The organism is Thermodesulfobium sp., assembly GCF_053498235.1.
Window position 1 is genome coordinate 1 of sequence record NZ_JBRCUV010000010.1, and the last position, 48740, is coordinate 48740.

51 protein-coding genes, 1 tRNA gene and 1 riboswitch are annotated in these 48740 nt (G+C 35.3%); of the genes, 36 read left to right on the top strand and 16 right to left on the bottom strand.

Annotated features, from left to right (window positions below):
- Positions 1 to 201: 201 nt before the first annotated feature.
- From ACWIUX_RS00705 to ACWIUX_RS00715, 3 genes are all read left to right on the top strand, one after another.
- Entirely contained in the window at positions 202 to 1218 is a 1017-nt protein-coding gene (locus tag ACWIUX_RS00705) for an agmatine deiminase family protein (RefSeq protein WP_448588800.1), read from the top strand.
- 79 nt (positions 1219 to 1297) lie between these two features.
- Entirely contained in the window at positions 1298 to 2164 is an 867-nt protein-coding gene (locus tag ACWIUX_RS00710; protein WP_448588847.1) for a carbon-nitrogen hydrolase, read from the top strand.
- 160 nt (positions 2165 to 2324) lie between these two features.
- Positions 2325 to 3422, top strand: coding sequence for a geranylgeranyl reductase family protein (locus tag ACWIUX_RS00715; protein WP_448588801.1), 1098 nt, complete (start codon positions 2325 to 2327; stop codon positions 3420 to 3422).
- Positions 3423 to 3448: 26 nt separating this feature from the next.
- Here the strand turns inward: ACWIUX_RS00715 and ACWIUX_RS00720 are convergent, their stop codons facing one another.
- Positions 3449 to 4219, bottom strand: coding sequence for a COG4705 family protein (locus tag ACWIUX_RS00720; protein ID WP_448588802.1), 771 nt, complete (start codon positions 4217 to 4219; stop codon positions 3449 to 3451).
- 244 nt (positions 4220 to 4463) lie between these two features.
- On the opposite strand from ACWIUX_RS00720, the gene ACWIUX_RS00725 reads away from it, so the two are divergent.
- Entirely contained in the window at positions 4464 to 5633 is a 1170-nt protein-coding gene (locus ACWIUX_RS00725; protein WP_448588803.1) for an iron-containing alcohol dehydrogenase, read from the top strand.
- 54 nt (positions 5634 to 5687) lie between these two features.
- Here the strand turns inward: ACWIUX_RS00725 and ACWIUX_RS00730 are convergent, their stop codons facing one another.
- The 11 genes from ACWIUX_RS00730 to ACWIUX_RS00780 all read right to left on the bottom strand — a co-directional run bounded on the left by ACWIUX_RS00730 (position 5688) and on the right by ACWIUX_RS00780 (position 13800).
- Complete coding sequence (locus tag ACWIUX_RS00730) at positions 5688 to 6062, bottom strand: DsrE family protein (RefSeq protein WP_448588804.1); 375 nt, start codon at positions 6060 to 6062, stop codon at positions 5688 to 5690.
- 60 nt (positions 6063 to 6122) lie between these two features.
- The gene (locus ACWIUX_RS00735; RefSeq protein WP_448588805.1) at positions 6123 to 6485 is read right to left on the bottom strand and encodes a DsrE family protein; all 363 of its coding nucleotides are present in this window, start codon (positions 6483 to 6485) and stop codon (positions 6123 to 6125) included.
- A 25-nt stretch (positions 6486 to 6510) separates the two neighbouring features.
- Positions 6511 to 7473: a (Fe-S)-binding protein gene (locus ACWIUX_RS00740; protein ID WP_448588806.1), complete on the bottom strand. Its 963-nt coding sequence runs from the start codon at positions 7471 to 7473 to the stop codon at positions 6511 to 6513.
- 5 nt (positions 7474 to 7478) lie between these two features.
- A complete protein-coding gene (locus tag ACWIUX_RS00745; RefSeq protein ID WP_448588807.1) occupies positions 7479 to 7781 on the bottom strand; it encodes a 4Fe-4S dicluster domain-containing protein in 303 nt (100 codons plus the stop codon).
- 1 nt (position 7782) lies between these two features.
- Positions 7783 to 8025 (bottom strand): winged helix-turn-helix domain-containing protein, encoded by a 243-nt coding sequence (locus ACWIUX_RS00750; RefSeq protein WP_448588808.1) that lies wholly within the window; start codon positions 8023 to 8025, stop codon positions 7783 to 7785.
- Positions 8025 to 9746: a CoB--CoM heterodisulfide reductase iron-sulfur subunit A family protein gene (locus tag ACWIUX_RS00755; RefSeq protein ID WP_448588809.1), complete on the bottom strand. Its 1722-nt coding sequence runs from the start codon at positions 9744 to 9746 to the stop codon at positions 8025 to 8027. Before ACWIUX_RS00755 ends, ACWIUX_RS00750 begins: the two co-directional genes overlap by 1 nt.
- Positions 9743 to 12328, bottom strand: coding sequence for an FAD-dependent oxidoreductase (locus ACWIUX_RS00760; protein ID WP_448588810.1), 2586 nt, complete (start codon positions 12326 to 12328; stop codon positions 9743 to 9745). Before ACWIUX_RS00760 ends, ACWIUX_RS00755 begins: the two co-directional genes overlap by 4 nt.
- 23 nt (positions 12329 to 12351) lie before the next feature.
- Positions 12352 to 12741 (bottom strand): hydrogenase iron-sulfur subunit, encoded by a 390-nt coding sequence (locus tag ACWIUX_RS00765; protein WP_448588811.1) that lies wholly within the window; start codon positions 12739 to 12741, stop codon positions 12352 to 12354.
- A gap of 1 nt (position 12742) precedes the next feature.
- Positions 12743 to 12994, bottom strand: a complete 252-nt coding sequence (locus tag ACWIUX_RS00770; RefSeq protein ID WP_108308647.1) for a sulfurtransferase TusA family protein — start codon at positions 12992 to 12994, stop codon at positions 12743 to 12745.
- 22 nt (positions 12995 to 13016) lie between these two features.
- The gene (locus ACWIUX_RS00775; protein WP_448588812.1) at positions 13017 to 13394 is read right to left on the bottom strand and encodes an ArsR/SmtB family transcription factor; all 378 of its coding nucleotides are present in this window, start codon (positions 13392 to 13394) and stop codon (positions 13017 to 13019) included.
- 329 nt (positions 13395 to 13723) lie between these two features.
- Positions 13724 to 13800 (bottom strand) — tRNA-Arg (locus tag ACWIUX_RS00780).
- A gap of 65 nt (positions 13801 to 13865) precedes the next feature.
- Between ACWIUX_RS00780 and ACWIUX_RS00785 the strand changes: the two genes are divergently transcribed.
- From ACWIUX_RS00785 to ACWIUX_RS00810, 6 genes are all read left to right on the top strand, one after another.
- Positions 13866 to 14876 (top strand): peptidoglycan DD-metalloendopeptidase family protein, encoded by a 1011-nt coding sequence (locus ACWIUX_RS00785; protein ID WP_448588813.1) that lies wholly within the window; start codon positions 13866 to 13868, stop codon positions 14874 to 14876.
- Between the two features lie 81 nt (positions 14877 to 14957).
- Positions 14958 to 15872, top strand: coding sequence for an NAD(P)/FAD-dependent oxidoreductase (locus ACWIUX_RS00790; RefSeq protein ID WP_448588814.1), 915 nt, complete (start codon positions 14958 to 14960; stop codon positions 15870 to 15872).
- A 5-nt stretch (positions 15873 to 15877) separates the two neighbouring features.
- A complete protein-coding gene (locus tag ACWIUX_RS00795) occupies positions 15878 to 17212 on the top strand; it encodes an SH3 domain-containing protein (protein WP_448588815.1) in 1335 nt (444 codons plus the stop codon).
- 55 nt (positions 17213 to 17267) lie between these two features.
- Positions 17268 to 18137: a fructose 1,6-bisphosphatase gene (locus ACWIUX_RS00800; RefSeq protein ID WP_448588816.1), complete on the top strand. Its 870-nt coding sequence runs from the start codon at positions 17268 to 17270 to the stop codon at positions 18135 to 18137.
- A gap of 5 nt (positions 18138 to 18142) precedes the next feature.
- Complete coding sequence (locus ACWIUX_RS00805) at positions 18143 to 18397, top strand: FmdB family zinc ribbon protein (protein ID WP_448588817.1); 255 nt, start codon at positions 18143 to 18145, stop codon at positions 18395 to 18397.
- The gene (locus ACWIUX_RS00810) at positions 18385 to 18972 is read left to right on the top strand and encodes a hypothetical protein (RefSeq protein WP_448588818.1); all 588 of its coding nucleotides are present in this window, start codon (positions 18385 to 18387) and stop codon (positions 18970 to 18972) included. The genes ACWIUX_RS00805 and ACWIUX_RS00810 overlap by 13 nt, the downstream gene beginning before the upstream one ends.
- Here ACWIUX_RS00810 and ACWIUX_RS00815 read toward each other — a convergent pair.
- A complete protein-coding gene (locus tag ACWIUX_RS00815; RefSeq protein WP_448588819.1) occupies positions 18965 to 19441 on the bottom strand; it encodes a pilus assembly FimT family protein in 477 nt (158 codons plus the stop codon). The genes ACWIUX_RS00810 and ACWIUX_RS00815 overlap by 8 nt on opposite strands.
- Complete coding sequence (gene pckA, locus ACWIUX_RS00820; protein WP_448588820.1) at positions 19410 to 20927, bottom strand: phosphoenolpyruvate carboxykinase (ATP); 1518 nt, start codon at positions 20925 to 20927, stop codon at positions 19410 to 19412. Before pckA ends, ACWIUX_RS00815 begins: the two co-directional genes overlap by 32 nt.
- 86 nt (positions 20928 to 21013) lie before the next feature.
- On the opposite strand from pckA, the gene xseA reads away from it, so the two are divergent.
- From xseA to thiL, 22 genes are all read left to right on the top strand, one after another.
- Entirely contained in the window at positions 21014 to 22396 is a 1383-nt protein-coding gene (xseA, locus tag ACWIUX_RS00825; RefSeq protein ID WP_448588848.1) for an exodeoxyribonuclease VII large subunit, read from the top strand.
- Entirely contained in the window at positions 22389 to 22586 is a 198-nt protein-coding gene (gene xseB, locus ACWIUX_RS00830; protein WP_448588821.1) for an exodeoxyribonuclease VII small subunit, read from the top strand. Before xseA ends, xseB begins: the two co-directional genes overlap by 8 nt.
- Before the next feature lie 192 nt (positions 22587 to 22778).
- A complete protein-coding gene (locus ACWIUX_RS00835; protein WP_448588822.1) occupies positions 22779 to 23681 on the top strand; it encodes a manganese-dependent inorganic pyrophosphatase in 903 nt (300 codons plus the stop codon).
- Between the two features lie 108 nt (positions 23682 to 23789).
- Complete coding sequence (locus tag ACWIUX_RS00840) at positions 23790 to 25013, top strand: peptidyl-prolyl cis-trans isomerase (RefSeq protein WP_448588823.1); 1224 nt, start codon at positions 23790 to 23792, stop codon at positions 25011 to 25013.
- Positions 25014 to 25025: 12 nt separating this feature from the next.
- Positions 25026 to 25829, top strand: coding sequence for a nucleoside triphosphate pyrophosphohydrolase (gene mazG, locus ACWIUX_RS00845; RefSeq protein ID WP_448588824.1), 804 nt, complete (start codon positions 25026 to 25028; stop codon positions 25827 to 25829).
- Entirely contained in the window at positions 25816 to 26040 is a 225-nt protein-coding gene (locus ACWIUX_RS00850; RefSeq protein WP_448588825.1) for an RNA-binding S4 domain-containing protein, read from the top strand. The genes mazG and ACWIUX_RS00850 overlap by 14 nt, the downstream gene beginning before the upstream one ends.
- Positions 25997 to 26338: a hypothetical protein gene (locus ACWIUX_RS00855; protein ID WP_448588826.1), complete on the top strand. Its 342-nt coding sequence runs from the start codon at positions 25997 to 25999 to the stop codon at positions 26336 to 26338. Before ACWIUX_RS00850 ends, ACWIUX_RS00855 begins: the two co-directional genes overlap by 44 nt.
- A gap of 6 nt (positions 26339 to 26344) precedes the next feature.
- Positions 26345 to 26686 carry a S1 RNA-binding domain-containing protein gene (locus tag ACWIUX_RS00860; RefSeq protein WP_448588827.1) on the top strand — a complete coding sequence of 114 codons (342 nt, stop codon included), beginning with the start codon at positions 26345 to 26347 and terminating at the stop codon, positions 26684 to 26686.
- Between the two features lie 10 nt (positions 26687 to 26696).
- Positions 26697 to 27902 (top strand): argininosuccinate synthase, encoded by a 1206-nt coding sequence (locus tag ACWIUX_RS00865; protein ID WP_448588828.1) that lies wholly within the window; start codon positions 26697 to 26699, stop codon positions 27900 to 27902.
- Positions 27886 to 29346, top strand: a complete 1461-nt coding sequence (gene argH / locus ACWIUX_RS00870) for an argininosuccinate lyase (RefSeq protein ID WP_448588829.1) — start codon at positions 27886 to 27888, stop codon at positions 29344 to 29346. The genes ACWIUX_RS00865 and argH overlap by 17 nt, the downstream gene beginning before the upstream one ends.
- The gene (locus ACWIUX_RS00875) at positions 29336 to 30451 is read left to right on the top strand and encodes a DUF1385 domain-containing protein (protein WP_448588830.1); all 1116 of its coding nucleotides are present in this window, start codon (positions 29336 to 29338) and stop codon (positions 30449 to 30451) included. The genes argH and ACWIUX_RS00875 overlap by 11 nt, the downstream gene beginning before the upstream one ends.
- Positions 30397 to 31353 carry an ABC transporter permease gene (locus ACWIUX_RS00880; RefSeq protein WP_448588831.1) on the top strand — a complete coding sequence of 319 codons (957 nt, stop codon included), beginning with the start codon at positions 30397 to 30399 and terminating at the stop codon, positions 31351 to 31353. The genes ACWIUX_RS00875 and ACWIUX_RS00880 overlap by 55 nt, the downstream gene beginning before the upstream one ends.
- Before the next feature lie 120 nt (positions 31354 to 31473).
- Complete coding sequence (locus ACWIUX_RS00885; RefSeq protein WP_448588832.1) at positions 31474 to 32406, top strand: AMIN domain-containing protein; 933 nt, start codon at positions 31474 to 31476, stop codon at positions 32404 to 32406.
- Between the two features lie 43 nt (positions 32407 to 32449).
- Positions 32450 to 33466, top strand: coding sequence for a Gfo/Idh/MocA family protein (locus ACWIUX_RS00890; protein WP_448588849.1), 1017 nt, complete (start codon positions 32450 to 32452; stop codon positions 33464 to 33466).
- A gap of 1 nt (position 33467) precedes the next feature.
- Positions 33468 to 34622 (top strand): homocitrate synthase/isopropylmalate synthase family protein, encoded by a 1155-nt coding sequence (locus tag ACWIUX_RS00895; RefSeq protein WP_448588833.1) that lies wholly within the window; start codon positions 33468 to 33470, stop codon positions 34620 to 34622.
- A gap of 195 nt (positions 34623 to 34817) precedes the next feature.
- Positions 34818 to 35393 carry a 2-oxoacid:acceptor oxidoreductase family protein gene (locus tag ACWIUX_RS00900; RefSeq protein ID WP_448588834.1) on the top strand — a complete coding sequence of 192 codons (576 nt, stop codon included), beginning with the start codon at positions 34818 to 34820 and terminating at the stop codon, positions 35391 to 35393.
- A complete protein-coding gene (locus ACWIUX_RS00905) occupies positions 35390 to 35749 on the top strand; it encodes a 4Fe-4S binding protein (protein ID WP_448588835.1) in 360 nt (119 codons plus the stop codon). The genes ACWIUX_RS00900 and ACWIUX_RS00905 overlap by 4 nt, the downstream gene beginning before the upstream one ends.
- Before the next feature lie 11 nt (positions 35750 to 35760).
- Complete coding sequence (locus ACWIUX_RS00910; protein WP_448588836.1) at positions 35761 to 36948, top strand: transketolase C-terminal domain-containing protein; 1188 nt, start codon at positions 35761 to 35763, stop codon at positions 36946 to 36948.
- A 16-nt stretch (positions 36949 to 36964) separates the two neighbouring features.
- Positions 36965 to 37951 carry a thiamine pyrophosphate-dependent enzyme gene (locus ACWIUX_RS00915; protein ID WP_448588837.1) on the top strand — a complete coding sequence of 329 codons (987 nt, stop codon included), beginning with the start codon at positions 36965 to 36967 and terminating at the stop codon, positions 37949 to 37951.
- Positions 37952 to 38117: 166 nt separating this feature from the next.
- Positions 38118 to 38220, top strand: a riboswitch (TPP riboswitch).
- A gap of 57 nt (positions 38221 to 38277) precedes the next feature.
- Positions 38278 to 39285 carry a thiamine phosphate synthase gene (gene thiE, locus ACWIUX_RS00920; RefSeq protein WP_448588838.1) on the top strand — a complete coding sequence of 336 codons (1008 nt, stop codon included), beginning with the start codon at positions 38278 to 38280 and terminating at the stop codon, positions 39283 to 39285.
- On the top strand, positions 39286 to 40584 hold the full coding sequence (gene thiC, locus ACWIUX_RS00925) for a phosphomethylpyrimidine synthase ThiC (RefSeq protein WP_448588839.1): 1299 nt from the start codon (positions 39286 to 39288) through the stop codon (positions 40582 to 40584).
- Positions 40530 to 41561, top strand: coding sequence for a thiamine-phosphate kinase (gene thiL / locus ACWIUX_RS00930; RefSeq protein ID WP_448588840.1), 1032 nt, complete (start codon positions 40530 to 40532; stop codon positions 41559 to 41561). The genes thiC and thiL overlap by 55 nt, the downstream gene beginning before the upstream one ends.
- A gap of 21 nt (positions 41562 to 41582) precedes the next feature.
- Here thiL and ACWIUX_RS00935 read toward each other — a convergent pair whose 3' ends face one another.
- Both ACWIUX_RS00935 and ACWIUX_RS00940 read right to left on the bottom strand, forming a co-directional pair.
- The gene (locus ACWIUX_RS00935; RefSeq protein WP_448588841.1) at positions 41583 to 42836 is read right to left on the bottom strand and encodes an Nramp family divalent metal transporter; all 1254 of its coding nucleotides are present in this window, start codon (positions 42834 to 42836) and stop codon (positions 41583 to 41585) included.
- Position 42837: 1 nt separating this feature from the next.
- A complete protein-coding gene (locus tag ACWIUX_RS00940; protein ID WP_448588842.1) occupies positions 42838 to 44133 on the bottom strand; it encodes a magnesium transporter in 1296 nt (431 codons plus the stop codon).
- A 343-nt stretch (positions 44134 to 44476) separates the two neighbouring features.
- On the opposite strand from ACWIUX_RS00940, the gene rpsL reads away from it, so the two are divergent.
- From rpsL to tuf, 4 genes are all read left to right on the top strand, one after another.
- Complete coding sequence (gene rpsL / locus ACWIUX_RS00945; RefSeq protein ID WP_448588843.1) at positions 44477 to 44851, top strand: 30S ribosomal protein S12; 375 nt, start codon at positions 44477 to 44479, stop codon at positions 44849 to 44851.
- 17 nt (positions 44852 to 44868) lie between these two features.
- Complete coding sequence (rpsG, locus tag ACWIUX_RS00950; RefSeq protein WP_448588844.1) at positions 44869 to 45339, top strand: 30S ribosomal protein S7; 471 nt, start codon at positions 44869 to 44871, stop codon at positions 45337 to 45339.
- Positions 45340 to 45368: 29 nt separating this feature from the next.
- Complete coding sequence (fusA, locus tag ACWIUX_RS00955; protein ID WP_448588845.1) at positions 45369 to 47447, top strand: elongation factor G; 2079 nt, start codon at positions 45369 to 45371, stop codon at positions 47445 to 47447.
- A 76-nt stretch (positions 47448 to 47523) separates the two neighbouring features.
- On the top strand, positions 47524 to 48740 hold a 1217-nt coding region (tuf, locus tag ACWIUX_RS00960; protein WP_448588846.1), incomplete at its 3' end, for an elongation factor Tu.

Sequence of the window (48740 nt, forward strand, 5' to 3'; positions counted from 1 at the left end):
ATAAAAGAATAACAATTTGTTTTTGAGAGAAAAATATTCGCTTTTTAAGTTTTCAATTCTGAGTTGCAATTTGTTAATATGAGATTGTAATTCTAAGATTTCTTTACTTATATCTTTATTAATTTTTTCTTTTTTATCTACCATAGTAATAATTATATATGAAGTTAAAAAATATATAATATATTAGTTGGAGGTTTGTATTTGAGTACATTAATAGCAGAATGGGAAAAACAGGACGCTGTAATACTTATTTATCCTCATGAAAAGACCGATTGGAATTACAATTTACTAAAGGTTCGCTTATTTTATCATAAATTAGTAGAGCAATTTGTTAAGTTTGGAAAGGTAATTTTAATAATTCCAGAAAACATGGATTTTCAAAATGAATTGGACTTAAATTATGACAACTTAATTTTTTTACAAGCTAAAACCAACGATACATGGATAAGAGATAATGGACCAATTTTCATTAAGAAAAATAATAATTACGTCTTTTTAAATTTCAAATTTAATGGTTGGGGTAATAGATTTAATTTTGAATTTGACAACGAATTGAACGACAAATTGTTTTTATCGGGAATATTTGGAAAAAATGTTGAAAAGAGAAACATAAATTTTGTACTAGAAGGCGGTAGTATTGATCACAATTCTGAAGGGGTTATCTTAACAACGCAAAGTTGCTTGCTAAATAAAAATAGAAATCCTCAATATTCAAAAGAAACTATTGAAAAATTATTTTCAAGTATTTTTGAACATAAAAAAATTTTGTGGCTTAAATATGGAAAGCTCATGGGCGATCATACTGATTCTCATATTGATATGTTAGCAAAGTTTGCGAACAAAGATGTTATAGTTTATTCAAAACATTTAAATCCCAATTATCCATATTACAATGAACTTAATTTAATGGAAAAAGAACTCAGTAATTTTAGAAACCATAACGGTAAACAATTTGATTTGATTCCTTTGTTCTTACCTGAAATTAGAGATAAAAAGGGGAATTTTTTACCTGCTACCTATACTAATTTCTTTATTTTTAATAACGCAGTTTTTGTTCCAATATATTGCTCAAAAGAAGATGAGCACGCTATAGACATTTTTGAGAAAATATTTTCTGATAAGTTAGTAATACCAATTGATTCTAGAATCTTGGTTACTCAAGGTGGGTCTTTACATTGTGCAACAAACAATATACCGCATGGCTTTTTAGGGCAATAATATATCTAAAATCAAGGCTTAAAGTTAAAACATCATTTTGTTGAAATAGTTTCATATTAGGAGGTATTGAAAGTTGAATATTAAAGTATGTCTGGTACAAAAAAATTGTAATTTTACGATTGATGAGAATATTTCACAATCTGAAAAAATTATTCTTGAAGCTGCAAAAAAAAATGTAGATATCATAGTTTTCTCGGAGTTGTTTTTGTGTAGATATTTTTGTATTTCTTATGAGCAGAAAAATTTCGATCTTGCTCTTGAAGATAACTCGAAAATTATAAAACACTTCAGCAATTTAGCCTTTTCAAACAACATTGCAATAGTTTTTCCTTACTTTGAAAAAAGAACTCAAGGCATATATCATAATAGTGTAATACTTTTCGATAAGGACGGAAGTATAGCCGGGAAATATAGGAAAATGCATATTCCAGATGATCCAGGATACTTTGAAAAATTTTATTTTACACCAGGAGACCTAGGTTTTGAACCAATAAATTGTAGTTTAGGTAAAATAGGGATTTTAATCTGCTGGGATCAGTGGTTTCCAGAAGCGGCTAGAATTATGGCACTTAAAGGAGCTCAAATGCTAATTTATCCAACAGCAATAGGATTTGATGGAAAAGATAGTAAATTAGAGCAGAACAAACAGTTAGACTCTTGGCTTACAATTCAAAGATCCCATGCAATTGCGAATTCTCTCCCTGTAATATCAGTCAATAGAGTTGGTTTAGAATCAGATAATAAACAAAAAATAAAATTTTGGGGAAATAGTTTTGTTTGTGGTCCTCAAGGAGAATTTATTGAGAAAGCAGGGTATACAGAACAGATATTATTCGTAGATGTCGATTTAAATCAAAGCGAAAAAATTAGAAGAACTTGGCCATTTTTTAGAGATAGAAGATATAAAGATTATGCTGAAATTAGTAGATGTTTTATAGATACATAAACTTGTTAAAGATTTTATTTATTTTAAAAATTAATACAATTAATAATTTCGAAAAATAAGAAAAACTTTCGCGAGCAAGATGCTCGCGTTACTATAGTTATTTTTGAGGAGTGTCGCAATATTTTATTCCCTTAACTTTTATCTTATAATCATAGCTCATATGGCAAAAACAATTTTAGAATTTGATGTAGTTATCTGCGGTTCAGGCCCATCTGGGGCTACAGCTGCATTTTTGTTGGCAAAGCACGGCTTGAAGGTAGCGCTAATTGATAAAGAGCAATTTCCTAGAGACAAACTTTGTGGAGGCTTACTCACAGAAAAGTCTTATAAACTAATTAAATCTACATTTGGAAATGATTTTTTTGAACCTGACTTAATAGAGTTTTCTTCAAATAAATTTGAAATCTTTTACGCTAAACAAAAAATTTTGTCGGCATTTTCAAAAAAGTTATTTATTTATGTTGACAGGAAAAAGTTTGATTTTGCTATTTTAAAAAGGGCTCTAGATAGTGGTGTTAATTTTTTTAGCAAAACAAAAGTAATTGACATAGACATTAAAAATTTGTTGGTCTTTACGAACAGCAATATTTTTAAGGGAAGATATATAATTGCTAGCGATGGGGTAAACAGTGTTATTAGAGGCTGTCTGATAAAGAAAGGCATTTTAGTTGATAAAGAATACAAAGACAACCTAACACTTGCTATGGAGATTTATAATTACGAATTTACTACTGATAGGGCATCTATCTATTTTGGATTTACAAAGTTCGGCTATGGATGGGTTTTTCCCAATAAAAAAAGAACTTTGGTAGGAATTGGTGCGCTGATAAGTAAGAATAAAGGGTTGATAAAAAAACAGTTTAAGAATTTTTTAAATTCAATAGGTCTTGATGCGCCAAAAATTTTTAATGCTCATCTAATTCCTACAGGTTGGATCTCAAATAGATTCGGTTTCGACAATATATTATTAGTTGGTGATGCTGCTGGATTCGTAGATCCTATAACGGGCGAGGGGATATACTACGCAGTTAAAACTGGTCAGATGTCAGCCGAGGCTATTTTGATGTCTGAGAAAAATAAACTTTTTGCTGAGGTTAACTATAACTCTTTGATTCAAAATATAGTTTCTAATTTAAAAAGAAGAAGGATATACAGGAATCTTATTTTTGGTACAAAGTTTAGACTTGTTATAAAATTTTTCCTCTTGATTATATTGTTCTTGTTTAAGGATAGACTGTTAAAGTTCATCCATGAATAAGTGTGATATGTAAAAAAATAAGAAATTTAACCAGGATTGTCAACCTTGTAAACACTCAAAAATATTATTACCATTAGAATGGCCGCAGTTAACACCACACTAACTGTAAAAGAACCAAAACCAAGGCCACCAAATTTTGTTGGTTTGTCTGCCCAATCGGCAAAAGAAGCTCCAAGGGGTCTGGTCATTATATATGCAATCCAGAATGAAGCTATTTCATTCAGATCGAACATAAAATACGCGATTATCGGAATAAAAAATATTACTGCAAAAAGCAAACCTGATTCAAAATATCCAAGATTAAGCGTGAAAGCAGTCATATCTCCGGCTGCTGTTCCAAGCGCAAACGTTATGACTATGGTTGCCCAGTAAAATGCCTCGCGCCGTGGCGTATATATGCTGTGTATAGAAAGAGTTTTCTCTTTGAAATTCCATACAGCTAAAGTTAGAATTAGTGCTATCAGAAAAAATAGAGTTGAAAAACTATATGGAACACCCAAAACTACATGTATTACATCAGCTATTTGGGTACCAAATATACTAACCATTATTACTGCAAACCAATAATAGTGTGCGAAATATCTATTGCTTTTCATTTGAAGCCATATTGAAGCTGCAAAAATTAGACCGCAAGTAATTACAGCCAAATATGGGTTTGTATGAAAAACCAAATAATCTGAGGTAGCTTCTCCCATAGCTGTAGAGATAAGTTTTGCAATCCAAAAATAGATAGTTATTTTCGGCACTTTTAGAAGATTGTTTTCATTAATATGTATATTTCTTATATTTTTACTCATATTTTGCTTTTGTAGAGCTTTAAAAACATTTTAGTGAAAAATAATACACCTTAAGAGTTAAAGTAGAATTAAAGGTCTTTTAAAAAATCATTATATTTTAAGTTGGCTATAAAATTTAATTTAATTACTTATTTTTGATATTTAGTTTATACTGAAGATATGATTGATTGCTGCTAGTTTCTATATAGATAATTTTAATTGTAAAACTTATAATTATACTTATAATAATTAGGAGGTTTTAGCTATGTACAATTTTGTATTTCAGAACACAACAAAAGTTTATTTTGGGGATAATCAGCTTTCTCATCTTGGAGAGGAAGTTAAACAATTTGGGACAAGAGTCCTCCTTACTTATGGAGGCGGTGCAATTAAAAAGATTGGTCTTTATGACAAGGTTATTGATGAGTTGAAAAAGGCTAATCTTACAGTTTTTGAGTTATCGGGCATAGAGCCTAACCCTCGACATACAACGGTTAATAAGGGTGCTGACATCTGTAAAAAGGAAAAAATTGATGTACTGCTTGCTGTCGGGGGAGGTTCTACAATAGACTGCACAAAGGTAATTGCAGCGGCAACATTTTATGATGGTGACAGTTGGGATCTTGTGACACATAAGGCGCCTGTTACAAAAGCTTTACCTGTTTGCACAGTTTTAACATTGTCTGCTACAGGATCTGAAATGGATTCAGGAGCAGTTATTAGTAACCTACAAACAAATGAAAAATACGGTCTTATGCATCCTCTTCTTCAGCCGAAGGTCTCCTTTCTTGATCCTACAAATACCTTTTCTGTAAGTCCATATCAGACTGCATGCGGAAGTGCAGACATTTTGTCTCATGTTTTCGATATATTTTATTTTAACAAATCAGAGAAAATGGATATGGTAGAACGCGTTATGGAAGATGTTATAAAGACTGTTATAAAATATACTCCAATTGCTATTCAGGAACCGACAAACTACCAAGCAAGGGCAAATTTAATGTGGGCATCCACTTGGGCTCTCAATGGGTTTCTTCAAACAGGCGGCGAATTTCATGCTCCCTGTCATGCAATGGAGCATGAACTCTCTGCCTTTTATGATATTACTCATGGTTTAGGCCTTGCTATAATTACGCCTCGTTGGATGGAGTATATTTTGGATGAATCGAACGTCTCGCAATTTAAAAAGTTTGGAGTTAATGTTTTTGGTATCGATCCTAAACTGCCCGATATGGATATTGCAAGAAAAGCAATATCTTTATTAAGTGACTTCTTTTTTAATAAATTAAACTTAAAAAGTACACTTCATGAAATTGGTATCGATGATAAGAATTTCAAGACTATGGCACACAAAGCTTGCAGGGGTAAAGTTTTGAACGGATTTAAGCCCTTGACTGAAGAAGATATTGAGAAGATATATAGGATGTGCTTGTAAAACTCACAAAGAGCCCCACTTCTAAAAATAATCTTAGAGGCGGGGCTTTATAATTTAATAGTTTAATACTACATTTGCTCCCAATATTTCTTTGATTGCCTTTCCTGCTTTTGTTAGCTCACAGCCTTCTACTATCATTTCTTTTGTAATATTTCTTTCTTCGCAACAAGGGATGCAGAGGAATATTTTTCCGCCGTTTGAAAGAAACGTTTCTACATGTTTTTTTATCGGATCATGTCCTGGTGCTTTTATGTGTTCGTAAACTCCCTTTGTTACTGTATATACTCCATCTGCCTGGAGGCAAACTATAACCTCAGCGTCCATTGCAAGTGCTGCATTAGCCATAACGTATGCAAGGGTTGCCTTTTCAGGGTTTTCTGGCCCAGTGGTTGACATAATTATTACTTTTTCTTTTTTTTCTTCGCTCATCTTATAGTGTCCTCCTTAAATTTAACTTCGAATTGTTTACAAAAATATTTATTTTAGAATTTAATAGTTTAATGTGGTTTTTGCTTCTAATATGGCTTTCATTGCTTTGCCAGACTTAGCCATTTCGCAACCTTCAAGGATTTGATCTTGGGATATGTCTCTTTCCTGACAGCAGGGGATACAAACATAGAATTTCCCCCCGTTTGAAAGAAACGTTTCTACGTGTTTTTTTATCGGATCATGTCCTGGTGCTTTTATGTGTTCGTAAACTCCCTTTGTTACTGTGTATACCCCATTTGATTGAAGAACCATTAGAACCTCAGCGTCCATTGCAAGTGCTGCATTAGCCATAACGTATGCAAGGGTTGCCTTTTCAGGGTTTTCTGGTCCACTTGATAAAGTGATGACTATCTTTTCGCTCATTTATTCCCTCCTCGTAATATTTTTTTTATAAATATGACTTAACTAAAATTTCAGAAAGATCCAGAAAATTATCCTTTAAAGGTGTACTTTCTTTTAGATTTAAAAGACAAATAGGGCACATTGTAACTACTGTATTTGAGCAGGACAATAAATCGTTTGCTCTTTTGGCTGCTATTTCTTTTGCCTTTTTTGGGAAAAGTGACTCGATTGGACCGCCGCAACAGTGAGTGAGCTTTCTTGAAAGTTCTGGTTCTACATAGTTTATTCCTGCATTATTTAGAAGGGTTCTCGGCTCTTCTATTACTTCTTCATATCTGGCGAGAACACATGAATCGTGAATAGCTACTGTCATATCTAATTTGTTTTGAGGTTTAATTTTTTTCTCGAATAACACTTCAATATAGTGTTTTACGTTGTAATCAAATTCTGGCAGGATTTTTTTATAAACATTTCTTAACATATGAGTGGTGTGAGGGTCAACAGTAATTATATTCTTTACATTATTGTTTTTAAGAATTTTGTTAAGCATTTTTGCCTGATTTATTAGTGGCTCTTCTATGCCGTTATCGTATAAAAGTGTACCAACATAAAGCTCATCTTCATACAGATATCCAGCATCTACACCTGCATATTTTAAAAGCTTATAAATATTTTTAAGACAACTATTTGCCCTTTCTTCTTCGTTTTTATCAGGTTTTACTGCATATTTTGACATTGAAGAGAGGTCAATAAACCTGTTAACAAATCTGCCCAAAGGTGCTAAGTTCATCAAGGACGATTCTTCAAGGTTTTCGTATAGAGTTGTTGCAGATTTTGTTATAGGCATCAGTTGATACATGTGACCCGTATAGATTATCGTTTCTGTGCCCTTCTTTATGTTTAAATCCCTTGCCCATGAGGTTAAGCTTTTTTTGGAAACGCTAAATACAGTTTTTCTCTTTTCAAAATTATCATTAAGAATTCCTAATACAGCTCCTACTTTGCTCATCTTCTTCACACTCCAAGCTTGCTCTTGGCAAGATAGTTTCTGATAAATCTTATGTTTTCTGTTATATTCACTTCATGAGGGCATTGCTCTTCGCACATTCTACATAAAAGACATGAAAATATTTGATCTGTGTTCTCAAGAATCTTTTCTTCGTCTCCTAAAAGGACATATCTAAAAAGTTTTCTGGGTAAAATGTCAAAACCCACTGGACAAAGTGCTGAGCAAGTTCCACAATTGAAACATACAGATGCGTTAAAATTCTCATTAATTTTAATTTTATCTATTAAACCAGAATTAACCTTTATCATATTATTTCTCCTTGAGAGCGTATTTATAGTAATCATCACGTCTCTTTTTTGGGAGCTCTTCCACAAGGTTGTACCTTCTCATTGCCATTAGGTGCATAGTGACTTCATAACTGGGTATATTTAATTCTTTTGAAATTTCTGGGATTGTTTTGGGCCCGCTTTTGAGTAAAGAGGCTATCTTTTCGTGAAAAAACATTTCACTTTTTATAACCTGTATAGGTGGCCTAATTGATTTTTTTAACATTATTTTGCCTCCAAAAGCATAGAGTTTATCATGGAATTTATCTGAGAATGGGTATAACCTAGAACCTCGAGGGCATCTTCAGGACAATCTGGAACGCAGCCACCGCACCCCTTGCAAATAGCTGGGTTTACATTTGCTGCTAATTTATCATTCTTAGTTATGAAGGATATCGCTTCGTATGGACATGAGCCTTCACAAAGCTTGCAGCCAGTGCACCTTTCTTCAATTACATGCGCAACAGTTGGCTCTATATCTACATACCCCTTAATAAGAAGAGATGCCGTCTTTGATGCAGCAGCCATTGAGCTTGCTACGCTTTCTGCGATATTTTTTGGTCCTTGTGATGTCCCTGCTATAAATATTCCGTCTATTACAGTTTCTACTGGTCTAAGTTTTGGATGTATCTCGTTATAAAATTTATCTTTGCCAATAGGAGTTTTTAGGATATCGTTTAGTTCTAGATTCTCATTTGCTACCATGCCATTTACTAGTACCAGTAAGTCACATGGAATTAGAATTTCTTCCTTTGCTATTAATTTATCCTTTAATAAGATTTTAATTCTTTCGCCTTTAAGGCTTATGTCTGGAGGGCTTTCTTCATCATATTTAAAATAAAGAGCTCCTCGTCTAAGATTTTCCTCATAGTATTCTTCATACTTACCGTAGGTTCTTATATCTCTATAAATGTGATACTGCTTCAATTTGGGGTCAATATCGAAGGCTAAGAGGGATGCAAAATTTACAGCGCTGCAACAGTACCTTGAACAATATTTGTTACCGTTTTCTTTAGTAGTTTCTCTAGATCCAACGCAGTAAATATAAGCTATTTCTCTAATCTTTTGTCCATTGAAAATTAGCTCGTCTTTTTTTAAACTATCTGATAATAATTTCTTAAAGTCGACTAATGTTATTACGTTTGGATGTCCGTAACCAAATTCATCCTTTTGTGGAGTATACGGCCTAAAACCTGTTGTAAGAATTATTGAACCAACGTTTAGGGTTAACCTCTCCTCTTTTGACACTATCTCGCATTCAAAATTGCCAACACTTCCTTGTTTCTTTGTTAATCTTGCATTTGTGTAGATCTTTATGTTATCTCTCTTTTTAATTTCATTTGCGAGCTCATCTATTAATTCATATCCGTTTTTCTTATCAGGAAAGACCAGCCCTATATCGTTTAGATTTCCTCCTATTTTTGATTCCTTTTCTATTACATGAGCAAAAATTCCCATTTCAGAGAGCGCTAAAGCACATCTTAATCCAGATATACCACCACCAATTATTAGAGCCTGATTTACAGTATTTACCCTTAAGGGTGTCAAGGGAATCGAATTTCTAGTCTTTGCTATACCTGCTCTGACCAAATCAATTGCTTTTTCAGTAGCAGCTTCTTTATTGTGAGTGTGAGCCCATGAGCATTGCTCTCTGATATTTACCTGAGTATACTGATAGGGATTTAGCCCAGCCCTCTGTGCCATATTTTGAAAAGTTTTTAAGTGAAGCTTTGGAGAGCATGAAGCTATTACGATTCCATCAAGGTTTTTTTCTTTTATGGCTTCTATCATTTCTGTTTGAGCGCTATCAGAGCACGTAAACATATTAGTTTTTGCATATGCAACGCCCTCATCGTTTGCTACTGCATCTTTTACTCTTTCTACGTCTACATAATCTGATATGTTGCCGCCACAATAACATATAAAAACTCCAATTCTATTGCTCATAGCCCCCTCCTCATTTTAGTAATATATCCAGCTGCTTGAGCTGCAGCAGCTCCTGCGTGTATGACAGAATCGGGGATATCCTTTATAGAGGCAGATGTTCCTGCTACAAATATTCCATCTATTGATGTTTTGGCAGGTTCTACGTTTTCGTCTATTTCTTTAACGAACATGTGCTCGTCAGACTCAAGCTTTAGTTCTTTGAATGGGTCAAAGGCAGATGAATTTGAGAGCAATCCAACTGACAGTATTACCAAATCATGATTTGCAACCTTTACATGGCCGTCTTCCTCGATATCCTCATAAAATAGATTAAGGTTGTTTTCTTCGTCTTCTTCTATTCGTGCTACCTTTCCCTTTACGAACCTTATCCCCATTTCTTTCGCCTGGTTATAAAACTCTTCATATCCTTTTCCGAAGGCTCTTATATCGATGTAATAAATTGTTAAATCTGCTGTAGGTAAAGCACCCATTATAAGTTGTGCCTGTTTCAAAGAGTACATGCAACAAACTCTTGAACATATATTGTTGTTTATTTTTCTGTCACGAGAGCCCACGCACAAGATCATAGCAATGTTTGATGGTACCTTGCCGTCTGACGGTCTTATTACAGCGTTGTATGGCCTGGTTGGAGCAAGTATTCTATCCATTTGCATGGCATCTATGACATTTGGAAATCTACCAAAACCAAATATTTCCTTTTTGCTTGCGTTAAACAATTTGAATCCTGTAGAAACAATTACAGTATCTACTTTTACTTCATATCTTACGTCTCTAATTGAAAAGTCTATTGCGTTAGCAGGACAAATGTTCACGCACTGGTGGCATTCGCTGCATCCGCCACAGTCTAGGCAACCTGTAGCATATCTTTTTACATCTTCTTCAGGTATTGTTTGCTCTATTTCTTCAAAATTAAGCTCTTTAGTTCTTAAATGAGGCAAAAACTTCATGTGCTTTGGAAAGTTCGAATTATAGCGTTCCTTTATTTCATTTGGCTTTACAGCAGGTAGTCTGTCATCAAATTTCGCTGAATTTAAATCTATGTTCTTCAAGAATAGATCTGCATAAAAGGCAGCCTTTTTGGCAGTTGAAATAGCCTTTAGAATGTTTGAATGTCCATGAACGACATCTCCACAAGCGAATACCCAGGGTATTTGGGTCTGTTGAAATTCGTTTGCCTCCAATGAAGGTGACTCTAATTCTGATCTATCTAAAAATGACAAGTTAGGTTTTGGATCTGCTGAATAGACTATAATATCTACACTCTCTAATTTGTCGAGTTGTGAGTTAAGAACTAGTTTTGCTCCCTCATTTATGGCGTCATCAATTTCTTTCTTTGATGCACTCATGTCAATTCTATCTTTTTCAAAATGAATAGAAACATTTGCCTTGTATCTAAGAGCTACCCTGGCACAGTGCATTGCAATATTGTTCCCACCAATTACTACGACATTTTTGAACTCTAAATTCTTGTGAAGATCGCTGTTTTCTAAAAATTTTATTGCATCTATGACGTTCTTTTGCTTTAAGGATTCAGGATAATCACTTTCCTCATACCTAGTACCTGTTGACAATAAAACTACATCAAATCCGTCATCTTTTAATTCTTTCAGAGAGGATACCTTGGTGTTAAGTTTTACTTCAACATTCTGATATGATGTTATCTCTTCAATATCTCTTTCTAAAAGGCTTTTGGGAAGTAGATAATCCGGTATTAATCGAAGTTTACCTCCCAATTTATTTGAGGATTCAAAAATAGTAATCCTGTAGCCCCTTTTTGCAAGATAATATGCTGCGCTAAGGCCTGATGGGCCAGAGCCAACAATTGCAACCCTTTTATCTGATAGATTTTTCGGTTCTACCTTTTGGGGTGTAGGAAAGTTTTCAAAGTGTTTGTCAGCAATATACCTTTTGATATTTCTAATAGGGATAGATCCTTCTAATTGATTTCTGGTACATCTTTTTTCGCACGGAGCAGAGCAAATCCTGCTAAGAGTTCCAACCAAAGGAGAGTCTTCAAGATGTAATTGATATGCTTCTTCGAATTTTCCAGATCTTGATAGTGAAACTAACCCGTGAGCTTTTACGCCAACAGGACAGACAAAGGTGCATGGAGATGTGCCAAATCTTTCTATTACAGCTTTCTTTGGCACTGCTTGAGGAAATGCGATGTATGCTGCCCTTCTTGGTACCAGGTCACAATTGAACTGATCTAGTAGAGGGACAGTGCAAGCTAGTTCACACTGTCCACAACCTGTACACTTTGATGGGTCTACAAAAGAAGCTCTTTTAAGCACTTTGGCGACAAACGAATTGTTTTCTCTTTTTATCTCTTCAACTTCGCTGTAATTTAATATCGTAATATTTTTGTGAGCTGCTGTAGCAGCCATTTTAGGAGTAGATATACAACTGGAACAGTCGAGAGTAGGGAATACTTTGCTAAGCAATATCATCTTGCCGCCTATGCTAGACTCCTTTTCTACAAGAAGAACTTTGAACCCCATATCGGCAAGCAAGATGGATGATTCCATTCCCGCAATTCCCCCACCAATAACTAAAGCGTCAAATTTTTTATAGTCACTCACCGTTAACTCCTTGTAATCATTAATTAATTTAACTCACTTAGTGCTTTATGAAACTTTTTGATATGCAAGACAAAGGATTCAGCACAAACTGAGCATATTGCAGCCATCTTTACTCTTCTGGGATCGAGGTTATTGGCTGTAAGGAGTTCTTGAGATTTTTCAACTATTTTTGCGGTTCTATCGGTGCAATCTGTTAAATATGGACAATCTGTACCATCTGCAGCTATAAATACACCGTCAAAACCGCTTTTTATGGCATTTAAAATCCATTTTGGACTTATACCGCTAGAACATGGTACTGATATCACTTTAACGGATTCCGGATAATCCATGTGTGAGGCACCAGCAAGGTCAATACCCGGATCTGAGATATTATTTGTAGAAAAAACTAAGATCTTTGGGTTATTAGACACCTTATTTTCCTCTTTTCACATAAAGTTTCCAATATCCGGCCTCTTCAACAGTGCCCAGAAATTCGTGTCCAACCTTTTCTGCCCATAACGGTAAATCCTCATTTGTGCCTTCATCGGAGGATAGAACTTCCATAATTCCACCAATAGGGATAGATACTATTTCTCTTTTAGCTGCAAGTAATGGCCCTGGACAGGCGCTTCCTCTTGCATCTACTGTTTTGTCTACTTTCAAATTTTTTAAATCTAAACTCATTTCAAACCTCCTGAAATTTAATTTATTTTTTTACTTTAAAACAGAGAAAATTGCTTTCTAAACTCATCTCTTTTGCAAAATTGCCGTGCTTTTTCATAATTTCGTAAAGAATTTGTCTGATTAGGTTACAAGCATCTCCAAGCCTTTTGTCTGAAAGCGAATAATAAATTGTTTTGCCTTCTTTTCTTGTACTAACTAAGTTGTGTGATCTGAGTAAGGCTAAGTGTTGACTTACTGTAGAAGGTCTTGCATCGATTGTTTTTGAAATTTCCGTTACGCTTGCCTCCCCTTCAGTAAGCATTGCTATAATCATTAGCCTTTTTGGATTAGAAAGGCTTTTGCAAAGCTCTGCATGCGCTTCGAATAGCTGAAGTAGGTTGACTTTTTTCACCTCTTTCATAGTTTTATATATTCGAAAATTCGAAATTAAGTATATACTTTTCTCTTAATTTTGTCAACATCTTTAATTAGAATTTTGATATGTCGTGTTACTTTAAAATAGGAATTGGCGCGCATTATTGACAATAAAATAAATGTTTTTATGACAATAAAGTTTGACATATTCGGTTAAAAAAAATATACTTTAAGATTGTTTTCGTTTGTTTTAATTTAAATCTAATGAAAATGATCTAGCTTTTAAAAAGCTTTTAAATGGGACTAAGGGTTAAGGGCTATAACTAGGGAGGTCAAAAAGAGAGAAAGATTTCTAAGGTAAAAGAAAGCTCTGAGTGGCGTGCCCGACAGGATTCGAACCTGTGACCTTTGGATTCGTAGTCCAACGCTCTATCCAACTGAGCTACGGGCACAACGTATTTGATTATATCATAAATTTTTAACTGTACTAAATTTTTTGAAGTGTGAGGTGGTATTATTGGGTAATCTTTTTAAAAAATTCAGGTTTTGCACCGTTAGACATTTTTTATCGCGTTACAAAAAAGAAATTTGTTACTTTTTCCCCGTTGTTCCTCTAATTGTTGGGGGGTTAATCATTACAAACTGCGCGAGCACAAATCAAGAGAATATTAAGATTGCAAGTCCTGTAGTTCAGGGAACTGCTGTTCAAGCGAGTAGCAAAGTAGCTTCAGATGAGCAGAAATTTTATATTCAGGAATACAGCGTTCAGCCAGGTGACACGCTTGAAGGCATCGCTAAAAAATTTAACGTTAACTATCAAACTATAAAGCTCCTTAACGATATTAGGGATGATAGCTATCTTAAAATTGGTCAAAAATTGAAAATTCCTAACATGAACGGAGTTGTGTATACCGTTCAGCCAGGTGACACTTTAAGTGAGATTTGCGACATTTATGGTGTAAGTGAAGAAAGAATTTTGAAATCCAATAATATACCGAATCCTCAAGAACTTCAAATAGGACAGGATATATTTATACCTGGACTTGATGTGGTATCTGAGGTAGAAAACAAGTGGACATCGAGTGACAACAGCAACAAATACGAACGTGTAGCCCTTGCTTATAGAGGTAGGGGATTTCCTGGAGATTTTATATGGCCTGTAAATGGTCCAATAACATCTGGTTTTGGATGGAGGATTCATCCTATTTTTGGCACTCCAGAATTTCACACTGGAATCGACATAGGAGTTCCTTATGGTACTCCAGTTAGAGCTGCAGATAGAGGTATAGTAACTTATGCTGGTTGGGAACATGGTTATGGTGAAATTGTAACGATTGACCATGGTGATGGTATTAGCACCTCATATTCTCATAATAGTTCTATAGTTGTATCTGTAGGTCAAAGAGTAAGTCAAGGTCAAGTAATTGCTTATGCTGGAAGTACTGGTTGGTCTACCGGTCCGCACGTGCTTTTCGAAGTTAAAGTAGATGGAAGGTATGTAAATCCTTTAAACTATTTGCCCAGGTAATAATTCAAAAAAAATTTTATAATATTTATTATCTAAAACATAGTTTATAATGATTAAATTACTGTTTGGAGGTATGTACCTTTGAGATATGATGTGATTATTTTAGGAGCTGGACCAGCTGGTTTGTCGGCTGCAGTTTACGCGTCAAGGGCTAATCTTTCGACTCTCGTGCTGGGATTGCCAGATGGTTCAAGGGCGTCTTGGGCTCACAAGATTGAAAACTATTTGGGCTTTCCAGAGGGCATTTCGGGAAAAGAATTTAAGGAAAGATCAGTTGCCCAGGCAAAAAAATTTGGGGCGTCTATTGTGGAAGAAGAGGTAATTGCGGCTAATTTTTCCGAGAATGGTGGTTTTTACGTTGAAACTAACAGGGAAAATCACTTTGAAGGGGATTTCTTAGTCTTGGCTATGGGATTAAGCGTAAAGCCTTCTGGCATAAAAAATGAGGTTGAGTATATTGGCAAAGGTGTTTCATATTGCAGTACCTGTGATGGGTTTTTTTATAAAGACAGACCTGTCGTAGTAATAGGGAACAAGGATCTGGCTGCCAAAGAGGCGTTAGACCTTGTGCCATTTGCTTCAAAAATAACAGTAGTTTCTCATGATAAAAAATTTGACATGTCTGAGAATTTTATAAATAAACTAAAACTAAACAACGTCAACTTAGTCACAGGTAAAGTTCTAGAGGTAGTTGGCGATAATGAAAAGGTTAGTGGCATTTTGCTGGATAATAACGAGATTATAGCTTCTGATGGCGTTTTCTTTGCTTTAGGAAATATGGGTTCTATCGATATAGCAAGGTTTTTAGGTCTTGAAATAGATGAAAAGACAAAGGCGGTTATAGTTGACAGATCAATGAAAACTAATATTCCAGGAATATATGCAGCAGGAGATTGTACAGGAGAGCCATATCAAGTTTCAACTGCTGTAGGAGAGGGTGCTATCGCTGCTCTTGGGATTATCCACGAAATACGTAACAGAAAGGATAGGAAATGATTAAAATGAACAATATTAAGAAAGTTCTTTTGTTTTTAGTATTTTGGAGTTTGTTGTTTGCCAATGCATATGCGGCCTTTGCTCCTGATGGGAATTTAGTTGGAAATAACATACCTGTCAGAGAAGGGCCAGGTACAAATTTTAAGATTATCAAAATAATAAATCAGACCACCCCAATTCAATCGATTGCTAAACAGGGAGACTGGTATAAAGTAAAGTTTCAGGACAACTCAGAGGGATGGGTTATAGGTTATTTTGTAGCGCTTAACAAGGAAGCACCTGGTTCTATAATTACCTTTGATAAGTTGAAGGATATTAAGGCTCTTGGTGTTCAAAATGGGAATGACGTTTGGGCAGCAACGAGTTTTGGAATTTTTTTAATCCAATCTGCATCAAACGTTATACCTTATAATGATGGCTATCCATTAGGATACCAAGTTGAAAAGTTTTATTTTGATAAGGACAACGTTTATGCCCTTTTTCAAAATGGAGAAAATAAAAGGAAACTTATGTATCTGAAGAATAAAAAGTGGGTTGATCTGGATTCAAAATTTGATTACAATACCGTTTTTTATCAAGGCGATTCTTATTTTTGGCTTGGTGGTAAAAATGGTATCGAACTTTGGGATCTTAAAGTACCCAAGCTAGTAGCCTCTTTCCCTGAGAAGGATTATCATGCTTTTAGTTCAGTTCTAAGTATTTATATGGACTCTAATGACCTATGGGTTGGAACTGAAACAGGTTTGTACAAGATGGATCTTAAAACGAATAAGATTACCCCTTATTCTGGAAAAGATCATATAATAATGGGCGCTTTTACTCTGATCTTGGGCGATAAAGACAAGATTTATGCTGTTTCAAGAGAAACGAATATGTTAGGATTGAATATATCGTGCGCGCTAAATATTTATGATAAGAAATCCCATAAGTGGATCAATTATCTTCCAGCTGATTACCCACCAGGGATAACGTCTTATCCGTGGATAGAACAGGGAATTGTAACCGATGATGGCGCATGGTTTAGTATATTTCAGGATCAATCCTCTTTCATAACAGGTTATGGAGTAGTGCATTATATTAGAAAAGATAATAAATTTAAAGACTATTATGTCCCAAAGATTTACTCGGACTCTATAGTGGGTTTTGTATATCAAAATGGCAAGGTATTCATGATGACTCCAAAGGGAGTTTTAATATACAACGAATCGACAGGTGATTTTAGTAAACTTACAAAGGCAGATGGTTTACTAGATAACGATATTAAAGCGCTTGCAGTATATGACAACACGCTTTGGATTGGTGGACCTTCTGGAATTACCAGGTATAACTTGGAAAAGTAAACGTTATGCTACTGATTCTAAATGTTTTCTTGTATAAAGGGATTAGGAGCCTTTCATGAAAATTAGATTAGATTTTATAAAATTTTGCGTTTCAGGCTATGTGGACAACGTGAGCGTTCACCCTGTTGTTATTGAGAAATTAGAGTGTTTTCTTTCAGAATTGGTTAGTAAAAAGGAAATTTTGGACTATAACGTTTTGACGCTTTCGAATAAAGTATCGATAATACTGTTGTCTGACGCCGAGAGGTTTAAAGAGAAAGGCGATGTTGATAGTATAGTTTACGGTGCAATAGAAAATCTAGAGAAATGTGAGTGCAGCTTTGCCTTTGAGAAAGACACTCTTAAACAGTTTAGAAATTTCTCTTTTACAGAGAGAAAGAATGAATCTATATTGATATTTTTTGCTACCAATATTGATGTTAAACTTCATAATATGAGGATTTTAAATTTGTTATTTGATCCTTTTTCAAAGGTTAAAGATTTTTTGTCGAACAGCGATCTTGTGTTTACTATTAATTTAAGATTTGGAGCCCAGGCAAAATCTTACAATCAATTTGAAGAACTCTTTGAGTTGGCAGAAGAAATAAAAAGAACAGGTTCAGACTTTTATGTTGAATCTGTCTTATATCAAAATTCACAACCTTTAATGGCATCGTTAGAAGATTCTAGTGTATCAGTATGGAGAGTTTCTAAGCCATATTATCCCTTGAATTTCATTTTGGATATTTTATCTAGAGATATCTTACCTGTTACTTTTTACGATACGTCAAATGTATTCGATTTTCCAAAATCATTGGCTATAGGCTTTAGCGTTCAAAATGGCAAACTCTATGGCCCTCTCGATCTGTTTGACAACTCTTTTTACGATTATTTAAGGACTAAGTTTTATGAAAGAAACTATGAAAATTACAAATATAGGAGGTAATTATAATGCCTTTTTACGAGTATAAATGTGGTGAGTGCAATAATGTTTTTACTCTTTTAAGAAGCGTTGACAAAAAGGATGAGGTAGTAAACTGCCCAAAATGCAATTCCATGAATGTTAAGAGGGTCATCTCAAGACCAATGGTTTCAAGGGTTAAGTCTTCTGATAAAGCGGATAGTTCAATTGAAATTAGTTCTTCTCCATCAAGCTCTTCTTGTGCCAACTGCTCAGGAGGAGATTGTAGCTCTTGTGGTTTTTAAATAGAAATTTTATTTTAATTCTAGCGGTTTTTGCTATAGCTTTTTTAATAATTTTTTATGCTAACAATCTTGAGATTTCCAATAAGAGACAATATTTTGACTTAGAAAAGCAAAAGTTAACCCCAAAGGATGTTATAAGCTTTAACTATGATGGCTTAAAAGTTGATTGCGGAGGTGGGGGGTTAGGGAAATTAAATTTTGGCGATCTTTTTTCTCTTGGAAAGACGAATGTTATTTTGAACAATAACGTTCACATCTATAATAAAAGTTTTAATATCTATACTAGAGAATTAGAATATAACCCATTTGAAAAAAGGGGACAGACAAATGGCGAAGTTCTTGTGGAAGGCAAGGATTTCTTCTTTTCTGGGAGAGATGCAAAGCTTGAAAAAACTACTACAGGATTTATCCTTGATTTACAGGATATAGATGGGGTTGCTCTAGGTAGCCCTATTAGTGCTAGCAAAATTTCTTATAACATAAATACAAAACAGCTATCAGCTGAGAACTCTGTAGTTCACATTTGGAAGATACCAATTATGTGGTTGCCTAACGTATCTATAGAACTCAATTAACGTTTTTGTTAATCCATATTCTTCCGGTTGCTGTGCCGATTACGATGTCTATTTCTTTGTTAATCTTTTTAGCAATAAGAGAAACTTTCCCGCCGCCTTCTTTTGGAACTCCGTGAACGCTAAAACTACATCTGTTGGATGTTCCGCAATAAGCCTTTTTTAGTGTTATATTGTTTGGTAGCACGTATTTTGAAGATGTTTTGCCGTCATCGGACAACACATAATATGCATTTTGTCCAATATCAAAAAGTAGTGAGTATGTTTGACCATTAAACGCTGAATTTCTTATGATTCTAAGATTTTGAGCAATTAAATTCGCTTGATTTTCTAACTGCCAATTTAGAGTAATGTCTTCTAAATAATTAGGAGCTATGTTAAATAATAAGATTAGAACAACAAATATAGAAACTAAAACTTCAAAAAATGTTATGCCATTATTATTCTTTGTGCTTTTTAATCTGTTCTTCAATCCTTTTTGCTAATTCAATAGCCTTTTGTTTGTAATTTTCTTTATTTTCCCAGCAATTGATTGGATTAAGGATTTCTGGATTAATTCCATCTAAGTATTCGGGTATAGTTAGATTAAAGTAACTATCTTTTATGAAATGTGAATTTTCAATTGTGCCTTCAATGATATGTTTTACTATTTTTCTTGTGGTCTTAATGTCTATTCTTTTTCCGATACCAAATGGTCCTGAAATCCAACCCGTATTTAAGAGATATATTCTTACATTATGTTGTCTTATTTTCTTTTCCAACAATGAGGCATACTCTATTGGCTTTCTAGGCATGAAGGGAGCTCCAAAACATGGTGAAAACGTTGCTTGAGGCTCGATTATTCCTCTTTCTGTCCCAGCCAATTTGCTTGTATATCCGCAAAGAAAGAAATTTTTGGCTTCTTCTGGACTTAGCTTTGCAACAGGTGGCATTACGCCAAAGGCATCGGCAGTAAGGAATATAATACATTTTGGATGTGGTCCATAGAGCTTGTCATTGGCTATGCTGACTGCTTTCATAGGGTATGCGGCTCTTGTATTCTCTGTAATAGACGAGTCTGTATAGTCTGGAATTCTGTCTTTATTAAGGATAACGTTTTCTAGCAAACTACCAAATTTAATTGAATTATAAATTACAGGCTCATTTTCAGGGGATAGGTTGATACACTTTGCATAACAACCCCCTTCAAAATTGAAAATACCATTATCCGACCATCCGTGTTCATCGTCACCAATCAATCTTCTTTCAACATCGTTGGAAAGCGTGGTTTTTCCAGTGCCTGAAAGTCCAAAGAAAAGCGCAACGTCATTGTTTTTTCCAATATTCGCGCTGCAGTGCATAGGTAGGACTTCTAGTTCTGGCAAAAAATAATTCATACTGGTAAAGATTGCCTTTTTTATTTCCCCGCAATACATACTACCAGAAATAATTATTGTTTTCTCTTTAAAATTGAGAATTATTGCAGCATCAGAATTAGTCTTGTCTGTTTTTGGATCAACAGCAAAGCCTGGTAATACGTACACTATATATGTTTTATCTGTTTTGTTCTCATTGTTAATAAATAAAAATTTTGAAAAGAGGGCTGAAAATGCGTACTCGCAAAATACGTGAACGTTAAACTGATAATCTGGGTCTGATCCTATGCAACCACTAAATTCCAAAATGTCTTTATTTTGCATATATGCCAAAGCTTTTGATTTAATTATTTTATAGTTTTCTTCTGGTAAAGGTAGGTTTACCTTTCCCCAATCTACGGTGTCCTTTGTTACGTCATCGTAAACTATAAACCTGTCATTTGGTGACCTACCGGTAAACTTTCCTGTTTTTACACAAAGAGAACCATCACTTGTTAAAACCCCCTCACCGTTCTTGATGGCTATTTCGATTAGTTCTGGAACGCTAAGATTCTTCTTAATACTTCTTACGTTTTTTGGAATAAAGTCAAAAGTCGCTTTCAATTTGTCACCCCTTGTATTCTAAATAACCGATTTAATTTTAGCACAATTGTTTTAAAATTATAAAAAAAGTGAGGGTAGATAAATTGATGACCCAGAATTGCAAAGCGCTTACTTTATATGAACTAAATTTATTAATACAAAAAGTTATTAAAGAAAACTTTGAAGGCGATGTTCTTTTGGTTTCTGAGATATCGAGAATTATTTATAACGCAGGCGGATTTACAAATATCGAATTAATCGAAAAAAAAGACGATCAGGTAATTGCAAAGAACCGTGCAGTAATCTGGAATGATAAGAAATTCATACTTGATGTTTTTGAGACAATTGTAGGCGAGAAGTTGTCTGAGGGGATGAAAATCCTAGCAAAAGTAAAAGTTAGCTATCATCCATCTTATGGCCTAACTTTAAATATCTTAAACATTGATCCGTCCTATACAATTGGAGAAATGCAATTAAGGAAGAGTCAAATATTAAATAGGCTTGAAAGTGAGGGGTTGCTTGAACTAAACAAAAGGCTTGAGTTTCCGATTGTTCCTCAAAATATTGCTTTAATATCATCTAAGAGTGCTGCTGGTTATGAAGATTTTGTAAACCATCTAATGTATAACGATAAAGGCTATCGTTTTAATTTAAGATTGTTTTATTCCGTTATGCAAGGAAAGGATGTAGAAACCTCTATAATAAAATCCCTAGATGAAATAATTGAATGTGGCAATTTTGAAGTTGTAGTTATTGTAAGAGGAGGAGGATCGGTAGGGGAATTGGACTGTTTTAATAGCTATGATCTTGCAAAGAAGATTTCACAATTTCCTATTCCGGTACTTGTTGGTATAGGACATGATAGGGACAAGACTGTTTTAGATTACGTAGCTTATAAAGGATTCAAAAATCCGACTGCTGTAGCTCACTTTTTGATAAACGCCGTTGAGGCTTTTGACGACTATTTAACAGATGCACTGCATAAGATCTTTAATCTTAGCTCTGCTAGACTAAAAAGCGAGGCAAGAGCTTTAGAAAATATATCCCTTAGAATAAAAGAAAAAGTACTTGAGAATTTGAATACCTCAAAATCAAATATTAACTTTATAGGTAATAGAATTTTCCCTGAACTGTTTAGGAGAATTGATTTAGAAAAGAGAAAAAACGATAAAATTCTTTTTAATATCTTTTCCAAATTGAAAGAAAGAGTAAAAAATGAATACTCTTTTTTGGAAAGAAGCGAGTACAAATTAAGAAGTTGCTCGATAGAAATATTACAAAAAAGCATTAAAACAATAATCAACATTGAAAAAGAAGTAAAATTAAAAGATCCAAGGGAAATCTTGAAAAAGGGGTTTTCGATCACAACTTTAAACGGAAAAATAATTAAAAAGTATGAAGACGTTGAAGAGGGTTCGAAAATATTGACACACTTTTTAAATTTTGACGTATTTAGCGTTGTAGAAAGGAAGGTTAGAGGTGATGAATGAGGATATTAGTTATAAGGAAGCTTTAAATGAATTAAACTCTATAGTTGCAAGGATTGAATCCGATGAAATTGATATGGATGAACTCTCTGAGATTGTTAAAAGGGCATTGTTTCTTGTAAATATCTGTAAAAGTAAACTAAAAAAAACAGAAGATGAATTGCAAAGTATCTTTAACGAAATAAACTCTTAAGTGGAAGTGTATAAAAAAACTTTCTTAATATATAAATATTTATTAGAACTAATAATCTATTTCTGTGATATTATCGTTGTTAGTTCTACTTTTAAATTTAAGGAAGAAGGTAATAAATCTTGTTGAATTTAGATATAAATTTTGTTATACTATCCATAAGTTAAAATTATATGTTAAGGGGGTATTCACTTAATGTCAGAAGTTTATGTAGTTGGTCACAAGGCACCAGATACTGACAGCGTTTGCTCTGCTATCGTATACGCTGAATTAAAGGGCTATAAGAGTGCAAGAGCAGGCGAGTTGAATGATGAAACAAAATTTGTATTGAACAAATTTGGGTTTAAAGAACCTGAGCTTTTAGAAAACGTTGAAGGTAAAAAGCTTGTTTTGGTGGATCACAACGAATCTTCTCAAAGGGTTTGTGGGGAAGATTCATCGATGGTTATAGAAATAATTGACCATCATAAGTTCAATTTTGTAAACAATACTCCAATCTATATTTTGAATGAGCCTCTTGGGTCAACCTGTACAATTTTGGCAAAGCATTATATGGATAAAATAAAAGATAAGCCAAAATTGGCAGGGCTTTTATTGAGCGCACTTCTCTCCGATACCGTAATCTTTAAGTCTCCTACAACGACAGAAGAAGATAAGGTAATAGCAAAGGAACTTGCAAAAATTGCTGGAATAGATGATGTAAACGCTTTTGGCATAGAGATTAAGAAGGTACAGGGTAGCATCATTGGCAAGCCAATTGATAGCGTTGTAAAAAAGGATTACAAAGACTTTGATTTTGGCGGGAAAAAAGTTGGTATTGGTCAAACAGAGATTCTTGATATTAATGAAGCTTATGACAGGAAGGATGAGATAATTAAGTTTATTGAAGATCTAAAGAATTCTGGTGGGTATGCAATGGTTGCTTTTGCTGCCACAGATATTATGAAAGAGGGATCCGAATTGTTCTTTGCAGGGGATCCTGGAATAATAGAGAAGGCATTTGGAAAGAAGCCTGAGGGGAATTCTTTGTGGCTTCCCGGTGTGATGTCAAGAAAGAAACAGATTGCTCCACCTCTTGAGAAGGCTTTTAAAGCCTAAATTAAAGATTATAAAGATTTCCCCCTTCACTTTTTGAAGGGGGTTTTATTTTTTTTTCTTATATTTTTGTTATAATTAATGCAAATTTTTGAGGAGGTAATAAATTAATTGTTTTCTATTAGAAAGAAAAAAGAAGATAGCAACACACAGCTAAATAGTTCAAAGGGTGAAAGGGGAGGTAAAGGGTTTAAATTTTTGCCTAGATTTGGCTTTTTGAGGAACGTTAAATTTTGGTTGGGTGTTTTAGTTGTTGTTTTAGCTATTTCAGGCGCTTATACTCTGTTTGAATTTCAACCTGTGGCGACAGTAAACGGCGAACCAATAAGAAGATACGAATATGAAAAAACTTTGGGTGATGCTGTTAGTTATTATCAACAATATGGTATAAACCTCTATGATCCGAAAGAGGCATCCTTTTTCCTTGAGTTAAAGAAGCAAGTTTTGAGTCATATGATAGATAACAAGATAATTACACAGGAAGCGAAAAAGGAGAACATAAAAATTACTCCATCTGAGGTGGATGCAAGAATTGATGAAATAAAGAAAAGCTTCCCCTCTGAAAAGGATTTCTTTGAGGCTCTGGCAAAACAAAAGATATCTATGGGGGAATTAAGGAATATTATTGAACAACAGCTTACTGCTGAGGCCCTTTTTAAGAAATTGACTTCTAACGTAACCATATCGGAAGCTGAGGTAAAGGCTTATTATGAGGCGCACAAAAAAGAGTTTGTACAGCCAGAGGAGATCCATTTGAGGCACATACTGGTTAAGACTGAACAGGAGGCCAATAACATATATCAACAACTTAAGGAGGGGAAGGATTTCGCAACGCTTGCAAAGGAATATTCGATAGATACCCCTACAAAGGATAAAGGTGGGGATTTGGGTTGGATATCAAAAGCAAGTTTAGTTCCAGATCTAGCGAAGGCTGCTGAGGCTCTCAAAGATAATGAATTTTCTAAACCAATAAAAAGTCCTTTTGGCTATCATATAATTGAAAAACTTGGCACAAAGCCGGCGAAAGAACTATCATTTGATGAGGTAAAAGATAAACTAACTGCTCAACTTCTTAGAAACAAACAAGCTCAAAGCTTAGAAAAGTGGTTTAAGGAGAAAAAGGAGCAAGCAAAGATTACTCCAAACCCAATTGTTGCGCCAATGGACAATCCAGTAATAACAGCATGGGAGAGATTCAAGTTTTGGGTAGCCTCGTTGCTAAACTCAATGAGGGTTGGCAAGCCAATTCAGGGGCCAGAGCCAAGTGTTAACCCTAAAACGAATTCAGAGAGTGGACAAAGTAATCCTAACCAAGAAAATTCTCAGAGTAAATAACAATTAGAAACTATGGACAATACTCTATCTAAAGAACGTTATAGTTTTTTTGATCTCGTAGAAGTAGTTAAAATTCTTAGGTCAGAGAATGGTTGCCCATGGGATAAGGAGCAAACCCATGAGAGTATGAAATCGAATCTCATTGAAGAGACCTATGAAGTAATAGACGCAATAGATAAAAGGGATCCTTATTTGTTAAAAGAGGAGTTAGGGGATCTACTTTTACAGGTAGTTTTTCATTCACAGATAGAGGCAGAGAGGTCAAACTTTAGTATTGATGACGTTATAGATTCTCTTGTAAAGAAGTTAATATATAGGCATCCTCATGTTTTTGGAGATGTGCGCCTTAAAAATTCTGATGAAGTTTTAAAAAGATGGGAAGATTTGAAACTAAAATCTAAGAATAATGCCTCTGAAGAAGGTATATTCTCTGACTTTACTACTGCTCTTCCTGCTTTGATATTGGCCTATAAAGCCCAAAGGAAAGCCAAAAATGTTGGCTTTGATTGGAAGGAAGCTGACGGTATCCTTGAAAAAATTAAAGAAGAAGTCGATGAATTTAAGGGCGTTATGAATTCTAATGATAGAGATAAAATGTTAGATGAAGTGGGAGATATACTTTTTAGTGTTGTAAACTTAGCAAGGTTTTTTGGTATACATCCTGAAGATGCATTAAGGCTTTCTACATTGAAATTTATAAAAAGATTTGTTTTAATGGAAAAAATTATTAAAGAAGACAATTTAAAAATTTCTGATCTAAGCATTGAAGAGCTTGATCTTTATTGGGAAAAAGCAAAAAAACTTGAGACTAGATAAGTGGCTTAAGGCAACAGGTTTAATTAAAAGAAGAACTATAGCAAAACAGATATGCGATTCTGGATTTGTTTTAGTTAATGGTAAAGTTGCAAAGCCTGATTACAGTGTAAAGGCGGGAGATAAGATTGAAATTGCTTTGCCAAAACCAATAGTTGTAGTTGTTGAAGATGAATCGCCCAAGAGAGGCATGGGATACAAGATTACGACCTAGATCAAGGCCAAATAAATATGGTCCTTTGAGAAGTTTGTGGTTTTTTTTGCTGATAATTCTCTTGGTTGTTTTAGCTTTATGGGTTATAGATGGCATAAATAAAGTTGCAGTTCTAAATAAAGAAAAGGCCTCTTTTTTAGAGAAGAAAAAAAGATTAGAAAACGAAATTAACGTGCTTGATAGAAGAATTAAGCTATTTAATGACCCTGTTTGGTTGGATTTTTATTTAAGAAAGAATTATTCTTTTCTTTATAAAGACGAGAAACTAATAATTATAAAAAAAGACGGAGGTAGCTAGGACTTTATGGTTCACATCATGCCCGGGGAATTTTATGAGGGTGTAGTAATTGGAACAGCAAAATTTGGAGCTTTTATTGAACTTCCCTCAGGAGAGGTAGGACTTGTGCACATTTCTGAGGTTTCAGAGGATTACGTAAGGGATGTTGATACTGTAATTAAAAAGGGTGACAAAATAAGAGTAAAGGTTTTGTCTATTAAAAATGATGGAAAAATTGAACTTTCTATTAAGCAGGCCGCAATAAGTTTTGAGGATAAAATGAATATATTTAAAAAACAAAGTGAGGAAAGACTTCTTGATTTGAAAAGAAATTTAGAATCTAAACGAAAAGGGAAAAGGCAAAAATAGGAGGTTTATAATGAAAAAAAGAGTAATATTAGCTTATTCTGGTGGTCTTGACACATCTGTTGCCATAAAGTGGTTACAGGAAAAATATGACTCTGAAGTTATAACTCTTACTGTTGATATTGGACAAGGAGAAGAAATTGAGCCTATTGTCGAAAAAGCAAGAAATGTTGGTGCAATAAAAGCGATCGCATTAGATTTGAGACGTGAGTTTTTGACTGATTATGCGTTTAAAGCACTTAGAGCTAATTGCACTTACGAGTACAATTATCATCTTTCTGCTGCACTATCTAGGCCATTAATTGCCTCTTATCTGGTAAAGCTTGCAAAAGAGCATAATGCTTCTGCTGTGTCTCATGGGTGCACAGCAAAGGGAAACGATCAGGTGAGGTTTGACTTAACAATTAAAACTCTTAAGGAAGATCTAGCAATATGGGCTCCAATGAGGGAATGGGTTATGACGAGAGAAGAGGAAATTGATTATGCACAAAAAAATAATATACCTGTGCCAGTGGGCAAAAAAAGTCCGTTTTCAATTGATTTGAATTTATGGGGAAGAAGCATTGAGGCTGGTCCTATTGAGGATATCGAAAAGGAACCATCAGAAGAGGCATTTCATCTAGTTGTTTCTCCTGAAAAGGCACCCGATAAACCTGAGTACGTAGAAATTGAATTTGAAAACAACGTTCCAGTTAGGCTAAATTCTAATGAGATGAAGCCAGAAGAACTCGTAGAAAAACTAAATAAGATTGCAGGATCTCACGGGGTTGGACGTTCTGATATGGTAGAGAACAGATTAGTAGGTATAAAAACAAGAGAGGTTTATGAGGCTCCTGCCGCTACTGTTCTTGTAAAGGCGCACAGGGATCTTGAATCTTTAGTTTTACCAAGAGATCTGTATCATTTTAAGTCTTTAATTGACGAAAAATACTCCTGTTTGATATATGATGGGCTTTGGTTTTCACCACTAAAGAATGCTCTTGATTCTTTTATAGATTCTTTCAGCGAGAGGATTACAGGAAAAGTAAAAATAAAGCTCTATAAGGGAAACGCAACTGTTGTGGGTAGGAGCTCGCCTTACAGTATGTATCAAAAAGATCTTGCAACGTATGGTCAAAACGATTCCTTCATACATAATAGTGCAGTAGGATTTATAGATATATTTAGTTTGCCAAACAGGGTTTATTATAGGGCAGGCCACAATGAGAAAAGGTTTTAAAGCTTGGCAAGGAAGACTTCCCAATACTAAGAGTGAATTATTAACGTTTAGTTCTTCTTTAGAACTTGATAAGAGATTTTTTTTGCAGGATGCATGTTTGAATTCTGTCTATTCTGAAGAACTTTCTTTAATTGGGATTATTTCTAAACAAGAATTTGAGACAATTAAGTCTGGTATTAGAAGTCTTGTTAGAGAATATTTAGATAAGGGTATTGAATTTTCCAATCAAGATGAGGACATCCATATGGCTTTAGAAAGGCTGCTTTTTGAAAGAATTGGCGAAGTAGCTTTTAAGATGCATGCTGGTAAAAGCAGGAATGATCAGGTTATAACAGACTTTAAGATGTTCTTAAGAGTTGAAATTCTTAATATTTTAGCAGAACTAAACGAACTTTTTGATTCTTTCCTTGAAATATCTCAAAAATATGAAGATGTTATAATGCCTGCTTATACCCATACCCAACAGGCTCAGCCAATTGTCTTTTCCCATTGGGTTTTTGCTCATTTGTATGGCCTTTTTAAGTGCGTTAAAAAGGTTATAGAAGTATATGACTCGTGCAAGATGTTGCCACTTGGTTCAGCAGCTATTGCTGGTAGCGCATACGATTTGGATAGATTTAGACTTGCTAAAAAGCTTGGGTTTGAAGCACCAACTTTTAACAGTATTGAAACAATTTCCTCAAGAGATTTTGCATTGGATTTTCTTTATGCGCTTTCGATGATTGGAATTAAACTTTCACGTTTTTCGCAGGATATTATTACTTTTTCTTCATCCGAATATGGTTTTGTAAATGTGCCGGATGAATTTTGTACAGGTTCATCTATTATGCCGCAGAAAAAGAACCCTGATTTTCTTGAACTCGTTAGAGGTAGAAGTTCAATAACCATTGGTAATCTCATTTCACTTTTAACAGTTATGAAAGGCCTTTCAACGGGGTATCATAGGGATCTTCAGGAAGATAAAACTGCTGTATTTAGTTCTCTTGATATAATTTCTTCCATTCTTGCTTTATTGCCTGAATTTGTTTCAAAAATAACTTTGAATATTGATAAGATAAAGCATAGTCTTGATCAAGGCTTGCTGGCAACTGATATTGCAGATTACCTTGCAAAAAGAGGAGTTCCATTTAGGGAGGCTCATTCAAGAGTAGGTACTCTTGTTAGATTAGCTGAGGAAAAGGGCGTTAAAATTTTTGAACTGGACTTTCAAGATGTTAAAGAAATCTTAAAAGATGTTGGTTTTGATGAGTATAAAAGTTTTAGCTTTGAATCTTCAATAAATGCAAGAAATATTTATGGTGGTACTTCTACTACCTCTGTAAAACGCCAGAGAGAACAGTTCATAGAGATAAAGAAAGATCTTGTTTCTTTTATTGAAGCTCAAAAGAAAAAAGAGGCTTATATTTATATCCAGTCTATCGATGCGAACCCTTTTGATCTCTGATTTAAGGCCTATTTACAAGAAGATCAACTTTATATCAATTTCTGATACTGTAGGTAGGCTTATTTTATTTTTTAGAAACCATGAGAATGAAATTTTTTTGACATATACAAATGAGGGTTATTTTGTAATTTCTAAAGAGGATATTATTGGTTTTGATTGGAATGACAAAGTTTACGATCTTTTGTTAAAAAAAGGCGTCTCGCTTTTGGTATATGTTTTTGAAAGCGATCCTGTGGATAAATTTTTTCAACTGTCTTTGGAATATAAAAAGGCTATAGTTGTTCTAAATTCAAACAACACCCCAGTAGGTATTTTGCACTATCCTGATGTGGTAGCTTTTTTGAACGGTTATCCAATGCCAACGAGAGTATCAGGCGTTTCTACCCCCTTTGGGATCTTTTTTACAAATTCTCTGGCACGAGGTGGTATAAGCGATTTAAAGTTGTTTCTTACCGGATGTCTCTTTTCATTGTTTGCAATTGTAATGTTTTTTACAGGAGCACTTCTTTATGGTAGTTTAAAAAACGTTTTCTCTGGCTTTGATAGTTATACGGTTTCAGTTATTTCAACGGTTTTGCCGTTTGTAATTTTCTTGCTTCTAATAAAATTTACAGGATTATCTAAATTACACGGAGCAGAACATAAGGTTGCCCATGCTCTGGAATCTGGAGATATCCTTTCTGTCAATTCGGTAAGACTTTACTCAAGGGTTCATAAGAGATGCGGTACAAACCTTTTGATATTGCTCTTAATTTTACAGTTTATGGTTATATATGTTAATCCTATTCTTGCTTGTGTAGTTGCCCTTTTTGCGTGGAGGGCTTTAGGGAATAAAATTCAGTTTTATATTACTACTTCAGAGCCCGGCGAAAAAGAAATAAAAGATGCGATCTTTGCTGGCAGAGATTTTCTTAAAAATTATTTCAAGGTTCTATATGGAAACGTTAAGCTTGATTCGCTTAAAAGGGCATATAATTTAGGAATATTTCAGATACTAGGCGGTTATTTTTTTGTGATTTTTGTAATTAATTTTGTTGCATGGGGTTTGTCATGTTTTGGTATATTACCAAAAGATTATTATCAACTGTTGCGCTTGTTTTTATAATTTCTGCTGTAAGTTTCTTCATTATTCACCTTGCTCCTGGTGATCCAAGTTCTCTCTTGATAGATCCAAGAGTAAAGCCAGAAGACCTTGCTAGAATTAGAAACAATTTGGGTTTGAACCAGAATATTTTTGTTCAATTCTTGTTTTGGTTAAAAAACGTTTTGTCTTTAGATTTTGGCAGATCGTTTGTCAATTCGAGGCCAGTTTTGGAATTGATATTAGAACGTTTGCCTGCAACTCTTGAGCTGATGGGATCGGCCTATCTAATAGGTTTTTCACTTGGTATTATGTGGGGAATGTTGTCAGCAATGTTTAGGTATAAGTTTGATATCATCTCTAGTGTATTGTCCTTTTTTGGCCTGTCTGTTCCATCTTTTTTCCTTGCACTTATCTTGATCAGGGTTTTTGCTGTTAGTTTAAAGTGGCTTCCTGTTAATGGTTATGTTTCTGTAGGCGTGCCCTATCCAAGTCTAGAGTTTTTTGCAAATCATATAACCCATCTTATTTTGCCAGTTTTCACCATATCTCTTGGTATAATCTTTTCTGTTTTGAGATATCAAAGAAATGCGGCGATAGAAGTTTTTCAAGAAGAGTACATACAATTTGCAATTGCAAAGGGTTTGCCAAGAAGAAGGGTGTTCTATCACGTTTTGAGAGTTGCTATAATACCAATAATTACTTTGTTGGGATTTTCTTTGCCCGATATATTAGGCGGAGCTTTTATTGTAGAGACAATTTTTGCATGGCCTGGCATAGGAAGGCTTGGGGTAAATGCTATTTTTTCTAGAGATTATCCTGTTATTATGGGTATAGTTGTTTTTTCTTCTATCTTAGTGATTCTTTCTAATCTTTTGGCTGATATTATAAATACATTGCTTGATCCCAGGGCTTCAGAAGATTAAAATTTTTTTGCTTTTTATTAAGAAAAATATGTTAAAATCATCTAAAATAGATTAAGATACTTATGTAGCTTGAAGTTTAATGTGAAATTAAGTTAGTAAACCTAAAGGAGGAGAATAGATTTGTTTAAAGTTAAAGGGTTTTTAATCATGCTGTTTGTTTTTTCCTTTATTCTCTTTGTTGGAAATGTAGCAAACGCTTCTATATTTTCTAAAATATTTGGTTCTAACGATACTAGTACAAACAGTACTCAAGCGCAAAATGCTACGCCATCAAATAGTGCTGAAGCTGACTTTCAGAAATGGAACAACGAAGTGGATAGCCTTTTAAACTCTCTTAAAACCACAAATCAAACTAATACTAGTTCATCAAGCGAAACTAGTTCTACTTACGTTAAGCCTAATTCTTCTGTTACTTCTTCTTCACCGAATATTCATCAGACTACTACTTCAAATACGAAAGATGAGGTTCAACAAGGTTTGCCAGCTAAAGCAAGTGAAAGTTCTAACGCTGTTCAAGCTCAAAATAGCAGTTTAAGTTCTTATGCTAATTTATCGAGTGGAGCGAGTTGTATTAAAATCACTGATGGTGAATATCCACCGGTTAATCTTTTGAAAAATCAATTTATCGATAGTGTAAAGCTCTTTAACGATGGTACAAAGACTATACTTCTTTTGGAGAGTACGACTCCCTTTACGCAAGCTGATATAAAGCAATATGCCTTTCCGGATCAGGTTATAATTGATATTCCTAATATCTTCCTAAGCCAATCGGTTAAAACAGGTCAATTTACACCTCAAGGTATTAATTATGTAACAATGGTTAGAATACAAAATTTTGATTCTGACATACTAAAATCTTCAAGAATAGTATTGACTTTTCCAGACACGCCAAAATATACTGTTTTGAAAACTGATGATCCTAAAAAGCTAGAAATTGCCTTTGAAGTTCCATCGCTTGAAAATACATTGAAAGATAAAGCAAAAACAGGGCAGGAAGAGAACGTTAAGATTTTAGATACTTCTAAGACCACTGCCAGTAATGGCAAAAATTGATTTTTATAATATAATTATTTTTACGATAGTTTAGAGAGGTGAAATTAAAACGAGTGTAAATGTTGCTGTTATTGGTGCTGGAGATTGGGGGATAAACCTAATAAGGAATTTCTATGAGTTAGGTTATCTCCATACTGTGTGCGATCTAGATCCAGAAAAGCTGTTAAAGGTAGAGAATCAGTACAAAAACGTTAATTGTTTAACCAATCCTGATGAGGTGTTTGCTTCTAAAGATATAGATGCCGTTGTAATTTCTACTCCTTCTTCATTTCATTATTCTTTAGCAAAGAAGGCGCTTAACAGTGGTAAGCATGTTTTTGTAGAAAAGCCTATGGCCTTAAACGCAAAAGAGGGAGAAGAATTGGTTGAACTGGCTCGAGCAAAGGATTTGAGGCTGTTAGTGGGCCATGTTCTCTTATATCATCCAGCAGTTCAAACCCTTCATCGTTTGGTTATGGAAGGTGAATTAGGGGATATACATTATATTCATTCAAGTAGGTTGAACTTGGGTAAGGTTTCTTTTGACGAATCGGTTTTATGGAATTTAGCTCCACACGATTTGTCGATATTTTTTTACTTGCTTGGATTGGAAGGGGATATTGTAGTATCAAGTACTGGACATAGTTTTTTGAGTGAAGATAGAGTAGATATCGCACATGTAACCCTTGAATTTAAAGATATTTTTGGTAATATTTTTGTTTCCTGGCTTCATCCAAGGAAAATCCAACAAACGGTGGTTATTGGCACAAAGAAAATGGCAATATTTGATGATAGAGCTCCTCATAAACTGATCCTTTATAACAAAGGTGCTAAAATTATTAATGGGAAACCGTTTTTAAATTCTGGAGGAGAGAAAATAGTTGATTTTGAACAAAGTGAACCTTTAAAAAACGAATGTAGGTCCTTCATTGAGTCTATTATATATAAAAAAGATCCGATAAGTGAGGGTATGCAGGGATTAAGAATTCTTCAAATCCTTGAGGCTGCAGAAGAGTCAATATTGAAAAAGGGCTCGCCTGTGAAGTTGACCTACCAATCTAAAAAGGGCGTCCTTATATAACGTGTTCTTTCACGCTTTAAGCTCGAACGAAGCTATCTTAAACAGTATTAAAATTGTTGATTCTACTTTAAGAGATGGGGAGCAAACAGCGGGGGTTGTCTTTACTAAAGAAGACAAGGTTGAAATCGCTAAAAGGTTGGATGAATTAGGCATATATCAAATTGAGGCTGGGATACCTGCTATGATGGGGGAGGAATTTGATGCTGTAGCAGAAATTGTTAAGTTAGGTTTGAAGTCAAAAATAATGTCTTGGAATAGACCTGTTATTTCAGATATTGATATGTCCTTGAAAACAGGGGTAAAGGCGGTAGGGATTTCATGCCCTATTTCACCAATTCACCTTCACTTTAAAATGGGTTTGGATTTTGACGAAGCGCTTAAGTTGACAGATAAAGCAATTAATTATGCAAAAAAACATGGATTATATGTTTCGACTCACATGGAAGATGCGGGGAGGGCTCCAAGAAATTTTTTGGTTAGATTTGCTTTAATGGCAAAGGAAGCTGGTGCAGATAGACTTAGAATTTGTGATACCTCAAGTGTAATGGATCCGTTTAAGGTTTATGAAACAGTAACTTATCTGGCTGAAAGAGTGGGCCTACCATTAGAAGTTCATATGCATAATGATTTTGGTATGGCTACGGCAAATACGCTTGTAGGGATCGCTTCAGGTAGCGAGTTTGCAAGTGTTACCGTTTTAGGGCTTGGTAAGATGGCAGGAAATGCTTCTTTGGAAGAGATTGTTGCAGCGCTGAAATTTCTTTGGGGAATTGATTTAGGTGTCGATTTAAAAAGATTAATAGCACTATCTAATTTTGTAAGCCAAAAATCAGGTGTTGATATACCCGACTATAAACCTATAATTGGTAAAAAGCTCTTTAATACTGAATCAGGAATTTCTTTGGATGCTAGGAAGAAAGGGGAAAAGATTTCAGCTTTTTCTGCACAAGATGTTGGTCTTGTAGAGCAATTAGTAATTGGCAAGCATTCTGGTGCTAAGGCTATAAAGAACAAATTTGAAGAGTTTGGAATTAAGCTTAGCGACGATCAAGTTAGAATCATTTTGCCGAAAATTAAAAATAAAGTTTCAGAATTATCAAGACCTCTTTTCGACAAAGAATTGATGCTGATTTACAAGGAAAACTTTGCTAATTAATCTTTTTTCAAACTGGCTTTGATTTTTGCTTAGATATTGAGCCAAATATGTAATTTTCTGACATTTCAAAACATTTGGTATACTTTGTTTTTTAAAAAAAATAGATATTATGCATTTATAATGTTTATAGATTATTCTGATATACTTTAAATTTTGTGTTTAAAAATTGCTTTATATATTAAAGGAGGTCTGATAATGAAGAGCTATTGGGAAATCCGTTGGCATGCAAGAGGAGGACAGGGTGCATGGACAGCCTCTCAGTTTTTAGCATCAGCTGCGCTTAGTGTAAATAAGTACTTTCAATCTTTTCCTGAATTTGGAGCTGAAAGAGAAGGTGCTCCTATTGTTGCATATACAAAAATTTCCGATTTTCCAATAAAAAATTATTCCCAAATAGAAGAGCCTGATGCGGTGGTAGTCCTAGATCCTACTTTGTTTTCTCAGGTGCCCTTTTTGAAGGGACTTAAGAGTGATGGGTATCTGGTAGTCAACTATTCCGGTGAACCCAAACAATTAAGGGAAGAATTAAAGGTTTCTCCAGGAATTAAGGTTTTTACAGTTGATGCGACAAAGATAGCTTTAGAGACTTTAAAAAGGCCTATAACTAACACTACAATGGCAGGAGCACTAGTTAGGGCGACTAAAATATTAAACTTTGAAGACGTAGTTAATGAGATGATAAGAAGTTTTAGTGGAAAATTTAAAAAAGAGATTATTGATGCTAATGTGAATGCTATAAGAAGAGCATATGAGGAGGTGAAACAGGGATGAATAAAGACATAAAGAGAATTGAGGTGCCTTGTGAAGAAAAATTAGTTTGGGAAAGGATGCCTGTGGGCAATGTTCTGGTAGGTGGTGCAAATTCTCAATGTCTTAAGACAGGAACATGGCGAGTTCAGCATCCTACGGTAAATAAAGAAAAGTGTACAAATTGTATGACATGTTGGCTCTTTTGCCCGGATATGTCAATTGTTGTAGAAAAAAAGGGTGACAAATATGAAATGTTGGGTTTTGACCCTGTTCATTGTAAGGGTTGTGGAGTTTGTAGCAAAGTTTGCCCGGTGAATGCTATTGAGATGGTGTTAGGGGCTGACTTCGAAAATACTGAAAAGCCATTTTTAAGATAATGGAGGGTCATATGGCGAGAAAAAGTGTAGCTTTAACTGGAGATTATGCAGTAGCAGAAGCGATGAGACAAATTGATCCCGATGTGGTTGCAGTTTATCCTATTACTCCTCAGACTTTGATAGTTGAAAAGTTTGGAGAATTTGTGGCTGACGGTATTGTTCATACTGAGTTTGTTCCTGTGGAATCCGAACATTCAGCACTTTCAGCCTGTTGTGGTGCATCGGCAGCGGGAGCAAGAACAATGACTTGTACTTCTTCTCAGGGTCTTGCTCTTATGCATGAGATCCTATATATCGCAGCAGGAAATAGACATCCAATTGTAATGATAGATGTTAATAGAGCGCTTTCTGCTCCTATTAATATACATGGGGATCACAGTGATACTATGGGTTCGCGCGATGCTGGTTGGATTCATCTTTACTGTTTTAACGGACAGGAGGCATACGATTCTACCATTATTGCTACTAGAATTGCTGAGAACTCAAGCGTTTATCTTCCCGTTCTTGTAGGTCTTGATGCCTTTAATATCTCTCACAACACAGAGAGGATAGAATTATTAGATGATCAGGAGGTTAAAGATTTCGTAGGAGAATTTAATCCTCCATATTCTCTTTTAGATTTAAAATATCCTGTAAGTGTTGGTGCGTATTTCTTGCCAGATTATTATATGGAAGCAAGAAGAAATCTTCAAGAGACAATTCAAAATTCAAAAAAGGTAATTGTTGAAATTCATGAAGAGTATAACAAGAAATTTGGGAGAAACGTGCCTGCTATTATGGAAACGTATAAAATTGAAGATGCTGAATACGCAATACTAGCAATGTCATCAATAACGGGCGTTGCTATGCTTGCAGCAGACGAGCTTAGAGCAAAAGGAATTAAAGCAGGAGTTATAAGGCTAAGACTTTTCAGACCCTTCCCAGCTGAAGAGTTATATGAGGCAATTTCTAACCTTAAAGGTTTGGCTGTAGTTGAAAGAGCGGATGCATACGGAGCATCTTGTGGTCCACTTTTTTCAGAACTATCAGGTGCTTGTGCAAACAAGAAAAAGATGCCTCTTATGGCAAATTACATAATTGGTCTTGGTGGTAGAGACGTAAAAATTAAAAATATGATAAGTGTTTTTGAGGATATAGTCGATAATGTTGAAAAGGGAGAAGTAAAGAGTTTAAGACAGTATGTAGATGTAAAAGGATAAAGGAGGGATATACTTAATGGCTTTCAAATTAACAGAATTACCTAAAAAGGAACTGCCTATAAGTCCTGGACATAGAGTTTGTGCGGGTTGCCCTGAGCCTATGATTATAAAGCAAGCTATATTGGCTTCGAAAGAACCAGTAGTAGTTGGTGAAGCCACAGGCTGTTTTGAGGTTTCATCTTGTATTTTTCCTTATACATCCTGGAACGTAAACTGGTATCATAATGCTTTTGAGAATGCTGCTGCTATTGTTTCAGGGATGGAAGCTGCCTATAAGGCGCTTTCAAAAAGGGGAAAGGTAACTGAACCGATCAACTTTATAGCCTTTGGTGGAGATGGCGGAACTTATGATATTGGTTTTCAGGCATTGTCAGGTGCCATGGAAAGAGGACACAGAATGTTGTATATTTGCATGGACAACCAGGCTTATATGAACACCGGTATTCAAAGATCGGGCGCTACACCACTTGGTGCCTGGACAACTACCTGCCACGTTGGAAAAGTAAGGCCTGGAAATGTTCGTGCAAGTTTAAGGAAGGATATTGTAGCCATTATGGCCGCTCATGATATTGCATATGCTGCTCAGGCTTCCTTGTCGCATTGGAACGACTTTATGAGAAAGGTTGAAAAGGCTTTATCCTACGATGGCCCAAGCTTTATAACAGTTCTTGCGCCGTGCCCAAGAGGATGGAGATTCCCAGCTTCAGAAACTGTAAATATCGCAAAGCTTGCTGTGGAAACAGGTTTTTGGCCTCTTTATGAAGTTGATAATGGTCAGTGGAACGTTACCTTCAAACCAAGAACGCTTAAGCCTTTGGAAGATTTCTTAAAAACGCAAGGTAGATATGCTCATTTGTTTAAGTCAGATGAAGGCAAAGAGGTAATTGAACACATTAAAGAGCTTGTTCAATATAAGCTTAATTACATTAATCATATGGCAGAAGCTACTAAGGGTTGTGAGATGAATATCTTTGGACGTTGTGCGCTGCCAGACATTGATTAAGTAATCTTATATCTTCAGTTCAGTATTAGCAAAGGGGCTGTTTCTATATGCAGCTCCTTTTTTTACCCGAACAAAAAACTTTTATATTTATATATAAATTCTGTTAATATAAACTAAGATATATTCATTTGTAATTTTCTCGTTATTTGTTTAAAATAATTATAAATGTGTTTTCCCGGGGAGCTCGAAAGGGCTGAGAAAGGCTAGTGCCTGACCCGTTGAACCTGAATCGGGTAATACCGACGCAGGGAGAGAAATTAAAAACTCCCGAAGTCGGGGGTTTTTTATTTTTCTTTATTCTAATCTTTATATGATGAGAGGGTAAAATGTTGTCTTATACTGAAGTTGATAGGGTTTTGGATGCTAATCGAAATAGGTGTATAGAAGGTTTAAGAGTTGTTGAGGATTATCTGAGATTTGTACAAAATGACTCAGTTAACGCTTCTAAAATTAGAAACGTTAGACATGAAATATCTGAAATTTTTGATCTAAACATTATTATTTCTAGGAATGTAAGTTCTGATGTAGGGAAAAATAATTTTTCTAGTTCATACACCGAACTTAATCAGGTTCTCAAGGCTAATTTATCAAGGATTAAAGAGAGTTTGAGGGTCTTAGAAGAGTTTTTACGATATAAAGACATTGTTATTAGCAATCGTTTGAGAGTTATAAGATTTAAGTTTTACGAAATAGAAAGGGAGTTGTTATTTGATAAAAAATTTGAAAAAATTTACATATTAGCTGATTTAAGTTTAGTAAAGGATGAAAACGACCTGCTGGAAGGCCTTAAAATTTTATTGGATAACAAAGTGAGTCTGATTCAATTAAGAGCCAAAAAGTTATCCACAAGAAAAATTTATGAGCTTGGCTTGAAAATAGCCGAACTTCTTCCACAGTTGAAACTGATAATTAACGATAAAGTTGAGGTAGCCTTAGCCTTAAAATCTTATGGCGTTCATGTTGGTGAGGATGAACTTCCGTTTCATGTAGTAAGAAGTCTGATGGGAAACAATGTAGTGGGAGCTACAGTGCACAATTTTGAAGATCTAAGGCTTGCCCAAATGGCGAATGTTGATTATATTGGGGTTGGTGCGATATTTCCTTCTACTACCAAACCTGATTGCCAGTTGAATGGTGTAGATTTCTTGAAAAGAATTAAATCGCTAACTTCAATTTTCACGTATGCTATTGGCGGCATAAATTCAAAAAATGCTAAAGAAGTTTTTGATGCAGGTGCAGATGGAATTTGTGTAGGAAGCGGTTTTTGGTCTGCTAAGGATAGGTGCGAAGAAATTAAAAAATTAATTGACATTTCAAATTGGGAGGAAATTTAGATGACTCAGAGGGAGTCTGCTTTAAAAGGTCTTGTTACTGATGCTATGAAATATGTTTCAGAATATGAAGGCTTAAGCGTTGAATATATTTTGGAACAGCTAAGCTTAGGGACAATTTGTATTCCAGCAAATAAGAATCATAAGTCAATGTCTTATAGGGGAATTGGCAAGGGGTTAAAAACGAAAATAAATGCTAATATAGGAACTTCAAGTGATTTCCCAAATATAGAAGAAGAAATTGCAAAGTTAGAAATTGCTATTAAAAGCGGTGCAGACGCAGTAATGGATCTATCTACAGGAGGGGATCTAGTAAAGATCAGAGAAACCCTTTTGGCTAAGTGCAATGTTTTATTTGGTACTGTACCTATATATGAAGTTGCAGTAAACTCGCTTGAAAAGTACGGCGCAATTGTAAAGATGAAAGTTGATGATATCTTTGATGTTATAGAAAAACAGGGTCAACAGGGTGTAGATTTTATAACAGTTCACGTTGGCGTTACAAGGTCTTCTATTGAGAGATTGAAAAAGCAAAAGAGGATTGCAGATATTGTGAGCAGAGGGGGATCGTTTCTAACTGCATGGATTCTTCACAATGATAAAGAGAATCCTCTTTATGAAAACTATGATAGATTGTTGGAAATTGCAAAAAGGTATGATATGACGCTGTCTTTAGGAGATGGAATGAGACCAGGAGCCTTAGCAGACGCAACTGATAGATGTCAGATTGAAGAGCTAATAACTTTGGGAGAGCTAACAAAGACAGCTCTTGACAATGGTGTTCAGGTGATGGTAGAAGGACCTGGTCACGTACCTATCGACCAGATAGAGACTAATATAAAGATACAAAAGTCGCTTTGTCAGGGAGTTCCCTTTTATGTATTAGGTCCCTTAGTAACCGATGTGGCACCTGGATATGACCATATAACTTCAGCTATCGGAGGAGCTATTGCAGGTATGTATGGCGCTGATTTTTTGTGCTATGTAACACCTGCAGAACATCTGGGCTTGCCAACTATTGAAGATGTAAAGGAGGGAATAATTGCATCAAAAATAGCGGCCCATGCTGCTGATATTGCCAAAGGCGTGAAGGGAGCACTTAATTGGGATATAGAGATGGCAAAAGCAAGGAAAGCGCTTGATTGGAAAAGGCAAATTGAGCTTTCTGTAGATCCTGAAAAGTCATCAAGAGTTTATAACAATAGAAAATCTGTCGAAGAACAAGGTTGCAGCATGTGCGGGAAATATTGCGCAATGAAGATCGTTGCAGAATATCTGGATATAGATATGAGAAAATGTTAAAGATTAAAGATCTTGGGGAGTTTGGTTTCATAAATCGTTTAAATCCAAAAGAGACAGTAACTGGTCTTAAGTTGGGAATCGGTGATGATGCTGCTGTGATTTCACCACCTGAAGGTTTTGATGTAGTAATTACTACAGATATGCTTATGGAAGGGAAGCACTTCTTGAGCGATACCAACCCTTATGCTATTGGATACAGGTCTATGTGTGCCAATCTGTCTGATATTGCTGCTATGGGCGCAATACCTAAATTTTATTTTATATCTTTAGGAATAGATCCTGAAAGAGATTTTGATTATGTAGAAAACATTTATAATGGTTTAAACTCCCTTGCACTACAATTTGACACTCATTTAGCTGGTGGAGATACTATTAAATCTGAAAAAACAGTTCTTTCTATCACTCTGATAGGTTATGTTGAGAAATCGATGGCTATAAAAAGAGAAGGAAAGATAGAAGCTAAAGATTTAATTGTTTATATAGGTCCCTTGGGTTATTCTGGTGCAGGATTAGAAGTAATCAAAAATAAAATCGATGGCTTTGATGAACAAGTTGAAGCTTTTTTATATCCATATCCTCAAGTTATTGCAGGACGAATTCTCTTGCAATCAAAGATAGTAAGAGTAATGATGGATAATTCTGATGGCTTGTCTAATTGTATTGAAAACCTTATTATAAAGAATGGTTTTGGAGCCCTTCTTTTCGAAAAACAGATATTTGATGAAAGACTAGATGCTATTGCAGAGGCCACGAACAAGGATTATCTTGATTTCGTTTTTAATGGGGGAGAAGACTTTGGCCTTGTAGCAGTCGTAGAGAAAGATGGCTTTTTGGATTTAACGTATTTTTTAGAACGAGCGCTATTCGATAGCAAAGTAAAAGTAATTGGGGAAGTAATCGAAGGAGAAAAAATAGTCCTTAAAAGGTTAAATGATAGTTTCCTTGTAATAGAAAAGTCAGGTTACGTCCAATTTTAAGAAAAATATAAGTATAGTTAATTATGAAGGCAATAGATTTGGAAAGATAGATGTAATTACCATTAGGAGAGTTAATACTATTAAAGTAATGACAGTAAGCCATGCAATTATGTTAAAAGTTCTTGAATTTGTATATTCGCCCATTATATCTTTGTTGTTTATTATCTTTAACATATACAAGAGAACAAATGGTAATATTACTCCATTTATAACCTGAGACCAAAACATTATGGGTATTAGTGGAGCATTTGGTATCAATATTGCTATTGCGCCTAATAGAATTAAAAAGGTTGTTAAGGCATAGAAAACGGGTGCCTCTTTCCACGTGAAATCAAGTCCTGCATTCAAACCAATAGCTTCGCACACATAATAAGCAGTAGCAAGGGGAAGAATACAAGCAGAAAAAATAGATGCGTTAAAAAGTCCTATTGCAAAAAGAGTAGATGCGAAATTTCCTGCAAAGGGAGCTAAAGCAAGAGCTGCATCCTTTGCGCTAGCTATGTTTATCTGGTGTACAAAAAGAGTTGCAGCACAGCTAACTACAATGAAAAGCGCTATCACGTTTGTCATAATATTTCCTGTTATTACGTCTAACCTTATATACTTGTACTCTTTTTCTGTTAGTCCCTTGTCAACAATAGAAGATTGGATGTAAAACTGCATCCAGGGCGTAATAGTGGTTCCTATAAATCCTATAAGTATTGATAAAAACGAAGCGCTAAATTCAATATGAGGGATAACCATATTTCTTGCAACCTCTCCCCATGGAGGGTTTGCCATAAACGCAGAGGGTATATAACATAAGTACACAAGACATGCAAATAGGAATATTTTCTCTACAAATCTATACGAACCTTTTAAGACAGTCCACCATATAAATATTGTGCAAATAGGAATCGAAATGTACTTACTTATATTAAAGATTTCCATACTTGCAGCAATACCTGCAAATTCAGATATGGTATTGCCAAAGTCAGCAACAAGTATAGCTATTAGTATTAAGAAGGTCATTTTCACACCAAAATTTTCTCGAATAAGATCGGCTAGCCCTTTTCTAGTTACCGCACCCATTCTTGCAGCCATTTCTTGAACTATTATAAGTGCGATTGTCATAGGAATTAATACCCAGAGGAGTTTATAACCTGTTGTAGCGCCAGTTATAGAATAGGTAGTAATTCCACCTGCGTCGTTGTCTACGTTGGCTGTAATTATACCAGGTCCCATTATGGTCAAGAATAGTAATATTCTTTTAAATATTGAGAGTTTGTTCTCCATCCTATTTCCCACCTTCTCTCAAAAACTTTTTCACTGCGTCGAACCTTGAGAAGGTGTCTGTATCGCTTCTATCGGGGATAAGAAGTCTTAGCACGTCATCAACCGTAATTATTCCAAGAAGCTTATTCTCGTTGTCAACTACTGGCATAGCGAACAGATTGTACTTGGCAAAAAGCTCAAGTGCCTTATCGTGATGATCAAAATGGTTAAGACTTATAACATTTTTTTGCATAATATCCTTTATTTTTTCATCTGGTTTGGATATTAATATTTCTCTTAATGAAGTTACTCCAATGAGTTTCCCTTTACTGTCAACTACATACGAAACATAAATAGTTTCTACCTCTTCAGCCATTTTTTTGACTATATTGAGTGCCTCTTCTATAGTTTCATCGCCACTAAAAGCTATATAATCCTTTGCCATTAAGGACCCTACGTGCTCATCTTCGTAGTTTAACAACTCTATTACTTCGCTTGCTTCTTCTGGATCCATATGTTCTAATATTTCCTGAGACTTTTTCTCATCTAATTCACTTAATATATCTGCTGCGTCGTCAGAAGGCATTTCGTCAAGGATATCTGCAGCTTTTTCTGTATCAAGGGAATCAATAACGTTTATCTGAGTTTCAATGTCGGCTTCTGCTAACACCTCTGCAGCGCTTTCTACATCCAGGCTTTCTATTATTTTGCTCCTTTCTGGTTGAGCAAGTTTTTCAATAATATCGGCAATGTCAGCAGGGTGGAGTTCTTTAAGCCCTTTAAATTCGGTAGACAGTTGCAAATTAGATGTTCTTTTGCTGATTGGTGCTAGATAGCTCCAACTAATAAGCTGAGGGTGGACTTTTTTTTCTAAGAAATTTATTCCAAGTCTTCTTAATATTCCAGAAAAACCTACATCAACTGCAAGAAGTATTAATTTTTTTTCTAAGTCTTTAGAGTAAAAGGAGATCTTTATGTCATTTACCCTGACCAATTTTCTTCCCTTAAGATCTATGAGCTGTTTATCGAGAATCCATTTTACTATGTAGATGTCTTCATCCCTTGCCACAATATCTGCAGCCCTTTCTAGAGTAGTATCAAGAATTATTGCGTCTTTAGTCCACTCTTTTACGTAGTTTATATTTATTAGCTTATTGGAATCCTTTAAAAACTTAATACCCCTTCCAATCGGGATATTTTTGTCCCAGCAAACAGCTATGTCTCTAAGATTTGCAACCTTAATGTTATTTTTATCTAAAATCGGCTTATTTAACTGCTCACTAAGATAAAATTCTGAGATAAATTTATCATATGACACAATATGCCTCCTTACATTTTGTGATTTGCAAAATTCAAGCTAAGAATTTAAAATGAGATAAATCTGGTTCATTATAAGTGCAAATCAATTACTTGAGGAAAGTTACAATCCTTTAAAGGTTTATCAAATAAAAGGTACTATGTCAAGTACTTAACTATTGTCTAAATGTCTTGTTTGGCTAACTTTTTTAGATAAATTTTATTCTTCGGGTAGCGTTTTTTGCTATAAGAATTTTCGTGTTAACGTTTATTTGACATATGTTTTATTTATTGGTATGATAACACTTTGTCAATAATTTAAATTTGTTTATTAGGAGGTGAACCTCTAAAAGAGGGAGTATAGTATGCCCACGATTAATCAACTGGTTCGGTATGAGCGTGAAAAGTTAACTAGGAAATCAAAGTCACTGGCATTGCAATCTTGTCCTCAGAGGAGGGGAGTTTGCACAAGGGTTTATACTACTACACCTAAGAAGCCTAACTCTGCCTTAAGAAAGGTAGCTCGTGTAAAGCTAACTAATGGTTATGAGGTAACAGCTTATATACCTGGTATTGGGCACAATTTACAAGAGCACTCTGTCGTATTGGTAAGAGGGGGTCGTGTTAAAGACCTTCCTGGTGTTCGTTACCATATCGTAAGAGGGGCTTTGGATGCGGCTGGTGTCCAAAATAGATCTCAGGGCCGTTCAAAATATGGCTCTAAGAAACCCAAGAAATAGCTAAAGGAGATAAAATTATGCCTAGACGTGGAGGAGTAAAAGTTAGACAGGTAATGCCAGATCCTGTTACCGGTAGTACTGTTGTTACTAAAATTATCAATAAAATAATGTGGGATGGAAAGAAGAGCAAGGCAGAACATATAATGTATGGAGCGCTTGACATAGTTGAAAAAGCTATTGGAGAACCTGGTGTACAGGTTTTAGAAAAAGCAATACAAAATGTAACCCCAATTTTAGAGGTAAGGCCAAGGCGTGTTGGTGGTGCAGTTTATCAAATACCTATTGAAGTAGAGCCCAGAAGAGGTTTAGCTCTTGCAATTAGATGGATTGTAGAGGCAGCAAGAGCAAGAACAGGCAAGTCAATGAAAGAAAATTTAGCCCAAGAGATAATTGATGGCTATAGGGGAATTGGAACTGCCATAAAAAAGAGAGAAGATATGCATAAGATGGCAGAAGCTAATAGAGCTTTTGCGCATTACAGGTGGTAAGAAATTAACAAATTAAGGATGGAGCGTTTATGAAGCGAGGTTTTTCTATTGAACAATTAAGAAATATTGGTATTGCTGCTCATATAGATGCAGGCAAGACTACTACTACGGAAAGGATTCTATTCTATTCTGGTAGGATTCATAAAGTTGGAGAGGTTCATGAAGGTACTGCAACCATGGACTGGATGCCCCAGGAAAGGGAAAGGGGTATCACGATAACTTCTGCTGTAACTACAGTAGAGTGGAAGGGAAGTAGAATTAATATAATTGACACTCCAGGCCACGTGGACTTTACTATCGAAGTAGAGCGCTCACTAAGAGTACTAGATGGTGTTGTAGTTGTACTATCTGCTGTTGAGGGTGTACAGCCTCAGTCAGAAACTGTTTGGAGGCAGGCTGCCAGATATCAGGTTCCAAGAATTGTATTTGTAAACAAAATGGATAGAGTAGGAGCAGATTTTTTCAGAGTGGTAGCTGACATGAGAGAAAAACTTAGGGCTTTGGCAGTTCCTATTCAGGTGCCAATGGGAGCAGAGGATAACTTTCTTGGAGTAATAGATATAGTTGAAAGAAAAGCATATATGTGGATAGGGGATAAAAGTGGCAAGGATTATGAGATTTCTGATGTACCTGACGAATACAAAAAGATAGTTGAAGACTGTAGGGAGAAGCTTATTGAACATGTTGCTGAAAACGATGAAATACTTTTAGATAAATATATAAACGGTGAAGAGATCTCTATTGAGGAGATCAAGTCAGGTATTAGAAAATCTACGATTGAAAACAAGCTTATACCGGTTTTGTGCGGGACAGCTTTTAAAAACAAAGGTATACAACAGCTTATGGATGCTATAGTTGATTATCTACCATCTCCAAGCGACATACCTCCTGTTAGAGGTATAAATCCAAAAACTGAAGAAACTGAAGAAAGATTACCGTCTGAGAATGAACCTATAGCAGCTCTTGCTTTCAAAATTGTTTCAGACCCTTATGTTGGTAGGCTTACTTATATTAGGGTTTATTCTGGCGAGATAAAGGCTGGTTCTTATATTTACAATGTTAATAAGAAAGTAAAAGAAAGAGTTGCAAGACTTCTACAGATGCATGCAAACCATCGAGAAGAGATACCAGTTGTATATGCCGGAGACCTTTGTGCAGTAGTAGGACTTAGAGAAACAATTACTGGTGATACATTAGCCCAAGAAGATAAACCAATAATTTTAGAGTCTATTCACATACCAGAACCTGTTATATCTGTTGCAATAGAACCAAAAACTAAAGCAGATCAGGATAAGCTTTCTATAGCACTTCAAAAATTATCAGAAGAAGATCCTACCTTTAGAGTAAGCATTGACCATGAAACAGGTCAGACTATCATCCAGGGAATGGGAGAATTACACCTTGAAATAATAATCGACAGGTTATTAAGAGAATTTAAAGTGGAAGCTAAAGTAGGTAAACCTCAGGTTTCTTATAGGGAAACTATAAAACAGCCTGTTAAAGCTGAGGGTAAGTTTATACGACAGACTGGTGGTAGAGGTCAGTACGGGCATGTTTGGATAGAGTTGACTCCAACTGAACAGGGCTCCGAGTTTGTGTTTGAAAACAAAATTGTTGGTGGTGTAATTCCGAAGGAATATATCCCTGCTGTAGAAGCTGGAATTAAAGAAGCAATGCAATCTGGAGTTTTGGCTGGTTATCCTGTCGTAGATTGCAAGGTTACACTCTTTGATGGTTCTTATCACGATGTTGACTCTTCTGAAATGGCATTTAAGATCGCTGGTTCAATGGCATTCAAAGAAGCTATGTCAAAGGCAAATCCTGTTTTACTTGAACCTATTATGAGTATTGAAATTGTAGTTCCTGATGAATATTTAGGAGAAGTTTTAGGAGACATAAACTCGCGAAGAGGCAGAATTGAAGGTATGACAACTAGAAGTGGTGTACATATTATTAATGCCCTTGTTCCTCTTTCAGAAATGTTCGGGTATGCAACTGATTTGAGATCTAAAACTCAAGGAAGAGGGACATATACTATGGAGTTTGATCATTACGAAGAAGTTCCTAAAAATGTAGCTGAAACAATTATTGCTTCGAAAAAGGGATAATTTTGTTTTTAGATATTTTGAGAAGAATCAAAACTGTTTAAAAAAAATCAATAAAAAAGTTTTTGGAGGGTAAAGAATGGCAAAAGCGAAATTTGACCGAACAAAGACACACCTTAATGTTGGTACCATTGGTCATATTGATCATGGAAAGACCACTTTGACTGCAGCTCTTACAATGACTCTTGCTGCTGCAGGTAAAGCTCAGGCAAAGAGATATGAGGATATTGACTCTGCTCCTGAGGAAAAGGCAAGAGGAATTACGATTAACATTGCTCATGTAGAGTATGAAACCGAAAAGAGACACTATGCCCATGTAGACTGTCCAGGACACGTAGACTACATCAAGAACATGATTACTGGCGCAGCTCAGATGGACGGAGCAATTCTTGTGGTAGCCGCTAATGACGGACCAATGCCCCAAACAAGAGAGCACATACTTCTTGCAAGGCAGGTAGGAGTGCCGTCTATCATAGTTTTTATGAACAAAACGGATATGGTAGATGATCCAGAACTTCTAGATCTCGTGGAGATGGAAACAAGAGACCTGTTGTCCTCTTATGAATTTCCTGGAGATGAAATACCCATCATAAGGGGTTCTGCCCTAAAGGCTATTGAAGCCCTTCAAGCAAACAGCTCTTTGCAGAGAGGTCAGAACGAATGGGTTGACAAAATATGGGAACTTGCAGATGCCCTTGACTCATACATCCCTGACCCACAAAGAGACATAGACAAGCCATTTGTTATGGCAATTGAAGACGTGTTTACAATTACAGGTAGAGGAACAGTAGTAACAGGTCGTATTGAAAGAGGCCGAATAAAACCAGGTGATGAGGTAGAGATAGTAGGCTTCTCAATGCAGCCAAAGAAGACAGTTTGTACCTCTGTAGAGATGTTTAGAAAGATATTGGACGAAGGTATAGCAGGAGACAATGTGGGATGTCTCTTAAGAGGTATTGACAAGGACGAAGTAGAAAGAGGACAAGTCCTTGCAAAACCAGGAACAATTAAGCCTTATACAAAGTTTAATGCAGAGGTATACGTCTTGAAGAAGGAAGAGGGTGGACGTCACACTCCGTTCTTCAACGGATATCGTCCACAATTCTACTTTAGAACTACAGATGTTACAGGAACCATAAAGCTTCCAGAAGGCGTAGAGATGGTAATGCCTGGAGATAACATAAACATGGTAGTAGAGCTTATATCTCCAGTAGCAATTGAAGAAGGACTTCGCTTTGCAATACGTGAAGGCGGCAGAACTGTTGGTGCTGGCGTAGTCACAAAGATGATTGAATA

Coding starts and splice junctions, on each gene's coding strand:
- ACWIUX_RS00715 (WP_448588801.1), top strand. CDS start 2,325: ATGGCAAAAACAATTTTAGAATTTGATGTAGTTATCTGCGGTTCAGGC.
- ACWIUX_RS00835 (WP_448588822.1), top strand. CDS start 22,779: ATGTCAGAAGTTTATGTAGTTGGTCACAAGGCACCAGATACTGACAGC.
- ACWIUX_RS00745 (WP_448588807.1), bottom strand. CDS start 7,781: ATGATAAAGGTTAATTCTGGTTTAATAGATAAAATTAAAATTAATGAG.
- ACWIUX_RS00860 (WP_448588827.1), top strand. CDS start 26,345: ATGGTTCACATCATGCCCGGGGAATTTTATGAGGGTGTAGTAATTGGA.
- ACWIUX_RS00905 (WP_448588835.1), top strand. CDS start 35,390: ATGAATAAAGACATAAAGAGAATTGAGGTGCCTTGTGAAGAAAAATTA.
- ACWIUX_RS00755 (WP_448588809.1), bottom strand. CDS start 9,746: ATGAGCAATAGAATTGGAGTTTTTATATGTTATTGTGGCGGCAACATA.
- ACWIUX_RS00910 (WP_448588836.1), top strand. CDS start 35,761: ATGGCGAGAAAAAGTGTAGCTTTAACTGGAGATTATGCAGTAGCAGAA.
- ACWIUX_RS00935 (WP_448588841.1), bottom strand. CDS start 42,836: ATGGAGAACAAACTCTCAATATTTAAAAGAATATTACTATTCTTGACC.
- ACWIUX_RS00735 (WP_448588805.1), bottom strand. CDS start 6,485: ATGAGCGAAAAGATAGTCATCACTTTATCAAGTGGACCAGAAAACCCT.
- ACWIUX_RS00770 (WP_108308647.1), bottom strand. CDS start 12,994: ATGAGTTTAGATTTAAAAAATTTGAAAGTAGACAAAACAGTAGATGCA.
- ACWIUX_RS00730 (WP_448588804.1), bottom strand. CDS start 6,062: ATGAGCGAAGAAAAAAAAGAAAAAGTAATAATTATGTCAACCACTGGG.
- rpsL (WP_448588843.1), top strand. CDS start 44,477: ATGCCCACGATTAATCAACTGGTTCGGTATGAGCGTGAAAAGTTAACT.
- ACWIUX_RS00750 (WP_448588808.1), bottom strand. CDS start 8,025: ATGTTAAAAAAATCAATTAGGCCACCTATACAGGTTATAAAAAGTGAA.
- ACWIUX_RS00800 (WP_448588816.1), top strand. CDS start 17,268: ATGAAAATTAGATTAGATTTTATAAAATTTTGCGTTTCAGGCTATGTG.
- ACWIUX_RS00725 (WP_448588803.1), top strand. CDS start 4,464: ATGTACAATTTTGTATTTCAGAACACAACAAAAGTTTATTTTGGGGAT.
- xseA (WP_448588848.1), top strand. CDS start 21,014: ATGACCCAGAATTGCAAAGCGCTTACTTTATATGAACTAAATTTATTA.
- rpsG (WP_448588844.1), top strand. CDS start 44,869: ATGCCTAGACGTGGAGGAGTAAAAGTTAGACAGGTAATGCCAGATCCT.
- ACWIUX_RS00880 (WP_448588831.1), top strand. CDS start 30,397: ATGTTTTGGTATATTACCAAAAGATTATTATCAACTGTTGCGCTTGTT.
- ACWIUX_RS00740 (WP_448588806.1), bottom strand. CDS start 7,473: ATGAGCAAAGTAGGAGCTGTATTAGGAATTCTTAATGATAATTTTGAA.
- ACWIUX_RS00805 (WP_448588817.1), top strand. CDS start 18,143: ATGCCTTTTTACGAGTATAAATGTGGTGAGTGCAATAATGTTTTTACT.
- ACWIUX_RS00720 (WP_448588802.1), bottom strand. CDS start 4,219: ATGAGTAAAAATATAAGAAATATACATATTAATGAAAACAATCTTCTA.
- ACWIUX_RS00855 (WP_448588826.1), top strand. CDS start 25,997: ATGAATCGCCCAAGAGAGGCATGGGATACAAGATTACGACCTAGATCA.
- mazG (WP_448588824.1), top strand. CDS start 25,026: ATGGACAATACTCTATCTAAAGAACGTTATAGTTTTTTTGATCTCGTA.
- thiC (WP_448588839.1), top strand. CDS start 39,286: ATGACTCAGAGGGAGTCTGCTTTAAAAGGTCTTGTTACTGATGCTATG.
- fusA (WP_448588845.1), top strand. CDS start 45,369: ATGAAGCGAGGTTTTTCTATTGAACAATTAAGAAATATTGGTATTGCT.
- ACWIUX_RS00775 (WP_448588812.1), bottom strand. CDS start 13,394: ATGAAAGAGGTGAAAAAAGTCAACCTACTTCAGCTATTCGAAGCGCAT.
- argH (WP_448588829.1), top strand. CDS start 27,886: ATGAGAAAAGGTTTTAAAGCTTGGCAAGGAAGACTTCCCAATACTAAG.
- xseB (WP_448588821.1), top strand. CDS start 22,389: ATGAATGAGGATATTAGTTATAAGGAAGCTTTAAATGAATTAAACTCT.
- ACWIUX_RS00865 (WP_448588828.1), top strand. CDS start 26,697: ATGAAAAAAAGAGTAATATTAGCTTATTCTGGTGGTCTTGACACATCT.
- ACWIUX_RS00915 (WP_448588837.1), top strand. CDS start 36,965: ATGGCTTTCAAATTAACAGAATTACCTAAAAAGGAACTGCCTATAAGT.
- thiE (WP_448588838.1), top strand. CDS start 38,278: ATGTTGTCTTATACTGAAGTTGATAGGGTTTTGGATGCTAATCGAAAT.
- ACWIUX_RS00795 (WP_448588815.1), top strand. CDS start 15,878: ATGAACAATATTAAGAAAGTTCTTTTGTTTTTAGTATTTTGGAGTTTG.
- ACWIUX_RS00900 (WP_448588834.1), top strand. CDS start 34,818: ATGAAGAGCTATTGGGAAATCCGTTGGCATGCAAGAGGAGGACAGGGT.